The organism is Streptomyces sp. NPDC049837, from assembly GCF_040674455.1.
Classification (GTDB): Bacteria; Actinomycetota; Actinomycetes; order Streptomycetales; family Streptomycetaceae; genus Streptomyces.
This window is the reverse complement of sequence record NZ_JBFAMP010000004.1, coordinates 112,761-169,188: the sequence shown is the minus strand read 5'-3', so window position 1 is coordinate 169,188 and position 56,428 is coordinate 112,761. Positions and strand designations below refer to the sequence as shown.

Annotated in this window: 52 protein-coding genes and 1 riboswitch (2 of these 53 only partly in view); of the genes, 22 read left to right on the top strand and 30 right to left on the bottom strand. The window is 71.5% G+C overall.

Features of this window, described 5'->3' with window-relative positions; translation table 11 throughout:
* From AB0J57_RS12200 to AB0J57_RS12185, 4 genes are all read right to left on the bottom strand, one after another.
* On the bottom strand, positions 1-133 hold the start of the coding sequence (locus AB0J57_RS12200) for a LysR family transcriptional regulator (RefSeq protein WP_366127974.1). Its footprint begins 764 nt before the window's first position; only the first 133 of its 897 coding nucleotides appear in the window; it begins with the start codon at positions 131-133; the stop codon falls past the left edge of the window.
* 217 nt (positions 134-350) lie between these two features.
* Positions 351-1,472 carry a cystathionine gamma-lyase gene (locus AB0J57_RS12195; RefSeq protein ID WP_366127973.1) on the bottom strand — a complete coding sequence of 374 codons (1,122 nt, stop codon included), beginning with the start codon at positions 1,470-1,472 and terminating at the stop codon, positions 351-353.
* Complete coding sequence (locus AB0J57_RS12190; protein ID WP_366127972.1) at positions 1,469-1,966, bottom strand: low molecular weight protein-tyrosine-phosphatase; 498 nt, start codon at positions 1,964-1,966, stop codon at positions 1,469-1,471. Before AB0J57_RS12190 ends, AB0J57_RS12195 begins: the two co-directional genes overlap by 4 nt.
* A 14-nt stretch (positions 1,967-1,980) precedes the next feature.
* Positions 1,981-2,361, bottom strand: coding sequence for a phage holin family protein (locus AB0J57_RS12185; protein WP_366127970.1), 381 nt, complete (start codon positions 2,359-2,361; stop codon positions 1,981-1,983).
* 51 nt (positions 2,362-2,412) lie between these two features.
* Between AB0J57_RS12185 and AB0J57_RS12180 the strand changes: the two genes are divergently transcribed.
* The 4 genes from AB0J57_RS12180 (at position 2,413) to AB0J57_RS12165 (ending at position 4,678) form a co-directional block, all read left to right on the top strand.
* Complete coding sequence (locus tag AB0J57_RS12180) at positions 2,413-2,730, top strand: cupin domain-containing protein (RefSeq protein ID WP_126889254.1); 318 nt, start codon at positions 2,413-2,415, stop codon at positions 2,728-2,730.
* Between the two features lie 144 nt (positions 2,731-2,874).
* Positions 2,875-3,096: a DUF5326 family protein gene (locus tag AB0J57_RS12175; protein WP_366127969.1), complete on the top strand. Its 222-nt coding sequence runs from the start codon at positions 2,875-2,877 to the stop codon at positions 3,094-3,096.
* Positions 3,097-3,368: 272 nt separating this feature from the next.
* Positions 3,369-4,094, top strand: a complete 726-nt coding sequence (locus AB0J57_RS12170; RefSeq protein WP_366127968.1) for an IclR family transcriptional regulator C-terminal domain-containing protein — start codon at positions 3,369-3,371, stop codon at positions 4,092-4,094.
* 149 nt (positions 4,095-4,243) lie between these two features.
* Positions 4,244-4,678 (top strand): SsgA family sporulation/cell division regulator, encoded by a 435-nt coding sequence (locus AB0J57_RS12165; RefSeq protein ID WP_366128505.1) that lies wholly within the window; start codon positions 4,244-4,246, stop codon positions 4,676-4,678.
* Between the two features lie 13 nt (positions 4,679-4,691).
* On the opposite strand, the gene AB0J57_RS12160 is transcribed toward AB0J57_RS12165, so the two are convergent.
* Positions 4,692-6,026: a YibE/F family protein gene (locus AB0J57_RS12160; RefSeq protein ID WP_366127967.1), complete on the bottom strand. Its 1,335-nt coding sequence runs from the start codon at positions 6,024-6,026 to the stop codon at positions 4,692-4,694.
* Between the two features lie 71 nt (positions 6,027-6,097).
* Positions 6,098-6,232: riboswitch (TPP riboswitch) on the top strand.
* Between AB0J57_RS12160 and thiC the strand changes: the two genes are divergently transcribed.
* Positions 6,226-8,007, top strand: coding sequence for a phosphomethylpyrimidine synthase ThiC (gene thiC / locus AB0J57_RS12155; protein WP_366127966.1), 1,782 nt, complete (start codon positions 6,226-6,228; stop codon positions 8,005-8,007). Its footprint overlaps the riboswitch before it by 7 nt.
* An 86-nt stretch (positions 8,008-8,093) precedes the next feature.
* On the opposite strand, the gene AB0J57_RS12150 is transcribed toward thiC, so the two are convergent.
* The 3 genes from AB0J57_RS12150 to AB0J57_RS12140 form a co-directional block, all read right to left on the bottom strand.
* Positions 8,094-8,918 (bottom strand): hypothetical protein, encoded by an 825-nt coding sequence (locus tag AB0J57_RS12150; protein ID WP_366127965.1) that lies wholly within the window; start codon positions 8,916-8,918, stop codon positions 8,094-8,096.
* Positions 8,919-9,077: 159 nt separating this feature from the next.
* Positions 9,078-10,205 (bottom strand): metallophosphoesterase, encoded by a 1,128-nt coding sequence (locus AB0J57_RS12145; protein ID WP_366127964.1) that lies wholly within the window; start codon positions 10,203-10,205, stop codon positions 9,078-9,080.
* A 218-nt stretch (positions 10,206-10,423) separates the two neighbouring features.
* Positions 10,424-11,530, bottom strand: coding sequence for a LacI family DNA-binding transcriptional regulator (locus tag AB0J57_RS12140; protein ID WP_366127963.1), 1,107 nt, complete (start codon positions 11,528-11,530; stop codon positions 10,424-10,426).
* A gap of 461 nt (positions 11,531-11,991) precedes the next feature.
* Here AB0J57_RS12140 and hisC point away from each other — a divergent pair, with 461 nt between their 5' ends.
* The gene (gene hisC / locus AB0J57_RS12135; RefSeq protein WP_366127962.1) at positions 11,992-13,074 is read left to right on the top strand and encodes a histidinol-phosphate transaminase; all 1,083 of its coding nucleotides are present in this window, start codon (positions 11,992-11,994) and stop codon (positions 13,072-13,074) included.
* A gap of 460 nt (positions 13,075-13,534) precedes the next feature.
* Here the strand turns inward: hisC and AB0J57_RS12130 are convergent, their stop codons facing one another.
* A complete protein-coding gene (locus AB0J57_RS12130; protein WP_366127961.1) occupies positions 13,535-13,903 on the bottom strand; it encodes a cyclophilin-like fold protein in 369 nt (122 codons plus the stop codon).
* 198 nt (positions 13,904-14,101) lie between these two features.
* On the opposite strand from AB0J57_RS12130, the gene AB0J57_RS12125 reads away from it, so the two are divergent.
* The 5 genes from AB0J57_RS12125 (at position 14,102) to AB0J57_RS12105 (ending at position 23,339) form a co-directional block, all read left to right on the top strand.
* Positions 14,102-15,628 carry a cytochrome ubiquinol oxidase subunit I gene (locus tag AB0J57_RS12125; RefSeq protein WP_366127960.1) on the top strand — a complete coding sequence of 509 codons (1,527 nt, stop codon included), beginning with the start codon at positions 14,102-14,104 and terminating at the stop codon, positions 15,626-15,628.
* Between the two features lie 13 nt (positions 15,629-15,641).
* Positions 15,642-16,643, top strand: coding sequence for a cytochrome d ubiquinol oxidase subunit II (gene cydB / locus AB0J57_RS12120; RefSeq protein WP_366127959.1), 1,002 nt, complete (start codon positions 15,642-15,644; stop codon positions 16,641-16,643).
* 15 nt (positions 16,644-16,658) lie between these two features.
* Positions 16,659-20,243: a thiol reductant ABC exporter subunit CydD gene (gene cydD / locus AB0J57_RS12115; RefSeq protein ID WP_366127958.1), complete on the top strand. Its 3,585-nt coding sequence runs from the start codon at positions 16,659-16,661 to the stop codon at positions 20,241-20,243.
* A gap of 41 nt (positions 20,244-20,284) precedes the next feature.
* Positions 20,285-22,009 (top strand): GAF domain-containing protein, encoded by a 1,725-nt coding sequence (locus AB0J57_RS12110; RefSeq protein WP_366127956.1) that lies wholly within the window; start codon positions 20,285-20,287, stop codon positions 22,007-22,009.
* A 124-nt stretch (positions 22,010-22,133) separates the two neighbouring features.
* Entirely contained in the window at positions 22,134-23,339 is a 1,206-nt protein-coding gene (locus AB0J57_RS12105) for a M23 family metallopeptidase (RefSeq protein WP_366127955.1), read from the top strand.
* Here the strand turns inward: AB0J57_RS12105 and AB0J57_RS12100 are convergent.
* Positions 23,333-24,193, bottom strand: a complete 861-nt coding sequence (locus AB0J57_RS12100) for a Cof-type HAD-IIB family hydrolase (RefSeq protein WP_366127954.1) — start codon at positions 24,191-24,193, stop codon at positions 23,333-23,335. The two genes, AB0J57_RS12105 and AB0J57_RS12100, sit on opposite strands and share 7 nt — an antisense overlap.
* A 95-nt stretch (positions 24,194-24,288) precedes the next feature.
* On the opposite strand from AB0J57_RS12100, the gene AB0J57_RS12095 reads away from it, so the two are divergent.
* Positions 24,289-25,182 carry an LLM class flavin-dependent oxidoreductase gene (locus AB0J57_RS12095; protein ID WP_366127952.1) on the top strand — a complete coding sequence of 298 codons (894 nt, stop codon included), beginning with the start codon at positions 24,289-24,291 and terminating at the stop codon, positions 25,180-25,182.
* Positions 25,183-25,232: 50 nt separating this feature from the next.
* Here AB0J57_RS12095 and AB0J57_RS12090 read toward each other — a convergent pair whose 3' ends face one another.
* The 4 genes from AB0J57_RS12090 to AB0J57_RS12075 all read right to left on the bottom strand — a co-directional run bounded on the left by AB0J57_RS12090 (position 25,233) and on the right by AB0J57_RS12075 (position 29,584).
* Positions 25,233-25,775, bottom strand: a complete 543-nt coding sequence (locus AB0J57_RS12090) for an RNA 2'-phosphotransferase (protein ID WP_366128504.1) — start codon at positions 25,773-25,775, stop codon at positions 25,233-25,235.
* Positions 25,776-25,932: 157 nt separating this feature from the next.
* On the bottom strand, positions 25,933-26,877 hold the full coding sequence (locus AB0J57_RS12085) for a MerR family transcriptional regulator (protein WP_366127951.1): 945 nt from the start codon (positions 26,875-26,877) through the stop codon (positions 25,933-25,935).
* Positions 26,878-26,975: 98 nt separating this feature from the next.
* On the bottom strand, positions 26,976-28,742 hold the full coding sequence (locus AB0J57_RS12080) for an SDR family oxidoreductase (RefSeq protein ID WP_366127950.1): 1,767 nt from the start codon (positions 28,740-28,742) through the stop codon (positions 26,976-26,978).
* On the bottom strand, positions 28,742-29,584 hold the full coding sequence (locus AB0J57_RS12075; RefSeq protein ID WP_366127949.1) for a M24 family metallopeptidase: 843 nt from the start codon (positions 29,582-29,584) through the stop codon (positions 28,742-28,744). The genes AB0J57_RS12080 and AB0J57_RS12075 overlap by 1 nt, the downstream gene beginning before the upstream one ends.
* Positions 29,585-29,847: 263 nt before the next feature.
* Here AB0J57_RS12075 and AB0J57_RS12070 point away from each other — a divergent pair, with 263 nt between their 5' ends.
* The 5 genes from AB0J57_RS12070 to AB0J57_RS12050 all read left to right on the top strand — a co-directional run bounded on the left by AB0J57_RS12070 (position 29,848) and on the right by AB0J57_RS12050 (position 33,722).
* Positions 29,848-30,822 (top strand): ABC transporter ATP-binding protein, encoded by a 975-nt coding sequence (locus AB0J57_RS12070; protein WP_366128503.1) that lies wholly within the window; start codon positions 29,848-29,850, stop codon positions 30,820-30,822.
* The gene (locus AB0J57_RS12065; protein WP_366127948.1) at positions 30,819-31,709 is read left to right on the top strand and encodes an ABC transporter permease; all 891 of its coding nucleotides are present in this window, start codon (positions 30,819-30,821) and stop codon (positions 31,707-31,709) included. Before AB0J57_RS12070 ends, AB0J57_RS12065 begins: the two co-directional genes overlap by 4 nt.
* Entirely contained in the window at positions 31,706-32,617 is a 912-nt protein-coding gene (locus AB0J57_RS12060) for an ABC transporter ATP-binding protein (RefSeq protein WP_366127947.1), read from the top strand. The genes AB0J57_RS12065 and AB0J57_RS12060 overlap by 4 nt, the downstream gene beginning before the upstream one ends.
* A 31-nt stretch (positions 32,618-32,648) precedes the next feature.
* Complete coding sequence (locus tag AB0J57_RS12055; RefSeq protein ID WP_366127946.1) at positions 32,649-33,368, top strand: ABC transporter permease; 720 nt, start codon at positions 32,649-32,651, stop codon at positions 33,366-33,368.
* 111 nt (positions 33,369-33,479) lie between these two features.
* Positions 33,480-33,722, top strand: coding sequence for a hypothetical protein (locus AB0J57_RS12050; protein WP_366127945.1), 243 nt, complete (start codon positions 33,480-33,482; stop codon positions 33,720-33,722).
* On the opposite strand, the gene AB0J57_RS12045 is transcribed toward AB0J57_RS12050, so the two are convergent.
* Positions 33,719-35,005 carry an MFS transporter gene (locus tag AB0J57_RS12045; protein WP_366127944.1) on the bottom strand — a complete coding sequence of 429 codons (1,287 nt, stop codon included), beginning with the start codon at positions 35,003-35,005 and terminating at the stop codon, positions 33,719-33,721. The genes AB0J57_RS12050 and AB0J57_RS12045 overlap by 4 nt on opposite strands.
* A 39-nt stretch (positions 35,006-35,044) precedes the next feature.
* On the bottom strand, positions 35,045-35,722 hold the full coding sequence (locus AB0J57_RS12040; protein ID WP_366127943.1) for a FadR/GntR family transcriptional regulator: 678 nt from the start codon (positions 35,720-35,722) through the stop codon (positions 35,045-35,047).
* Between the two features lie 112 nt (positions 35,723-35,834).
* On the opposite strand from AB0J57_RS12040, the gene lpdA reads away from it, so the two are divergent.
* A complete protein-coding gene (gene lpdA, locus AB0J57_RS12035) occupies positions 35,835-37,238 on the top strand; it encodes a dihydrolipoyl dehydrogenase (RefSeq protein WP_366127942.1) in 1,404 nt (467 codons plus the stop codon).
* Positions 37,239-37,437: 199 nt separating this feature from the next.
* On the opposite strand, the gene AB0J57_RS12030 is transcribed toward lpdA, so the two are convergent.
* From AB0J57_RS12030 to AB0J57_RS11990, 9 genes are all read right to left on the bottom strand, one after another.
* Positions 37,438-38,247, bottom strand: a complete 810-nt coding sequence (locus AB0J57_RS12030; protein ID WP_366127941.1) for an HAD family hydrolase — start codon at positions 38,245-38,247, stop codon at positions 37,438-37,440.
* Positions 38,244-39,521 carry a serine--tRNA ligase gene (serS, locus tag AB0J57_RS12025; RefSeq protein ID WP_366127940.1) on the bottom strand — a complete coding sequence of 426 codons (1,278 nt, stop codon included), beginning with the start codon at positions 39,519-39,521 and terminating at the stop codon, positions 38,244-38,246. The genes AB0J57_RS12030 and serS overlap by 4 nt, the downstream gene beginning before the upstream one ends.
* A gap of 487 nt (positions 39,522-40,008) precedes the next feature.
* Positions 40,009-40,944: a prephenate dehydratase gene (pheA, locus tag AB0J57_RS12020; protein WP_366127939.1), complete on the bottom strand. Its 936-nt coding sequence runs from the start codon at positions 40,942-40,944 to the stop codon at positions 40,009-40,011.
* A 49-nt stretch (positions 40,945-40,993) separates the two neighbouring features.
* Positions 40,994-42,238 carry an iron uptake transporter deferrochelatase/peroxidase subunit gene (gene efeB, locus AB0J57_RS12015; protein WP_366128502.1) on the bottom strand — a complete coding sequence of 415 codons (1,245 nt, stop codon included), beginning with the start codon at positions 42,236-42,238 and terminating at the stop codon, positions 40,994-40,996.
* Positions 42,235-44,124, bottom strand: coding sequence for a copper resistance protein CopC (locus AB0J57_RS12010; protein ID WP_366127938.1), 1,890 nt, complete (start codon positions 44,122-44,124; stop codon positions 42,235-42,237). Before AB0J57_RS12010 ends, efeB begins: the two co-directional genes overlap by 4 nt.
* Positions 44,125-44,146: 22 nt before the next feature.
* The gene (locus AB0J57_RS12005; RefSeq protein ID WP_366128501.1) at positions 44,147-44,545 is read right to left on the bottom strand and encodes a copper chaperone PCu(A)C; all 399 of its coding nucleotides are present in this window, start codon (positions 44,543-44,545) and stop codon (positions 44,147-44,149) included.
* 53 nt (positions 44,546-44,598) lie between these two features.
* Complete coding sequence (locus AB0J57_RS12000; protein WP_366127937.1) at positions 44,599-45,282, bottom strand: SCO family protein; 684 nt, start codon at positions 45,280-45,282, stop codon at positions 44,599-44,601.
* A gap of 29 nt (positions 45,283-45,311) precedes the next feature.
* Positions 45,312-46,037, bottom strand: coding sequence for a YcnI family protein (locus AB0J57_RS11995; protein WP_366127936.1), 726 nt, complete (start codon positions 46,035-46,037; stop codon positions 45,312-45,314).
* A gap of 93 nt (positions 46,038-46,130) precedes the next feature.
* Positions 46,131-46,928, bottom strand: a complete 798-nt coding sequence (locus AB0J57_RS11990) for a hypothetical protein (protein WP_366127935.1) — start codon at positions 46,926-46,928, stop codon at positions 46,131-46,133.
* Positions 46,929-47,142: 214 nt separating this feature from the next.
* Between AB0J57_RS11990 and AB0J57_RS11985 the strand changes: the two genes are divergently transcribed.
* A complete protein-coding gene (locus tag AB0J57_RS11985; protein WP_366127934.1) occupies positions 47,143-47,595 on the top strand; it encodes an ATP-binding protein in 453 nt (150 codons plus the stop codon).
* Positions 47,596-47,655: 60 nt separating this feature from the next.
* Here the strand turns inward: AB0J57_RS11985 and AB0J57_RS11980 are convergent, their stop codons facing one another.
* Positions 47,656-49,119, bottom strand: a complete 1,464-nt coding sequence (locus AB0J57_RS11980; RefSeq protein ID WP_366127933.1) for an aminopeptidase P family protein — start codon at positions 49,117-49,119, stop codon at positions 47,656-47,658.
* Positions 49,120-49,209: 90 nt separating this feature from the next.
* Positions 49,210-50,718, bottom strand: coding sequence for a PP2C family protein-serine/threonine phosphatase (locus AB0J57_RS11975; RefSeq protein ID WP_366128500.1), 1,509 nt, complete (start codon positions 50,716-50,718; stop codon positions 49,210-49,212).
* Between the two features lie 544 nt (positions 50,719-51,262).
* On the opposite strand from AB0J57_RS11975, the gene AB0J57_RS11970 reads away from it, so the two are divergent.
* Both AB0J57_RS11970 and AB0J57_RS11965 read left to right on the top strand, forming a co-directional pair.
* Positions 51,263-51,946, top strand: coding sequence for a bifunctional DNA primase/polymerase (locus AB0J57_RS11970; protein ID WP_366127932.1), 684 nt, complete (start codon positions 51,263-51,265; stop codon positions 51,944-51,946).
* A 188-nt stretch (positions 51,947-52,134) separates the two neighbouring features.
* Complete coding sequence (locus AB0J57_RS11965; protein WP_366127931.1) at positions 52,135-52,668, top strand: hypothetical protein; 534 nt, start codon at positions 52,135-52,137, stop codon at positions 52,666-52,668.
* Positions 52,669-52,909: 241 nt separating this feature from the next.
* Here the strand turns inward: AB0J57_RS11965 and AB0J57_RS11960 are convergent, their stop codons facing one another.
* From AB0J57_RS11960 to AB0J57_RS11950, 3 genes are all read right to left on the bottom strand, one after another.
* Positions 52,910-53,878 carry a DUF5926 family protein gene (locus AB0J57_RS11960; RefSeq protein ID WP_366127929.1) on the bottom strand — a complete coding sequence of 323 codons (969 nt, stop codon included), beginning with the start codon at positions 53,876-53,878 and terminating at the stop codon, positions 52,910-52,912.
* A gap of 408 nt (positions 53,879-54,286) precedes the next feature.
* The gene (locus AB0J57_RS11955; RefSeq protein WP_366127928.1) at positions 54,287-54,907 is read right to left on the bottom strand and encodes an ATP-binding protein; all 621 of its coding nucleotides are present in this window, start codon (positions 54,905-54,907) and stop codon (positions 54,287-54,289) included.
* Between the two features lie 53 nt (positions 54,908-54,960).
* Entirely contained in the window at positions 54,961-55,794 is an 834-nt protein-coding gene (locus AB0J57_RS11950; RefSeq protein ID WP_366127927.1) for a glycerophosphodiester phosphodiesterase, read from the bottom strand.
* Positions 55,795-55,937: 143 nt separating this feature from the next.
* On the opposite strand from AB0J57_RS11950, the gene AB0J57_RS11945 reads away from it, so the two are divergent.
* A protein-coding gene (locus AB0J57_RS11945) for a trypsin-like peptidase domain-containing protein (protein ID WP_366127926.1) crosses the window boundary here: on the top strand, positions 55,938-56,428 show its start. It continues 955 nt past the right edge of the window; the window shows 491 of its 1,446 coding nt (coding positions 1-491); it begins with the start codon at positions 55,938-55,940; the stop codon falls past the right edge of the window.

Below are 56,428 nucleotides of genomic sequence, written 5' to 3'. Positions count from 1 at the left end.
GGCCGAGCTGGCGCTCCAGCGTGCGGATCTGGCTGGTCACGGCCGGCTGGGAGAGGCCCAGCAGGGCGGCGGCGCGGGTGAAGGAACCGGCCCGGTGCACCGTGACGAACGTACGCAGCAACGCCAGATCCATGCGCCTCGCCCCTCCCACCCCCGGCCACGCGCGGCTGACGTCACCTCAAATCCGACCGTCCAACTATAAATAAGTCGATAGGTCGCTGTCGCTAGCGTGATTGGACACTGACACAGAGTCAACTAGCCTAGTTCTCGCGGTCACCCGCAGGAAAACGCGGACGGTCCGAGCCATGAGGGGGGAGGCTCGGACCGTCCGTTCGTCGTAGCCGATTCGCTCAGCCCGCCTCGTCCAGCGCGCGCAGTACGTCCGCCACCAGGTCGTCGGCGTCCTCGGCGCCGACCGAGAAGCGGACGAAGCCCTCGGGCACGGCGTCCCCGCCCCACCGGCCGCGCCGCTCGGCCGTGGACCGCACCCCGCCGAAGCTGGTCGCGTCGTCCACCAGCCGTAGCCCGGCCAGGAAGCGTTCCGCCCGCTCCCGCCCGGACAGGACGAAGGAGACGACCGACCCGAAGCGCCGCATCTGCCCGGCCGCCACCTTGTGCGACGGGTCGCCCGGCAGCCCCGGGTAGCGCAGACCGGACACGTCCGCGCGCCCCGACAGCGCCTCGGCTAGCGCCAGCGCGGTCGCGCACTGCCGGTCGACGCGCAGTTGGAGCGTCGCCAGCGAGCGGTGGGCGAGCCACGCCTCCATCGGCCCCGGGATCGCCCCGGCGATCTTGCGCCAGCGCCGCACCGAAGCCGCCAGGGCCGCGTCACGGCAGGTCACATGGCCGAGCAGGATGTCACCGTGCCCGGTCAGGCCCTTGGTGTCGCTGGCCACGGAGAAGTCCGCGCCCAGCTCCAGCGGGCGCTGCCCGAGCGGGGTGGCGAGCGTGTTGTCGACCGCGACGAGCGCGCCCCCGGCGCGCGCGGCGGCCACCAGCCGCCGGATGTCGCAGACGTCCAGCCCCGGGTTCGACGGCGTCTCGATCCACAGCAGCCGAGCCCCGTCCAGCACCGAGAGCTGGGCGTCGCCGCCGGTCGGCGCGGTGCGCACGTCGATTCCGTATGCCTGGAGTTGTTCGCGCACCAGCGCCAGTGCCTGGTAGCCGTCGGCCGGCAGGACGACCGCGTCACCGGCCTTGAGCTGCGAGAACAGTACGGACGAGATGGCGGCCATCCCGGATGCGAAGACGACCGTCTCGACATCCGGCTCACCGGGTGCCTCCAGCTCGCCGATGGCGCGTTCCAGAAGCGTCCAGGTGGGGTTGTCGTCCCGCCCGTATGTGTACGGGCCGGTCGGCTCGCCGGGCAGGTGGTAGTGGGCCGCGAACACCGGCCCGGGCAGGGTCGGCTCGTACGCCTTCGGTTCGGGCAGTCCGGCCCGTACCGCCCTGGTTCCGTCGCCCCACGTCATGCGGCACGCTCCTTCAGACTTTCCCGTACGGCGTCGAGCAGCCCCTCGCTCGCCGCCTCCACCATCTCCAGGCACTCCTCGAAGCCGGCCCGCGAGCCGTAGTACGGGTCGGGGACGTCGAGGTCGGCCGGCGCCGACGGGTCGTACGACCTCAGCAGCCGTATCTTCGCGGCCTCCACCGGTGTGGGCGCGAGCCGGATCAGCTCACGCCGGTGGCCCTCGTCCAGCGCGATCACCAGGTCGAGCCGCGCGAACCACGACGCGCGGAACTGCCGGGCGGTGTGATCGGTCCCGTAACCGTGCTCGGCGAGGACGGCGACGGTCCGCGGGTCGGCGCCGTCCCCCTCGTGCCAGCCACCGGTGCCCGCGCTGTCCACCTCGACCACACCGTCGAGCCCCGCCTCCGCCAGCCGCGCGCGGAAGACGGACTCGGCCATCGGGGAACGGCAGATGTTGCCGGTGCAGACGAAACAGACACGGTATGCGGTGCTCACCGGTCTCACCCTGCTCAGTCCCTGCCGTCGGGCAGAACGACGTTCATGGCCCACGACACGACGGAAATGATCAGGCCGCCGAGTACGGCGGTCCAGAAGCCCTCGACGTGGAAGTTCAGGTCCAGCTTGTCGGCGAACCACGAGGTCAGCAGCAGCATCAGCGCGTTCACGACCAGGGTGAACAGGCCCAGCGTGATGATGAACAGCGGCAGTGTGAGCAGTTTCACGACCGGCTTGACGAGTGTGTTCACGATGCCGAAGACCAGGGCCACCAGGATCAGGGTCAGGGCCTTCTTGCCGGTGCTGTCACCGGTCAGTGTGATGTCGGCGAGCAGCCAGATCGCCACGGCCAGAGCGGCCGCGTTCGCGATCGTCTTGACTAGGAAATTCATCATGTGTCTGATCGTGGCAGACGTGATCGGACCAAGGGCAGGGGCGGACGGGCGATGAAGGCATTCCGACTGGATGAGCTGGAGGCGGAGCGCGTCGCCAATGACGGCGCGTATCTGCAGTTCCTTCGGGAGCGGAACATGTCGGTGGGCCTGTACGCGCTCGACGCCGGGCAGCTCGATCCGCAGCAGCCGCACAAGGAGGACGAGGTGTACTTCGTCGTCAGCGGGCGCGCGTCGATCACGGTGGGGACGGAGACGACGCAGGTGGGGCGGGGCAGCGTGGTGTACGTGCCGGCCGGCGTGCCGCACAAGTTCCACCACATCACCGAGGACCTGCGGGTGATGGTGGTCTTCTCTCCTCCGGAGAGCTGACGGCGGGCGCCCGGCGGGGTCCGGGTTCCCTAGGGGGAGGATCAGGGGAGAGCGGGGGCCGCGGGGCGCCCGCGGCGAGTCCCCGGCACCTAGCATCGAAGGTGTCCAACGGTAGGGAATGTCACCAGAGATGAGGTAGGGACAATGGCGGCGGTACGGGAAATTCTCGCGGGGATGCCCTGGTGGGTTAAGTGGATCGCCATACCCGTCATCGCCCTGGTGGTCTTCGGGAGTCTGATCGGGACCGTGGTCAGTGTGCTGATCGGGCTGCTGTTCAAGGTGCTGGTGTTCGCCGTGCTGGTCGGTGGACTCATTTATGTCGTACGGAAGTTCATGTCTTCTTCGTCGTCCCGGGGCGACTGGTGAGTTCTCCCGGACATTCGTCCGGCCGTCCGCCCGGGTGTTAGCCCGGGCGGGGGAACGGCCCGGGCGAAACCTCACCCCGAACGGAGGCTGCCATTAGAGTGGCAAGCCTCCGCTGCCCTTGGAATCAAGGGGTTTACGAACGCCCTACCAGCGGTTTGTACGACTGAACGGGGCGAAACGCCTGGGGGTGACCTTTGGCCACGGCACCGCATTCCCCTCCCACCCGTACCCCTGTCCCTTCCGCGACGCCTTCTCCGACGCTGATCGGCTCCGTGCAGCGGGCGCTGAGGCTGCTGGAGGCGGTGGGATCCCATGCCGACGGCGCCCCCGCCAAGCAGTTGGCGCGCGAGACGGGTCTGCCGCTGCCCACCGCCTATCACCTGCTGCGGACCCTGACGCACGAGGGCTATCTGCGCCGGGAGAACGGGGTGTTCCTCCTCGGTGAGGCGGCAGCGCGGCTGGCGGGCGGCGGAGCTTTGCAGAATCGTCGCAGCAAGATCGAGAGCTCGCTCGCGCACTGGCGCGACGTGATCGGCGTTCCCGTGTACTTCGCGGTCTACCGCGACGGGGAGATCGAGCTGATCTCGGTCTCCGACACCCCGGCGGCCCCCGCCGTGGACGAGTGGGCGGACTTCCGCGAGACGGGGCACGCCCACGCCATCGGCCAGTGCCTGCTGAGCCAGCTCGACGAGCGCGCCCGCCGGGACCACCTGGACCGCCATCCCGTGCAGGCGATCACCCCGTACACCGTCCGTGACGGGCGGACGCTGCTGGAACGGCTCAAGAACACGGAACGGATGCAGCCGGTGGTCGAGCGTCAGGAATACGCGCTCGGCACGGTCTGTGCGGCCATCCCCGTCACGGCGGGCTCCACCGCCGCCACGATGGCCATTTCCGTCCCCTCCCACCAGGAACAACGGTTGCTGCCGGCGGTCGATCGGCTGCGCAAGGAGGTGGGGAGGCTCTTCAGCTCACTCGTGTTCTCTATCAGTATCTGAAAACTCACTCCTTGTGATCCTGTAGTGCGTACAGGACGATGGCGTCAAGAGGTCCGGCGCCGATCATTCCCGGCCGATTTTCCAGCCGCTTTCTCACCGATCTTCATCTGCTGTTGTTCACCACTGCTTCATCCACTGCGGGGTACATGATGCGCGAGTCGGTTCAGGCCGAAGTCCTGATGAGCTTCGTCGTCTCCGAGGAGCTTTCCTTCAGGATTCCGGTCGAGCTGGGGTACGAGACAAGGGACCCGTTCGCGGTCCGGATGACGTTCCACCTGCCCGGCGATACGCCGGTGACGTGGGCATTCGGCAGGGAACTGCTGGTGGACGGCATCAACGGGCCGACCGGTGACGGCGATGTGCACATCACGCCGACCGGGCCCGAGGACCTGTCGGACGTCAGCATCCGGCTCCAGGTCGGTGGCGACCGTGCGGTGTTCCGGTCCAGCGCGCCGCCCCTGGTGGCCTTCCTCGACCGCACCGACAAGCTGGTGCCGCTGGGGCAGGAGCGCACGCTCGGTGATTTCGAGGACCACTTGGAGGAAGCGCTCGGCCGGATCCTCGCCGAGGAGAACGCCGGCTGACGCCTTCCAGCGGCTATTTCTTGCGTCGCCGGCCCCGTCCCCCACCGCGTACCGCCGCGGGCGCCTCGGCGCCCGGCCGGTCGGCCGACACGACCAGGGCGGCCAGCGCGGTGGTCACCGGCACCGAGGCCACCAGACCGATCGAACCCACCAAAGTCCGCACGATTTCTTCCGCGACCAGTTCGCTGTTGGCGACCGTCCCCACGCTGCTCTGCGCGATCGAGAACAGCAGCAGCAGGGGGAGGGCCGCACCCGCGTACGCGAGCACCAGCGTGTTCACCACCGAGGCGATGTGGTCGCGGCCGATCCGGATGCCGGCCCGGTACAGGGCGCGCGGCCCCATCCTCGGGTCCGCCTGGTGCAGTTCCCACACCGCCGACGTCTGGGTCACCGTCACGTCGTCGAGCACACCGAGCGAACCGATGATGACACCGGCCAGCAGCAGGCCGGACATGTCGATGTTCGGGTAGAGGCCGTGGATGAGGCCCGTGTTGTCGTCGGTGTTGCCGGTCAGCGAGGCCCAGCCGATGAACAGGGAGCCGAGCAGGCCGATCAGCAGCAGCGAGATCAGCGTGCCCAGCACGGCCACCGAGGTGCGCGCGGTCAGGCCGTGGCAACTGTAGAGCGCGATCAGCATGATGGCGCTCGACCCGACCACCGCCACGATCAGCGGATTCGAGCCCTGGAGGATGGCGGGCAGGATGAACAGCGTCAGCACCGCGAAGCTCACCGCCAGCGCGACCAGAGCCATCACCCCACGCATCCGGCCGACGGCCACCACCGCCAGCGCGAAGATCCCGGCGAGCAGCAGCATCGGCATCTTGCGGTTCACATCGGTCACCGAATACTGGAGATCGCGCGGGGCGTCGGGGGCGTAGGCCACCACCACGCCCTGTCCCTCCTCCAGTTGGCGGGGCGCGTCCGGCTGGACGATCTCGACGAACTTGCGGCCCTTGTCCTTGCCGGTCGTGACCTCGACCGTCGCCTTCGCGCACTGCCCCTGCTGCGAGTTGACCGCCTCGCGGCCCTCGGGCGTGGTCGTGTCGCCGGTCGGCGGGACCTGCGCGGCGTTCACATCCCGGCAGTCCACCTTTTCGACCTGGACCACCGTGCCCTGCTCGGTCTGCCGGTCGAAGCCGACGCCGGTGCGCTCGTGCTCGGGCGCGCCGCCTGGCCACAGGACGGCGAGGCCGACCAGCACGGCCGTGGCGAACGGGATCAGGACGGCGGCGATGACCTTCCGCAGGTGCTTGGAGACGGGCGCGGCGGGGCCGTGGCTGTGGGCATGGCTATGGGTATGACCATGTGCGTGTCCGGTCGGTTCGGGGGACTGCTGCGAGGAAGTCACCGACCGATCATCGCAAGAACGACCGGGGCCCCCTGTTCAGCGTGGCCGAGATGGCGCTAGCGTGGTGGCACCTTTGCACACGCGGGAGCTCGGAGCACCGGGCTGAGAGGGCGCTGACATCCGTACGAGGGGTACGGAAACCGCTGCGTCGACCGCCGAACCTGTTACCGGGTAATGCCGGCGTAGGGAGTAGGTCATCATGACCGTTCAGGACGCACGCACGCCTGCCTCGAACCAGAACGACGAGGCCGGGAAGTCCATCGGATGGCACAAGGGGTACATCGAGGGCTCGCGCCCCGACCTCCGTGTGCCGGTCCGCAAGGTGCACCTCACCAACGGCAAGGACGTGACGCTGTACGACACGTCGGGGCCGTACACCGATCCGAATGTCGAGACCGATGTACGCCGTGGCCTGCCGCCGCTGCGGGAGAACTGGATCATCGGCCGTGGTGACACCGAGGAGTACGCCGGCCGCCCCGTCCGCCCCGAGGACGACGGGATCAAGCACACATCGCCTCGCGGGGGGCTGCGCAACCTCGACGCCGTCTTCCCGGGCCGCCCGCGCCAGCCCCGCCGGGGCCGTGACGGGCAGGCGGTGACGCAGCTCGCGTACGCCCGCCGGGGCGAGATCACGCCGGAGATGGAGTACGTCGCGATCCGCGAGAACGTCTCCCCCGAGGTCGTGCGCGAGGAGATCGCGGCCGGCCGCGCGGTCCTCCCGGCCAACGTCAACCACCCGGAGATCGAGCCGATGATCATCGGCAAGCGGTTCCTGGTGAAGGTCAACGCCAACATCGGCAACTCGGCGGTCACCTCCTCCATCGAGGAGGAGGTGGAGAAGATGACCTGGGCCACCCGCTGGGGCGCCGACACGGTCATGGACCTCTCCACGGGCCGCAACATCCACACCACCCGCGAGTGGGTGCTGCGCAACTCGCCCGTGCCGATCGGCACGGTGCCGCTGTACCAGGCGCTGGAGAAGGTCGACGGCAAGGCCGAGGAACTGACCTGGGAGATCTACAAGGACACCGTCATCGAGCAGGCCGAGCAGGGCGTCGACTACATGACGGTCCACGCCGGTGTGCTGCTGCGGTACGTGCCGCTCACCGCGCGCCGCAAGACCGGCATCGTCTCGCGCGGCGGCTCGATCATGGCCGCGTGGTGCCTGGCGCACCACAAGGAGTCGTTCCTGTACGAGAACTTCGAGGAGCTCTGCGAGATCCTCGCCGCGTACGACGTGACGTACTCGCTCGGCGACGGCCTGCGGCCCGGCTCGATCGCGGACGCCAACGACGAGGCGCAGTTCGCGGAGCTGCGCACGCTGGGTGAGCTGAACCAGATCGCCAAGCGGCACAACGTACAGACGATGATCGAGGGCCCGGGCCATGTCCCGATGCACAAGATCAAGGAGAACATCGACCTCCAGCAGGAGATCTGCGAGGAGGCGCCGTTCTACACGCTCGGCCCGCTGACCACCGACGTCGCCCCCGCCTACGACCACATCACGTCCGGCATCGGCGCGGCGATGATCGCCTGGTGGGGCACCGCGATGCTCTGCTACGTCACGCCCAAGGAGCACCTGGGCCTGCCCAACCGGGACGACGTGAAGACCGGTGTGATCACCTACAAGATCGCCGCACACGCGGCGGACCTGGCCAAGGGGCACCCGGGCGCTCAGGAGTGGGACGACGCCCTGTCGGACGCCCGGTTCGAGTTCCGGTGGGAGGACCAGTTCAACCTGGCCCTCGACCCGGACACGGCGCGGGAGTTCCACGACGAGACGCTGCCCGCCGAGCCGGCCAAGACCGCGCACTTCTGCTCCATGTGTGGACCGAAGTTCTGCTCGATGAAGATCTCGCAGGACATCCGGCGCGAGCACGGCGGTGATCTCAAGGAGCAGGAGATCGAGGCCGGAATGGCGGAGAAGTCCAAGGAGTTCGCCGCGGCCGGCAATCGGGTCTACCTGCCGATGGCCGACTGACGCGCGCCGATGGAGCGCCTGCCTGTTTCACGTGAAACACCTGTTCGTTTCACGTGAAACAGGCGCGGGGGGCTCCGTCGGTCCGGTCAGTCCGGCTGGTGCTCCGGGCCGCCGAAGTCCGGGCTGGTGAAGTCGGGGCTGGTGAACGTCGGGCGGGACCCCGAACCGCCCTCGCTCGGGCTGGAGAATTCCGGCCCGCTGTAGCCCACCTTCGGAATCCGGCCGACGTGGCGCGGAGGCACCCCTGAAAGGGGGTCCGCACTGGGATCGGCCAGTGCGTCCCGCAAGAACGGCAGGATCCCCCGCTCCAGCAGGGCGTGCCGCCAGGCCTCCCTGGCGCGGGAGACCTCGTCGGGCAGATCGCCGCCCGGCTCCTGGGCCGGCACCTGGGTGGAACTGTTGCGCAGCGCCGTGATCAGCAGACCGATCGCGGCGGCCAGGATGCCGGCCGCTGTCACGGCCCCGAAGAACCAGCCCGCCGCGAGCAGCGAGTCGGCGAAGGCGGGGGCCGGGTCGAGCATCTTCAGCACATAGCCGACCAGCAGGAAGATGACCGCGGCCGTGCCCGCGAGAACCGGCGCCAGCACGGTGACGATGACACCGACCCCGGCGCCGGGGCCCGTGTCGGTCTCGGCATCGCCTGAGCCCAGGACGGAGTCGATGGCGGACACTGCGGCGGGTGTGCGCGACTCCTCGCGCACCTTGATGAAGTGGTCGTACTCCGCGGCGGCGGCCGCGGATATCAGCGCGGTTGCGTTCAGGGCCATGGTGCGCAACTGCTCGGTGTTGAGCCGCTGCCCGATCCCGGCGAGATCCGGACGGTCGTGCGCGGTGCGCAGCGCGTCGTCGAGGATGCGCTCGTACTCGGCGCGGTCCTCGGTCAGCAGGTGCGGAGCGCTTTTCATGTGCATCCCCCGATGCTCCGTAGGGCCTGTTTGCCCGCGTAGAACGGGCAGTTGGGCAGAAACGGAGGAGAGCCTGCTACGGAAATACCGATGGTAGAGCGGTTACGGCAAGGGGTGACAGAGGATTTCCGGAAATCGCCTGGCCCGACTGCGCTGCGTTATGTCTCAGTTGGGCAGGGGGAGCTGGACGACCAGCAGCTTTCCGGCCATGGTCACACCGCCGTCCATGGCGATGGCCAGCCCGTCCGCATACACGTGCGGACCTTCGACCGTCGGGCCCGTGCCGTCCTCGCCGTCCTCGGAGCCCACTTCGCCAAGCAGATACGGAATCGGGCTGTGGCCGTGGACGATGCGCCGGCCGCCGTAGGCCGCCAGCAGTTCCTGTACGGCCAGGGGCCCGCCCTCGTCGCGGAACGCGAAGCGCTTGGTCAGCTTGCGGAACAGGTCCCAGCACTCGTCGGCGTCGTTGCGGGTCAGGATCTCGTGGACGGTGTCGTTGACGTCCTCGATCGTGGAGCCGTACTCCAGGTAGGCGGTCGTGTCGGAGTGCACCAGCAGGTGCCCGTCCTCCTCCACCACGGCGTCGAGGCGGGACATCCACTGGAGGTGGACGTCCTGGAGGCGGTCCATGTCGCTCTTCTGGCCGCCGTTGAGCAGCCAGGCGGCCTGGAAGGTGGCGGTTCCGGCGCCGGAGTTGACGGGGGTGTCGGCGAACCGCTTGGCGCCGATCAGCAGCAGCTCGTGATTGCCCATCAGGGCCTTGCAGTAGCCGCCGGCCGCGGCTGCCTCGGCGGAGAGCCGCATGACGAGGTCGATGACGCCGATGCCGTCGGGGCCGCGGTCCGTGAAGTCACCGAGAAACCAGAGCCTGGCGTTGCCGGCCGCCCAGTGTCCCTCGCCGTCGATGAGGCCCTGCTCACGCAGGGCGGCGAGGAGCTCGTCGAGGTACCCGTGGGCGTCGCCCACCACGTAGAGCGGGCCCGGCCCGCTTTCCGGAGCGGGGGCCGGGGCCGCGGCCGGGGACGGCGCCGCCTCCGGGGCGACGGTCACCTGCACTGTGTCGCCACGGTTGATCACCGGGAGGTCGCGCTCGGTGGGCGTGTACCCCTCCGGCAGGTCACTCTCGGGGAACGCGTTGCCCGGGTGGACGTTGCCGGAGTGGGGGTTGCCCAGGTGGAGGTCGCCCGGGTGGGAGGCATGGCCCTGCACGGGCACCTGGGCGTACGGCGGTACGCGGAAGTCGCGCAACGTCGCCGTCCGCACCACGGGTCCTTGACCGGCCCCCTGAGTCATCGACCCCTCCACCACCGTCGCGACGCCCTACACCTGGCGGACCGGCCTGGTCGGGGCGGTCCGCGGTGTCGTCCGCCCATCATAGGAATGAGCCTTGTGCTGTGTGACGCACCAGGGGTGGTGAATCCGGGTGCACCCCGGGTTCACCGGCCGATTCACCCCCAATTGGGGAAGTTTGGCCCTGGGCTGGCAGAGCGCTCACCGGGTCTTGCCGCCGGTCACTCCTGTGAGGGGGACCGGGGAGGGCTGACGGTCGTCCGCGGTGGGCGGCGCTGGGAGGACGTCCGGACGATCAACTCCGTCGGTATCACCTGCTCGACGGGCCGGTCGGTGTCGATGCCCTCGATGGCGTCGATGAGCAGTTGGACGACCGCGGTACCGATCCGGCGGGGCTTGAGCGAGAGCGTGGTGATGGGCGGCTCGGTGGCGGCGTAGACGGTCGACTCGCTACAGCACACCAGCAGCAGGTCGTCCGGTACGCGCAGCCCGTAGCGCCGCGCCGCCGCCAGCAGGTCGGTGCCGTTGGGGTCGAACAGTCCGTACACCGCGTCGGGGCGGTCGGGGCGGGCCAGCAGCCGGTCGGCGGCGACGGCACCCGCGCAGGGGTCGTGGGCCGGGTAGGCCTCGTAAACCGGGTCCTGCCCGACGCGCTCGCACCAATTGAGGTAGGCGGTGGTGGACAGGCGCGTGTACGTGTCGGTGGAGGTGCCGGTGAGCAGGCCGATCCGGCGGGCGCCGGCGGCCGCGAGGTGGTCGAGCAGGTCGAGGACGGCGGCCTCGTGGTCGTTGTCGACCCAGGCGGTGACGGGGAGAGTGCCCGCCGGACGGCCGTCGGAGACGACGGGCAGGCCCTGGCGGACCAGCTCGGTGACCACCGGGTCGTGGTCGGACGGGTCGATGACGACGGTGCCGTCGAGGGCGACGTTCGACCAGACGTCATGGCGTGAGGTGGCGGGCAGGATGACCAGGGCGTAGCCGCGGGCGAGCGCGGCGGAGGTGGCGGCCCTGGCCATCTCGGCGAAGTACGCGAATTCGGTGAAGGTGAAAGGTTCATCCCCGTAGGTCGTCACGGTCAGGCCGATGAGGCCGGACTTGCCGGTACGGAGCGTGCGGGCCGCGGCGGAGGGGCGATAGCCCAGCCGGTCGGCGACCTCGCGGACATGGCGGCGGGTGGCGTCCGGGAGCCGGCCCTTGCCGTTGAGCGCGTCGGAGACAGTCGTGATGGAGACCCCGGCTGCGGCGGCCACGTCCCGGATGCCCGCTCGCCCTTGCCGGCTTCCCCGGGTCTGTGCCCGGCTCACCTGGTGCTTCCCTGCTGCTGTCATGGCGAGCCGATAGTAGGGCGAGGGCGGGCGGTTGAGCCGGTCGCATATTCACTCGTTGACAGGCACGTTTCTGCACGGTCGCCACCCCGCAATTGCCTTGAAATGCAAGGTAGTTGCGGGAGTTCACATGGTGCCGCCAGTTGTCGGCGCGCATGGGCCTGCCAAATGGACGATGTCTCGATGAGGTCTCAACTCACCTCTACGGGGGACGCGCGCCACGGCGCGAGCCAGGGGCGTGCGGCGTACGGGGGAGCGCTCCCCCCTGTCGTCGCGCCGGTGCGTGGTGGGGTCGCGTCGGCGGTGCGGCGGGTTTGGTGCCGGTCCGTGTCGATGCGTGTCGGTCCGCGTCGGTCCGCAGTCGGTCCTCGTCGGTTCCGAGCTGGAAATTGGCCATTCGCAGCGCGGCGGAATCCTCATATGGTGAGCAGTATTGGTGGTACGTACGGTCGAGGAGGACCAGAGTGAGCGAGACGAGCCCGAAGCTGCGCGCCGTGCTGGACGGCATCCCCACCTACAAGCCGGGCAAGCCCGCCGCGGCCGAGGGGCCGGTCGCGTACAAGCTGTCCTCCAACGAGAACCCCTACCCGCCGCTGCCCGGTGTCATGGAGAGCGCGCTGGCGGCCGCCGCGGCGTTCAACCGGTACCCGGACATGGCGTGCACGGGCCTCATGAACGAGCTCGCCGAGCGCTTCGGGGTGCCCGTGTCGCACCTGGCCACCGGAACGGGATCGGTGGGCGTGGCCCAGCAGCTCGTCCAGGCCACCTCCGGCCCCGGAGACGAGGTCATCTACGCCTGGCGGTCGTTCGAGGCGTACCCGATCATCACCCAGGTCAGCGGCGCGACGCCGGTGCAGGTGCCGCTCACCCCCGGTGACGTCCACGACTTGGACGCGATGGCCGACGCGATCACCGACCGGACCCGGCTGATCTTCGTCTGCAACCCCAACAACCCGACCGGCACCGTGGTGCGCCGGGCCGAGCTGGAGCGGTTCCTCGACCGGGTGCCGTCGGACGTGCTGGTCGTGCTGGACGAGGCGTACCGGGAATTCATCCGGGACGCGGAGGTGCCGGACGGCGTGGAGATCTACCGCGAGCGCCCCAATGTGGCCGTGCTGCGGACGTTCTCCAAGGCGTACGGGCTCGCCGGGCTGCGGGTCGGCTTCGCGGTCGCCCATGAGCCGGTGGCCGCGGCCCTGCGCAAGACGGCGGTGCCGTTCGGCGTGAGCCAGCTCGCGCAGGACGCGGCGGTGGCGTCGCTGCGTGCGGAGGACGAGCTGCTGGGGCGCGTGGGGTCGCTGGTGTGCGAGCGGCAGCGGGTCTACGAGGGGCTCGTCGAGCAGGGGTGGACCGTCCCGGAGACGCAGGCCAACTTCGTGTGGCTGCGGCTCGGTGAGCTCACGGTGGACTTCGCGGCGGCCTGCGAGCAGGCGGGCGTGGTCGTGCGGGGCTTCCCGGGGGAGGGCGTGCGGGTCACGATCGGCGAGAGCGAGGCGAACGACATCTTCTTGCGGGCGGCGGAGGCGTTCCGCAAGGAGCGGTTCTAGGGCCTCTGACTGCGGCCTCTGACTGCGGCGGCGGCTGACCGCGGGGCGTTCGGCCGCGGTGCGTTCGGTGTCCCTGCGTGGGTGTTCCGGGGCGCGCTCCCCCCGGGGCCCCCGCGTGCCGGCCCGGGGGGTCTCCCCGGGGGCGCGCGTCGCGCGTGTCGGCGGGTGGGTGCGGCGCGGGGGCGTGGGTGGTGCCCGAGGGCGCGGGGCGCGGCGTTGCGCGCGGGCGCGGGGTGCGGGGGTGCGGCGCGGTGGGGGGTGGTGGGGCGTGGCCCCTCCGGGCTCACCTCCGCGAGGCCGGCGGCCTTGGGTGCCGGCAAAGGGAGCCCAACAGTCGCCTCCCCCAAGCTCTCGGCTTCGCTCGAGCAGGGGACCCCATCCTCTGCGGGGGCGACCCTGCACGGCCCCACCCCGGCCGTCCGCCGGGCGCGGGTCGACTTTGCCAGGGGTGTCGGGCGGCTCAGGCGAGTTCTACGCGGATCGGGTCGCCCGAGCGGACCGTGGCGAGGGCGTGGGGGTCGCCGTCGATGCGGCCGAGGACGTTGCAGGGGCTCGCCAGGCGGCATTCGTCGCCGCGCGAGATGGGGGTGGGGCCGTACGGGAGGGCGAGGGCGTTGCCCTCGGTCCAGAAGGCGACCGTGCCCGGCTCGACGACCTGCTGGGCGTCCGGCTCCAGGGCAGGGGAGGCGGGTGTCTCGAAGTAGACCTCTTCGCCCCAGGTGTGGGCCGTGGAGCTGATCGGGAGCACCCCCGCGAGCGCCTTGCTGGTGGGGGTTTCGTCGATGGTCGCGGTGACATGGCCGGCGGGCCAGGAGATACGTATCTGCATGCGCGAAATTCAACAAGATGTTGAAGTTTTGCGAAAGAGGACCCCCGGTTTCGGCTACGGATTTCGTTTGAGTCATAATAGCTTGTGATTGTGAACGCATTCACAAGCGCGCCTGGTTCCTCCCAAGATCCACCGGAATCGGCGAGGCGACGCAAGGACGTCCGGACCGTAGGACGTAGGCCGTAAGGAGAAGCTGACGTGGACCTGGCTCTGGCGCCAGAGACGCTGGCGCGGTGGCAGTTCGGTATCACGACCGTCTATCACTTCCTCTTCGTTCCCCTGACGATCTCCCTCGCCGCACTCACCGCCGGTCTCCAGACGGCATGGGTGCGGACCGAGAAGGAGAAGTACCTCAGGGCGACGAAGTTCTGGGGGAAGCTGTTCCTCATCAACATCGCGATGGGTGTGGTCACCGGCATCGTGCAGGAGTTCCAGTTCGGCATGAACTGGTCCGACTACTCGCGCTTCGTCGGTGACGTCTTCGGGGCGCCGCTCGCCTTCGAGGCGCTGATCGCGTTCTTCTTCGAGTCGACGTTCATCGGCCTGTGGATCTTCGGCTGGGACAAGCTGCCGAAGAAGATCCATCTGGCCTGCATATGGATGGTGTCGATCGGCACGATCCTGTCGGCGTACTTCATCCTGGCGGCCAACTCCTGGATGCAGCACCCGGTCGGGTACAAGATCAACGAGAAGACCGGGCGCGCCGAGCTGACCGACTTCTGGCTCGTGCTCACCCAGAACACGACGCTGACGCAGGTCTTCCACACCATGTCCGCGGCCTTCCTGACGGGCGGCGCGTTCATGGTCGGCATCGCCGCCTTCCACCTGGTGCGCAAGAGGCACGTCCCGGTGATGAAGACCTCGCTGCGGCTGGGTCTGGTCACCGTGGTGATCGGCGGCATGTTCACCGCGATCAGCGGTGACTTCCTCGGCAAGGTCATGTACGAGCAGCAGCCGATGAAGATGGCCGCGGCCGAGGCGCTGTGGGAGGGCGAGAAGCCGGCGCCGTTCTCGGTCTTCGCCGTCGGGGACGTGGACAAGGGCCACAACAAGGTCGCGGTGGAGATCCCCGGGCTGCTGTCGTTCCTCGCGCACAGTGACTTCGAGTCCTATGTGCCGGGCATCAACGACACCAACAAGGCCCTTCAGGAGAAGTACGGCCCCGGCGACTACCGGCCCAACATCCCGGTGGCGTACTGGGGATTCCGGTGGATGATCGGCTTCGGCATGGCGTCCTTCTCGCTGGGTCTGCTCGGGCTCTGGCTGACCCGGAAGCGGTTCCTGCTGCCCGCGCGGCTGCGGGTCGGGGAGGACGAGGTGCCCAACCTGGTCCTGTTCAAGAAGCCGCTCAGTCCCAAGCTGGGCAGGCTGTACTGGCTCGTCGCGCTGTGGACGATGGCGTTCCCGCTCATCGCGAACTCCTGGGGCTGGATCTTCACCGAGATGGGCCGCCAGCCCTGGGTCGTGTACGGCGTCCTGCGCACCCGTGACGCGGTCTCGCCCGGCGTCTCCCAGGCCGAGGTGATCACCTCGATGGTCGTCTTCACCGCGCTGTACGCGGTGCTCGCCGTGATCGAGGTCAAGCTGCTCGTGAAGTACGTGAAGGCCGGGCCGCCCGAGCTGACGGAGTCCGACCTCAACCCGCCCACCAGGATCGGTGGCCATGACCGGGACCCGGACAACCCCGAGCGTGAAGTCGACCGGCCCATGGCCTTTTCGTACTGAGGACTGGTGAGTTATGGAACTTCACGACATCTGGTTCGTCGTCATCGCCTTTCTGTGGACCGGCTACTTCTTCCTGGAGGGCTTCGACTTCGGCGTCGGCGTCCTGACCAAGCTCCTCGCCCGCGACCGGGTCGAGAAGCGGGTGCTGATCAACACCATCGGACCCGTCTGGGACGGCAACGAGGTGTGGCTGCTCACGGCCGGCGGGGCGACGTTCGCCGCCTTCCCGGACTGGTACGCCACGCTCTTCTCGGGCTTCTACCTGCCGCTGCTGGTCATCCTGGTCTGCCTGATCGTGCGTGGTGTCGCCTTCGAGTACCGGGCCAAGCGGCCTGAGGAGAAGTGGCAGCACAACTGGGAGCAGGCCATCTTCTGGACCTCGCTGATCCCCGCGTTCCTGTGGGGTGTGGCCTTCGCCAACATCGTGCGGGGTGTGGAGATCGATGCGTCCAAGGAGTACGTGGGCACGCTCTTCGATCTGTTCAACCCCTTCGCGCTGCTGGGCGGGCTCGTCACGCTGACGCTGTTCACCTTCCACGGGGCGGTGTTCACCGCGCTGAAGACGGTCGGGGAGATCCGGGTACGGGCGCGACGACTGGCGCTGACGCTGGGGCTGGTCGCCGTGGCGCTGGCCGTCGCCTTCCTCGGGTGGCTCCAGGTCTCGCGTGGTGATGGGTCGAGCCTGGTGGCCATGATGATCGCCGCTGTGGCGCTGGTTCTGGCGGTCGTCGCGATCAAGGCGGGGCGCGAAGGGTGGTCGTTCGCGCTGTCGGGCGTCACGATCGCAGCCGCGGTGGCGATGCTCTTCCTGACGCTCTTCCCGAACGTCATGCCGTCCTCGCTGGATCCGGACTGGAGCCTGACTGTCAGCAATTCGGCATCCAGCCCGTACACCTTGAAGATCATGACCTGGCTGGCGGTCATCGCCGCGCCGCTGGTGATGCTGTACCAGGGCTGGACGTACTGGGTGTTCCGCAAGCGGATCGGCACCCAGCACATCGCCGACGCCCACTAGTAGGGGATGTTTCACGTGAAACCGATCGACCCGCGTCTGCTCCGATACGCCCGGGCCACCCGTCTGTTCCTGGCAGCGGTGGTGGCTCTGGGTGCCGTCGGGGCGGCGCTGGTCGTCGCCCAGGCCATGCTCATCGCCGAGGTGGTGGTGGGTGCCTTCCAGCGGGGGCTGGACGCCGGGGATCTGGGGACGCCGTTGGTGCTGCTGGGCGTTGTGGCGGCCGGGCGGGGGCTGGTGTCGTGGCTGACGGAGCTGGCCGCCCACCGCGCGAGCGCGGCGGTGAAGTCGGAGCTGCGAAGGCGGCTGCTGGAGCGGGCGGCCGAGCTGGGGCCGGGGTGGCTGAGCGGGCAGCGGGCCGGTTCGCTGGTGGCGCTGGCCACCCGGGGTGTGGACGCGCTCGACGACTACTTCTCGCGCTATCTGCCGCAGCTCGGACTGGCGGTGGTCGTGCCGGTGGCGGTCCTGGCGCGGATCGTCACCGAGGACTGGGTCTCGGCGGCGATCATCGTCGGGACGCTGCCGCTGATCCCGGTCTTCATGGTGCTCATCGGATGGGCCACACAGGCCCGGATGGACCGGCAGTGGAAACTGCTCTCGCGGCTGTCCGGCCACTTCCTGGACGTGGTGGCGGGGCTGCCGACGCTGAAGGTGTTCGGGCGGGCGAAGGCCCAGGCCGAGTCGATCCGAGCGATCACCTCGGAGTACCGGCACGCCACGCTGCGAACGCTGGGGATCGCCTTCCTGTCGTCGTTCGCGCTGGAGTTGCTGTCGACGCTGTCGGTCGCCCTCGTCGCCGTCGGCGTCGGTATGCGGCTGGTCCATGGGGACCTGGACCTGTACACGGGTCTGGTGATCCTGATCCTGGCACCCGAGGCGTATCTGCCGCTGCGGCAGGTCGGTGCGCAGTACCACGCGGCGGCGGAGGGGCTGTCGGCCGCGGAGGAGATCTTCGCCGTTCTGGAGACGCCGGTCCGGGCGGGTGGCGGGGCTTCCGTGCCCGAGTCCGTACGGCTTGAGCTGGAGAACGTGACCGTGCGGCGCGCCGGGCGCGCCGAGCCGTCGCTGGATCGCGCGTCGCTGGTGGTGGAACCGGGCGAGACGGTGGCCCTGGTCGGTGCGAGCGGGGCCGGCAAGTCGACGCTGCTGGATGTGGTGCTGGGGTTCGTGGAGCCTTCGGGCGACGGCGGGCAGGTGCGCCTCGGGGGCGTGGAGCTCGGGTCGCTGGATCTGGAGCGGTGGCGGGAGCGGATCGCGTGGGTGCCCCAGCGGCCGTACCTGTTCGCCGGGACCATCGCGGAGAACGTGCGCCTCGCCCGGCCGGACGCGGACGACGAGGCGGTCGAGCGGGCGCTGCGGGACGCGGGCGCGGCCGAGTTCGTGGCGGCGCTGCCCGAGGGTGCCGGGACGGTGCTCGGCGAGGACGGCGCCGGACTGTCGGCGGGGCAGCGCCAACGGCTGGCCCTGGCGCGGGCGTTCCTGGCCGACCGGCCGCTGCTCCTGCTGGACGAGCCGACGGCGGCGCTCGACGGGGAGACGGAGGCGGCCGTGGTGGACGCGGTGCGCCGCCTCGCCGAGGGGCGGACGGTGCTCCTCGTCGTCCACCGCCCGGCGCTCCTGGCCGTCGCGGACCGGGTCGTCACGCTGAGGGAGGCCGCTCCCGGTGGGGCGGCCGGCGCCGATGCGGGCGCGCCGCGCGGCCTGGAGGCGCTCGACGCGGCGTTCGGGCTCGTCGGCGGGAACCTGGGGGTGACCGAGACGGGTGTCGTCGACGCCGGCTCCGGCCGCGAGGGCGGGGTGCTCGCGGACTCCGGCCGTGGCGGCGGGAGACTCGCGGGCTCGGGTACTGGCGGCCGGGTGCTCGCACGGGTGCGGGCGATGGCCGGGGATCTGCGGGGGCGGCTCGCTCTCGCGCTGCTGCTGGGCAGCCTCGCCCTCGGGTCGGCCGTGGGGCTCATGGCCGTGTCCGGCTGGCTGATCTCGCGGGCCTCCGAACAACCACCCGTGCTGTACCTGATGGTGGCCGTGACGGCGACCCGGGCGTTCGGCATCGGGCGGGCCGTGTTCCGGTACGCCGAGCGGCTCGTATCGCATGACGCCGTGCTGCGGACGCTCGCCGAACTCCGGGTCGCCGTCTACCGCGGACTGGAGCGGATCGCGCCCGCCGGGCTGCGCACGGCGCGCCGCGGCGACCTGCTGTCGCGGCTCGTCTCCGACGTGGACGCCCTCCAGGACTACTGGCTGCGGTGGCTGCTGCCCGCCGGGACCGCCGCCGTGGTCGGCGCCGGGGCCGTCGGGTTCACCGCGTGGCTGCTGCCCGAGGCCGGGGCGGTCCTGGCGGTCGGGCTCCTGGTCGCGGGCGTCGCCGTGCCGCTGGCCGGCGGAGCCGTCGCGCGCCGCGCCGAGCAGCGGCTCGCCCCGGCGCGCGGCGCCCTGGCCACCCGGGTCGTGGACCTGCTGCGCGGCTGCGCCGAGCTGACGGTGGCGGGCGCCCTCGCGCGGCGTATCGACCGGGCGCGCGAGGCGGACGGCGCCCTCACCCGGATCGCCGCCCGCCAGGCCACCGCCACCGCCCTGGGCGGCGGGCTGTCCGCGCTGGTCACGGGGGTGACCGTGGCGGCGGCCGCGCTGGTGGGCGTGCAGGCGGTACACGACGGGCGGCTCGACGGCGTGGCGCTGGCCGTCGTCGTCCTGACCCCGCTCGCCGCGTTCGAGGCGGTGACCGGCCTCCCCCTGGCCGTGCAGTACCGCCAGCGCGTGAGGCGGAGCGCGGAGCGGGTGTACGAGGTGCTCGACGCCCCCGTCCCCGTACACGAGCCGAGTGAGCCCAAGCCGACGCCCGACAACCCCTTCCCGCTGGAGCTGCGCGGGCTCACCGCCCGGTACGCGGGCCAGGACCGCGACGCCCTCGCGGGGTTCGACCTGCGGCTGGAGGCGGGCCGGCGGGTCGCCGTCGTCGGGGCGTCCGGCTCCGGCAAGACCACGCTCGCCCAGGTGCTGCTGCGGTTCCTGGACGCCCACGACGGCACGTACCGGATCGGCGGGGTGGACGCGGCGGTGCTCGACGGCGACGACGTACGCCGCCTGGTGGGGCTGTGCGCCCAGGACGCGCACACCTTCGACAGCTCCATCCGGGAGAACCTGCGGCTGGCCCGGCCCGGTGCCGGTGACGACGAGCTGCGCGCGGCGCTGGACCGGGCCCGGCTGCTGGACTGGGTGGACGGGCTGCCCGACGGCCTCGACACGCTCGTCGGCGAGCACGGCGCCCGGCTCTCCGGCGGCCAGCGCCAGCGTCTGGCCCTCGCCCGCGCGCTGCTCGCCGACTTCCCGGTCCTGGTCCTCGACGAGCCCGCCGAGCACCTGGACCTGGCCACGGCGGACGCGCTCACCGACGACCTGCTGCGGGCCACCGAGGGCCGTACGACGGTGCTGATCACGCACCGGCTGCACGGCTTGGACGCGGTCGACGACGTCGTCGTCCTGGACGGCGGCCGCACGGTGCAGCGCGGCCCGTACGCCGAACTGGCCGCCGCCGACGGTCCGCTGCGCCGGATGCTGGAGCGGGAGAGGGCGGCCGATCTGCTGCTGGAGGGTACGGCGTAAACCAACTTTCCCTGCCATATGGGACTTACTACGCTCAGGGCATGACCGCGCCCGAGCGACCGGAGGACCAGCCGCACGATGCGGCAGCGGCCGCGCGGGTGTCCCGCGGCATCCAGGGGCTGTCGACCGAGCTGACCGCCCGCGTCCCACAACTGCTGGAGGCCATGCGGTCCGTCGGCACCGGGCTCGAACCGCACTCCACGCTCGACCGGATCTGCGAGACCGCCGCCGAGCTCGCCGACGCCCGCTACGCCGCCATCGGCGTCGTCGACGAGGAGGGCGAGGGGCTGTCGGACTTCGTGACGTACGGGACCTCCGACGAGGTCGCGCGGGAGATCGGCCGCCGTCCCGACGGCCACGCGGGGCTGCTCGGCGCGCTCATCCACCACCCCGAGGCCATGCGGCTCACCGATCTGACGGCGGACCCGCGCGCTGCCGGATTCCCGCCCGGCCACCCCCCGATGCGCACCTTCCTCGGCGTGCCCATCCGCGTCCAGGGCGAGATCTTCGGCAACCTCTACCTGACCGAGAAGCGGGGCGGGGCCGAGTTCAACGACGATGACCTCCACATGGTGCGCGTCCTCGCCACCGAGGCGGGGATCGCCATCGGCAACGCCCGCCTCTACGAGGCGGCGCGCCAGCGCGAGCGGTGGATCGACGGCTCGGTGGCGGTCACCACCGCGCTGCTGTCCGGCGGGGACGCCGACGAGGCCCTCTCGGTCGTCGCCGAACAGGCGCGCAGACTCGCCGACGCGTGCGCGGGGATCGTGCTGCTGCCCGCCGCCGACGGCAGCGGCGGTCTGGAGATCGTCGCCGTCTCCGCCGACGACCCGGCCACCGCGCTGGGCGTCGTCATCCCGCCGGAGAGCCCGGTGGTCGAGCGGCTGCTCGCCGGCGAGGCGGTGTTCATGACCGACGCGGCGACCGACCCCCGCATGACCACCGGGCCGGCCCGGCCATACGGGCCCAGCATGATGCTGCCGCTCCAGAGCGGTGGCCGCGTCCTGGGCGCCCTCGCCACACCACGCGCCCCGGGTGCCCGGCAGTTCAACGGGACGGAACGCACCCTCGCCACCCAGTTCGCCTCCCAGGCAGCACTGGCGCTGATGATGGCGGAGGCGCAGCGCGACCGCGAGCGCCTGGCGGTGTACGAGGACCGGGACCGTATCGCGCGCGACCTGCACGACCTGGTCATCCAGCGGCTGTTCGCCACCGGCATGATGCTGGAGGGCGCGCAGCGCGGCGCGCTCGAACCCGCCGTCCAGGCGGGGGTGGAACGGGCTGTCGACGAACTGGACGTGACCATCCAGGAGATCCGCACGGCCGTCTTCGCGCTCCAGCAGGGCCCGGCCGAGGCGCCGTCGGGCTTGCGCACCCGTGTCCTGCGGGAGATCAACATGGCGGCCGTGCCGCTGGGCTTCACGCCCTCGCACCGCTTCACCGGCCCCGTCGACACCGCCGTGGGGGAACTCACCGGCAAGAACCTCGTGGCCGCGCTGCGCGAGGCGCTGTCCAACGCCTTCCGGCACGCCCACGCGCACCGGATCGAGGTCGTCGTGGACGCCACGGTGAAGCTCCCCGACGGGACGGAGGGAGTGCGGCTGACCGTCGCGGACGACGGGGTGGGCCTCCCCGGGGGTGGGCGGCGCAGCGGCTTGCGGAACCTGGCGCGGCGGGCGGAGTCGCTGGGCGGGTCGAGCCGGTGCGGGCCGGGGATCGGCGAGCACGGCGGCGGTACGACGGTGGTGTGGGAGGCGCCACTGTAGGAGCTCGTCCGGGGCCCCTCCGGGTGGCGTCGTAGGCCGGTCGGCGGAACGGTGATGGGCCGGTTGGCGGTACGACACCGCTTCGGTGCCGGACATCGGGCGCGTCCGGCGCCACCATCCCAGGATGGTGCTCGTGGCGCTGGCCGTACTCCTCGCCCTGCTGCCGGGCCCGTCGGCGGCCGCCGCCGAGGGGCCCGGTGGCGCGGCCGCGGAGGTGGCCCGGTTGTACGACGAGGCCGCGCGGGCCACCGAGACGTACGAGCGGGGCCGGCGCGCGGCGGCGGCGCAGCGCGTCGTGGCCGGCCGGCTCCAGCGGGAGCTGGCCCTGAAGCGGCGCGAACTGGCCGTGCTGAACGACCGGATGGGCGAGGTCGCCCGGGCCCAGTACCGGGCGGGTGGCTCGCTGGGCCTGACGGCGCGGCTGCTGCTGGCCGACGACGCCGAGGAGGCGATGCGGGCGGAGGGGCTCGCCCGGCAGGCGGACCGGGTCGTGAACCGTCTCATGGAGCGCACCAGGGCGGCGGAACGGCGCCTCGCGCGGGCCGAGAGGGAGGCCCGCGTGGCCTGGCACGACCTGGACGTACGCAGGAAGCGGTTGGCCGCGATCCGGCGGGGCGTCGAGGCGCGGCTGGAGCGGGCCCAGTGGCGGCTCCAGGCCGAGGCGGACCGGCGGGTGGCCGCGGGCCGGTGCGGGGGCGCGGTGCGGGTGGAACGCCCTGCGGCGGCGGCTGTGGCTGGTGCGGTCGGTGTTGGTTCCGGGACCGGTGGTGCGGCGGGTGGTTCCGGTGTGGCCGGCTCCTTGGGCGTCGGCGGTGCCGGGGACGGTGTCGGTGCACGGGCCGGTGCCGGTGGAGGCGGTGTACGGGCCGGTGGGTGGAGCGGCGGCGGGCGCCGGTGGGTCGCGCCGGTGGAGGAGTACGCCCTGTCCGCCGGTTTCCACCGGGCGGGCGCGCACTGGGCGCACCGGCACACGGGCCAGGACTTCGCGGTGGCCGTCGGGACCCCGGTGCGGTCGATCGGGGCGGGCCGCGTGCAGTCGGTGACCTGCGGCGGGGCGTTCGGGATCCAGGTGGTGGTGCGGCATGCGGGCGGCTGGTACTCGCAGTACGCGCACCTCGCCGCGCCCGCTGTGTACCCGGGCCAGCGGGTGGCGCCCGGGCAGCCGATCGGGCGGTCCGGGAACACCGGCAACTCGACGGGACCGCACCTCCACTTCGAGGTGCGGATCACGCCGTACATGGGCTCGGCCGTGGACCCGGTGCGCTGGCTGGGCGAGCACGGGGTCCGGCTGGGCGAGCGCGGGGTCCGGCTGGACCGGTCCCGTCAGTGAGCCGCGTTGAGGATGTCCTCGATGACGCGCGCGACGCCGTCGTCGTTGTTGGCGACGGTCCTGCCGGAGGCGGCGGCCACGACGTCCGGGTGCGCGTTGCCCATCGCGTACGAGCGGCCCGCCCAGGACAGCATCTCGATGTCGTTCGGCATGTCCCCGAACGCCACCACCTCGTCGGCGGAGATGCCGCGCTCGGCGCAGCACAGCGCGAGGGTGCTCGCCTTGGAGACGCCCAGGCCGCTGATCTCCAGCAGCGCGCTGGGGCTGGAGCGCGTGATGTTCGCCCGGTCGCCGGCGGCCGTGCGGGCCAGGGCGAGGAAGCCGTCCGGCGTCAGGTCGCTGTGGTGGGCGAGCAGCTTGAGCACGGGCGCGCCGGAGCCGGGATCGTCCTCGTGCAGGAGCTTCTCGGCGGGGGCGATGGTGGCGGACGGGTCGACCCAGAAGGGCGGGTAGTCGGGCTCGTAGTGGAAGCCGGTGGTGAGCTCGACCGCGAAGGCGGTGCCGGGCGCCTCGCGGCGGAGCGTCCGTACGACGTGGAGGGCGGTCTCCCGCTCCAGCGGCCGGACCTCCAGAAGCCGGCCGCCGGAGTGCAGGTCGACGACGGCGGCGCCGTTGGCGCAGATCGCCAGGCCGTGCCCCTGGACGTGGTCGCTGACGACGCCCATCCAGCGGGCGGGGCGGCCGGTGACGAAGAAGACCTCGATGCCGGCCTCCTCGGCGGCGGCGAGCGCCGAGATCGTCCGGTCGGAGACCGATTTGTCGTCGCGCAGGAGCGTTCCGTCCAGGTCGGTGGCGATCAGCCGGGGACGTCGATGGGCCGTGGGCCGTGGTCGGGGAGAGATCGCTGAGGTCACGCACCCATTGTCCCGTACAGGGGTGCACGGGCGTGCGGATAGCTGCACATCTGAGCCAGGCAGGGATTGTCGGTGGCGCACCGTAGGCTCGTTCCATGCGTCTGAGCACCGTGATCCTCCCCTCCCGCCGCTGGCACGACGGCGGCCGCGACGCATGGCTGCGGGCCGAGCGGCTCGGCTTCCACGCCGCGTACACCTATGACCACCTGTCGTGGCGGGTGCCGTTCCGGGGCGGCCCCTGGTTCGGCGCGATCCCGACGCTGACGGCGGCGGCCACGGCGACGGAGCGGATACGGCTGGGCACGCTGGTGACCTCGCCGAACTTCCGGCATCCGGTCACGCTCGCCAAGGAGCTGATCTCGCTGGACGACATCTCCGGCGGCCGGATCACGCTGGGCATCGGTGCGGGGGGCAATGGCTTCGACGCGACGGCGCTGGGCCAGGAGGCGTGGACGCCGCGCGAGCGGGCGGACCGGTTCGCGGAGTTCGTGCCGTTGCTGGACCGGCTGCTGACGGAGGAGTCGGTGACGTACGAGGGGGCGTTCTACTCGGCGGGCGAGGCGCAGAACGTTCCCGGGTGCGTGCAGCGGCCACGGCTGCCGTTCGCCGTCGCCGCCACGGGGCCGCGCGGGCTGAAGCTGGCGGCGCGGCACGGGCAGGCGTGGGTGACCACCGGGGACCCGAAGGTGTCGGAGTCGGGTACGCCCGAGGACTCGCGCGCGGCCCTGCTGGGGCAGATGGACAAGCTCGGCAAGGCGTGCGCGGACGCCGGCCGGGACATGGCGGAACTGGACAAGATCCTGCTGACCGGGTTCACACCGGACCGGCCGCTGGAGTCCTTGGACGCCTTCGTGGACTTCGCGGGCCGCTACTTCGAGCTGGGCTTCACCGAGATCGTGATCCACGCGCCGGTGGCGGACTCGATGTTCGCCGCCGACGAGAAGGTCTTCGAGCGGATCGCGACGGAGGCCCTGGCACAGCTCCGCTGAGACCGGCCGGGGAAGCGGCCGGCGGGGTAAGAAGTCCGCCGGAGCAGCGGTCAGCCGGGGAAGCGCAGGTAGGCGGGCGGTACGGCGTCGGTGAGCCAGACCCCGTTGGCGCTGACGTGGAAGACATGGCCGTCCCGGTGCATGGCGGCGGCGTCCACGGACAGCACGACCGGGCGGCCGCGGCGGGCGCCGACGCGGGTCGCGGTCTCGCGGTCGGGCGACAGGTGGACGTGGTGGCGGGCCATGGGCCGCAGCCCCTCGGCCCGGATCGCGGGCAGGTTGCGGGCGATGGTGCCGTGGTACAGATACGCGGGCGGGACGGCGGGCGGCAGGTCCAGGTCGACGTCGACGGTGTGACCCTGGTTGGCGCGGATCCGGTCGCCGTCGATAGTGAAGCGCCGCTTGTCGTTGACGGCGACGACGTGCTCCAGCTCGGCGCGGCTGATTCGTACGCCGTGCTCGGCGGCCGCCCGCAGCAGGTCGTCGATCGCGACCCAGCCGTTGGGGTCGAGGGCCAGTCCGATGCGCTCGGGCTGGTGGCGCAGGTGTTTCGAGAGGTACTTCGACACCTTCACGGTGCGTCTTTCGTCCATGCCGTTTTCGTCCATGCCGTTCATGCGTTCAGCGTGTCAGGCATCACGTCCGGTTTGCCACAGAAATTGCCGTGACCAGGTTTGATCCACAAACAACTCTGGTTATCCACAGAGGAATTGACGATTCTGTGGACAACGGCCGTGCCATTCAAGGCGTTTAGTCGACTTCAGGCGATTTCAAGTTACTTGAGGCAAGTGCGTCCAATGTCCTTGCCTGTACCTCCCTTTCGGTCGCCGCGGCGATGAACGCCGACGCGTTCCGCTGCCCAACAAGGCTGTGCACGGCCCGGATCGTCGAGGCGGGCAGCGTCACCTGTGTGGTCTCGTCGCCCTTCACAGGAGGGCCGTCGGACGACAGGTGCTGCTGGAGGTGCCGGGTGGCGAACGTCCGCATGGCACGGGCCAGTTCCGCGTCCACCGTCTGCTGCGCGAGCGGCCGGAGGCGTCGGACCAGGGCGGCCGCCTCCGACGCGTCGGCGTCCGTGGGCGGCCGGTGGCCGAGGTAGCGGGCGAAGACGTGCTCCATGGTGAACTCCAGGAAACGGTTGGCGATGTGCTCCACCTGACCGCGAAGTTCCCTGAGGTGCCCGGAGATCGCCAGCAGCGGAACCCCGGCGGCGTACAACTCGGCCGCCACGGCCAGCTCTTGGGGGCTCGGCACCAGGAACTCGTCCTCGCGCCCCGGGATGCGCTCCAGCACACCGAGCTCTATTGCCTCCTCCACCGCCTCCTCGTCCGGGGTTCCGCCGAAGGTGGCGTCCAGCTCGGCGCGTGTGATCCGGTCCGCCTCCTCATCCGTCCAGGGGCCGTGCACCTCGGCGACCAGCCCCAGGACGCCGCCGAGGCCGCGGCCGGCGTCCCAGGCCTCCAGCAGCTCCTTGATGGACGCCAGCGTGTAGCCCCGGTCCAGCAGGTCGGCGATCTGCCGCAGCCGCGCCAGATGGGCCTCCCCGTACACATTGGACCGGCCGCGCCGCTCCGGCTTCGGCAGCAGCCCCCGGTCCTGGTAGGCGCGGATGGTCCGGACCGTGGCGCCGCTGTGGTGCGCCAGGTCCTCGATCCGGTACTCGGCCGCCGGTATCCGTGCCGCCTGCTCGTCCACACCCGCTCCCCGTTACCCCGAAGCCGCCCGCTCACCGCCCGGCGAGGGACGACCGCCCTGCGAGGGATGGTACGGCCGCCACGAGGACCACGCGGCGCTCACAGCCGTGCGTCCAGCCGGGCGAGCGCGCGCAGCGCCCCCGGTGCCAGCCGGGACAGCAGCCGGGCACCATGGGCCTCCGGCGTCACCGGCACCACCGCCTCGTTCCTGACGACGGCCCGCAGGATCGCGTCGGCGACCTTCTCCGGAGGGTAGTTGCGCAGCCCGTACAGCCGGGCGGTCTTCTTCTGCCGGCGCTTCTCCTCGTCCTCCGACACCCCGGCGAAGCGGGCGGTGGCGGTGATGTTGGTGTTCACGATGCCCGGGCACACGGCGGTGACCCCGATGTCCCGGCCGGCCAGCTCGGCGCGCAGGCACTCGCTGAGCATCAGCACCGCCGCCTTGGAGGTGCTGTACGCGGGAAGCATGCGGGACGGCTGGAACGCGGCGGCGGACGCGGTGTTCACGATGTGGCCGCCCTGGCCGCGCTCGGCCATCTGCCGGCCGAAGACCCGGCAGCCGTGGATGACGCCCCACAGATTGACGTCGAGCACCTTCCTCCAGTCCTCGCTCGTCGTGTCGAGGAAGGCGCCCGACAGGCCTATCCCGGCGTTGTTCACCAGCACGTCCACCGTGCCGTACTCGGCGGCGACCTTCTCGGCGAGCTTCTCCATGGCCTGCTCGTCGCTGACGTCCACGGCCTCGCCCCAGGCGTCCGGCGCGCCGATCAGCCGGGCCATCCCCGCCGTCCGTGCCGCACCCTCCGCGTCCCGGTCCACCGCCACCACCCGCGCGCCCGCCTCGGCGAACGCGAACGCCGTGGCCCGCCCGATACCGCTGGCCGCGCCCGTCACCAGGACCAACTGCCCGCCGAACCGGTCCGCGTACCGCCGCCCCGAGGCGACCGGCGCGGGCACCTCGCCGCCCTGGTCCTCGTGCGCCGTCACGAACTCGGTGATCCACGCGGCCAACTGGTCCGGCCGGGTGCGCGGCACCCAGTGCTTGGCCGGCAGCGTGCGGCGCACCAACTGCGGGGCCCACGTCGCCAGCTCGTCGTACAGCCGCTGCGACAGGAAGACGTCCCCGGTCGGCGTGATCAACTGCACGGGCGCGTGGGCGTACGCGTCCGTGCGCGGGCGCAGCAGGCGTGCCCGGACGTTGTCCCGGTAGAGCCAGGCGCCGTGTGCCGCGTCGGAGGGCAGCGACGCGGTGGGGTAGCCGTCGTCCGGCACCTTCTCGACGCGCCGCATGATCCGCGGCCACCGCTTGCCGAGCGGGCCGCGCCAGGCCAGTTCGGGCAGGACCGGGGTGTGCAGCAGGTACACGTACCAGGACTTGGCGCCCTGGCCGAGCAGTTGGCCGACCCGGCGCGGGGTCGGCCGGGTCATGCGCTGCTTGATCCAGTGCCCGAAGTGGTCCAGGGACGGGCCGGACATCGAGGTGAAGGAGGCGATCCGCCCCTGGGTGCGCTCGACCGTGACGAATTCCCATGACTGGACCGATCCCCAGTCGTGCCCGACCAGGTGGACCGGCTTGTCCGGGCTGACCGCGTCGATGACCGCCAGGAAGTCGTCCGTCAGCTTCTCCAGCGTGAACCCGCCGCGCAGCGGCTTGGGTGCCGTCGACCGGCCGTGCCCGCGCACGTCGTACAGCACCACATGGAAGTGCTCGGCGAGCCGTACGGCGACCTCCGACCAGACCTCCTTGGAGTCCGGGTAGCCGTGCACGAGCACGACCGTCGGCCGGTCGGGGTCGCCCAGCTCCGCGACGCACAGCTCGATCCCGCCCGTACGGACCCAGCGCTCCCGCGCGTCCAGCGACGTCATCACACACCCTCCGTCCAGCGCCGCACGTGCGGCAGATCGTCATCCAGCCAGAACGCGCTCTCCTCGGGGTCCCGGGAGTCGGTCACCACCAGGAGCTCCTCGAACTTCGCGCCCGTACCCCGGAAGCCGAGGTGCGGTTCGACCGCCCACAGCCCGGGCTGCGGGGGATGGTCGGAGAACTTGTACGGGGACCACAGCGGTGACCAGCCGTCGCGGTGGCCGTGGAGGGCGTCGCTCGCCAGCCCCTTCAGGGACTGCGTACCGAACCCGAAGAGCGTGGGCGACCAGCGGCGCTCCTTGACCCGGTCGACCTTGTGGGCGATCACCCCGAAGGGATACGCGCGGTGCCGGCTGGCGTACCCCTGCCCCACCATCAGCCGGTCCACGTCCTCGTAGATCTCCCGCAGCGGGCGCCGCTCCCGTACCTCGCGGAGGATCAGCTCGCGGTGCTCGCGCAGGTCGGCGAGCAGTCGGTCGTGGACGGGGTTGAGCCCGAGGCAGCCCGAGTACCCGATATCGGCGGTGAAGCCCTTGTACACCGGGGCCATGTCGAGGATGAACGGCATCCCCGCCTCCAGCCGCCGGTTCGTGGGGAAGAACTGAAGCGGGATCCGGAAGTTAGCGAACGCCGTGCGGTCGCCGAACCAGGCGAACGGCAGGTGGAACCAGTCCCGCACGCCCCGCCCGCGCAGCCAGTCGCGCTGCATCCGCGCCGCCTCGCGCTCCGTCACACCCGGCTTGAGCTGCGCGGCCACCACCTCGGCGCACTCGTACGCCAAACGCTGCACTTCCCTGAACCCGCGCAGCTCCGTGCCGCGTTCGGATGTCACTACCGACGTCATGCCACCAGCCGTCCGTCCCGTGTGCCGTGTGCGGTATGCGCGCTACGCGTCCGTAACTTGACACTGATGAATGTGACAATGCCCGGCGGCTGCGTCAAGGGTCGTGCACCGCCTGTGGAAAACACCGCCTGTGGAAAACCCCGACTCCGGGCCCGCCTCCGGTGCCAGGCCCCTACGGGCACGTACGCCTGGAGTCGGACATCGATCCAGCCGCCTGGTCTGACGCCCGGTGTGGCCTGGGCCACTACCGTCGAAGCGTGACTGTGATCGCGACCGAAAGCCTCAGCAAGCGGTTCCCCCGGGTGACCGCTCTCGACCGGCTCTCCCTGGACATCGGGCCCGGTGTGACCGGACTGGTGGGCGCCAACGGAGCCGGCAAGTCCACCATGATCAAGATCCTGCTGGGTCTGTCCCCCGCCACCGAGGGCCGCGCCGAGGTCCTCGGCCTCGACGTCGCCACCAGCGGCGCCGCCATACGTGAGCGGGTCGGCTACATGCCCGAGCACGACTGCCTGCCGCCCGACGTCTCGGCCACCGAGTTCGTCGTCCACATGGCGCGCATGTCCGGCCTGCCGCCGGCGGCCGCGCGCGAGCGCACCGCCGACACGCTGCGCCACGTCGGGCTGTACGAGGAGCGCTACCGCCCCATCGGCGGCTACTCGACCGGCATGAAGCAGCGCGTGAAGCTCGCGCAGGCCCTGGTCCACGACCCGCAACTGGTCCTCCTCGACGAGCCGACCAACGGCCTCGACCCGGTCGGCCGCGACGAGATGCTGGGCCTGATCCGCCGCGTGTACACGGACTTCGGCATCTCGGTCCTGGTCACCTCCCACCTGCTGGGCGAACTCGAACGCACCTGTGACCACGTCGTCGTCATCGACGGCGGGCAGCTCCTGCGCTCCAGCTCCACCAGCGACTTCACCCAGCTCACCGCCACCCTCGCCGTCGAGGTCACCGACACCGACGCGCACCCCGACGGCACGGCGGCCCTCCGCGAGGCGCTCACGGCGGCCGGAATCACCCTCCACGCACGCGTGGAGGACGGTATGCCGGGCGCCGGCCACATCCTGCTGCTGGAGGCGACCGGCGAGGAGACGTACGACATCGTGCGCGACACCGTCGCGCACCTCGGCCTCGGCCTCGTACGGATGGAACAGCGCCGCCACCACATCGCCGAGGTGTTCCGCCCAGAGGCGGACGCCGCGGCCAAGGCCACGACGGAGGTGCGGGCCCGATGAGCACCGAGACCCAGACCCAGACCCAGATCCACAACATCGGCTACCGCGACTACGACGGGCCCCGCCTCGGCCGTGCCTACGCGCGCCGCTCGCTGTTCTCGCAGTCGCTGCGCGGCGCGTACGGGCTGGGCCGCAGCGCCAAGTCCAAGGTGCTGCCGATGCTGCTCTTCGCGGTGATGTGCATCCCCGCGCTGGTCGTCGTCGCGGTGGCGGTCGCCACCAAGATGAAGGACCTGCCGATGGACTACACGCGGTACGCGATCTTCACGCAGGCCGTCATCGGGCTGTACGTGGCCGCGCAGGCACCCCAGTCCGTCTCGCGCGACCTCCGCTTCAAGACGGTGCCGCTGTACTTCTCCCGCCCCATCGAGCGGGTCGACTACGTCGTCGCCAAGTACGGCGCCATGGCGTCGGCCCTGTTCATCCTGACCGCCTCGCCGCTGCTCATCCTCTACATCGGGTCCCTGCTGGCGAAGATGGACTTCGCCGACCAGAGCCGGGGATTCGCCCAGGGACTGGTCTCCGTGGCTCTGCTCTCGCTCCTCTTCGGCGGAATCGGCCTGGTCATGGCGGCCCTGACGCCGCGCCGAGGCTTCGGCGTCGCCGCCGTCATCGCCGCGCTCACGATCTCGTACGGAGCCGTCACCACCCTCCAGGCCATCGCCTGGAGCACCGACTCCCTGGGCGCGGTGAAGTGGCTGGGCCTGTTCTCGCCGATCACCCTCATCGACGGCGTACAGACCGCCTTCCTGGGCGCCACGTCCTCCTTCCCCGCCGAGGCCGGGCCGGACGCCGGGGTGGGCGCGGTCTACCTGCTGGTCGTCCTCTCGCTCATCGCGGGCTCGTACGCCGTCCTGATGCGCCGCTACCGAAAGGTCGGGCTGTGACCACCATCAACATCGACCACGTCTCACGGTGGTTCGGCAACGTCGTGGCCGTCAACGACGTCACCATGACCATCGGCCCCGGTGTGACCGGGCTGCTGGGCCCCAACGGCGCCGGAAAGTCCACCCTGATCAACATGATGGGCGGCTTCCTCGCGCCCTCGACCGGGTCCGTGACCCTCGACGGGCAGCAGATCTGGCGCAACGAGTCCGTCTACCGGCAGATCGGCGTCGTGCCCGAGCGCGAGGCCATGTACGACTTCCTCACCGGCCGCGAATTCGTCGTCGCCAACGCCGAATTGCACGGTCTGGGCGCGACGGAGGCCCAGCGGGCGCTGGCCACGGTGGAGATGGAGTACGCCCAGGACCGCAAGATCGCCACGTACAGCAAGGGCATGCGGCAGCGCGTGAAGATGGCCTCGGCCCTCGTCCACGAACCGTCCGTGCTGCTGCTGGACGAGCCGTTCAACGGCATGGACCCGCGCCAGCGCATGCAGCTCATGGACCTGCTGCGGCGGATGGGCAGGGAGGGCCGTACGGTCCTGTTCTCCTCACACATCCTGGAGGAGGTCGAGCAGTTGGCCTCCCACATCGAGGTGATCGTCGCCGGGCGGCACGCGGCGAGCGGCGACTTCCGGCGCATCCGGCGCCTGATGACCGACCGGCCGCACCGCTACCTCGTCCGCTCCAGCGACGACCGTGCCCTGGCGGCCGCGCTGATCGCCGACCCGTCGACGGCCGGCATCGAGGTGGACGTGACGGAGGGCGCCCTGCGCATCCAGGCGGTGGACTTCGGGCGCTTCACCGAGCTGCTGCCGAAGGTCGCCCGCGAGCACTCCATCCGGCTGCTGACGGTCTCGCCCTCGGACGAGTCCCTGGAGTCGGTCTTCTCGTACCTCGTCGCGGCCTGAGCGCCGGCGCCCTGAAGGGAACCCTTCGACCATGTACAACCCCACAGTCGCCCGGCTCACCTACCGGGCCCTGCTCGGCCGCCGCCGGGCCGCGATCCTGTTCGTCCTGCCCGGCCTGCTGCTGCTCATCGCGGCCGCCGTCCGGGGCTTCAACGGCGCCGACGACCAGATCGCCGCCGACGTCCTCGGCGGGTTCGCGCTCGCCACCATGGTGCCGCTGATCGGTGTCATCGCCGGGACGGGCGCGATCGGGCCCGAGATCGACGACGGTTCGATCGTCTACCTGCTCGCCAAGCCGGTGAAGCGGCCGACGATCATCTTCACCAAGCTGATCGTGGCCATCGCCGTGACCATGGCGTTCTCCGCCGTCCCCACCTTCCTCGCCGGAATGATCCTCAACGGCAACGGACAGCAGGTGGCGGTCGCGTACACGGTCGCGGCGCTCGTCGCCTCGATCGCGTACAGCGCGCTCTTCCTGCTGCTCGGTACGGTCAGCCGGCACGCGGTCGTCATCGGGCTCGTGTACGCGCTGGTGTGGGAGACCCTGTTCGGCAGCCTGATCGAGGGCGCCAAGACCCTGAGCGTCCAGCAGTGGGCGCTGGCCGTCGCCGAGAAGGTCACGGGAGACGGGCTGATCGCCTCGGACGTGGGCCTGCCGGTCGCGGTGGCGCTGCTGGCGGGCGTCACGGTGGCGGCGACCTGGTACGCGGGCCAGAAGCTGCGGACGCTGACCCTGGCGGGCGACGAGTAAGCGTGTGAAAGGGCCCTCCACGCGCGCGTGGAGGGCCCTTTCCGTCCTCACCTCGTCCTCACGCCGTTTTGACCGGACGGCGGGCACACTTGCCGTACGGAGGAGGCAACCATGGCCGCTGACCGCGACGACCGGGAAGACCCCTGGGACGACGTCGAACTGGACAACGACTTCATACGCTCCGCCGAGACCGCCGAGCCGTCCGCCCGGGCCCGGATGCTCGCCGCCCGCTGGCGCGGCCGGCCACCCGAGCCGCAGCCCTGGCGCTCCGACGAGCCGCCGGCGGGCTGGTTCTTCAGCCGGGCCCGCCGCGAGCACCGGCGCAGGTGGCGCCGCAAGAAGGACCGCGACTAGACCTTGCGGTCGCGCGCCGCCATCAGGCCCACCGCCAGGGCCGCCCCGCAGACGCACAGCACCAGCGCGATCGGGACCGTCCAGCCGCCCGTCGCCTGGTGGACCGCGCCCGCCGCGAGCGGGCCGGCGGCCGCCAGCAGGTAGCCGACCGTCTGCGCCATGCCCGACAGCTTCGAGGCGGTCACCGCGTCCCCGCTGCGCAGCACGATCATCGTCAGCGCGAGGCCCACCGCGCCGCCCTGGCCGACGCCCAGCACCGCCGCCCACAGCCAGGCGCCGGACACCGGGGCGACCATCAGCCCCGCGTACCCCGCTCCCACCATCGAGGTGACCAGCACGACCAGCGGGCGCTGGCTGCGCATCCGGCCGGCCAGCAGCGGCACCAGGAACGCGCCCGCGACCTGGATGAGGTTGTTGAAGGCGAACACGACACCCGCCGTCGAGCGGCTCATCCCCTGGTCGGTGAAGATCGTCGGCATCCAGGCGATCAGGACGTACGACCAGAGGGACTGGAGGCCCATGAAGAGGGTGACCTGCCAGGCCAGCGCCGAACGCCAGACGCTCCGGCCGGAGGCCGTGCCCGCGGGAGCAACGCGCACTTCGCGTCCCGTCCGCCCCCGGGCGAGCAGCACCTGCGGCAGCCACGCCACCGCAGCCACCGCCGCGAGCAGCGACCAGAACGCGAGCGACGCCTCCCAACTGCCCCCGAACGCCTTCTCCAGCGGCACGGAGGCCGCCGCCACCACCGTCGCGCCCGCGATCATCGCGCCCGTGTAGACGGACGTCATGGACGCGGCCCGGTCGGGGAAGTCGCGCTTGATCAGCCCGGGCATCAGGACGTTGAGCAGCGCGATCGCCGTACCGACCAGGACGCCGCCGCCGTACAGCGCGTACACGGACGGCAGTACGCGTACGAGGATGCCGGTGGCCAGCAGCAACAGCGCGCCCAGCAGCACCTGTTCGGTGCCCAGCCGCCGGGCCAGCCAGGGCGTGACCAGCGCGCCGACGCCCAGGAACAGCACCGGTACCGACGTGACCAGCGAGCTCGCGGTCGACGACAGCCCGAAGCTCGCGCTGATCTCTCCGACCAGGGGCGACACGCTCGCCAGCGCCGCCCGCATGTTCAGCGACGCCAGCACGATCCCGACGAGCAGCAGCACCGGATGCGCGAGCAACGCCCGCCCCCCGAGCAACGCCCGCCTCGCCGCGGCCCCTTGGGGCGAGGGCCCGACATCGGTCTCCGCGTCCAGGAGCAGGAGCCGATCGGAATCCGGGCGTGACAAAACGTGCACCTTTCTCAACAACGTACGTACGAAGGGGAATCAGCGGGTGCCGACGATCGCCCTGACCGTCTCCATGGGCACGCGCAGCAGCTCGCGCACCGCCGCCCCCGCAGCGTCCGGGTCGCCCTTCTCGATCGCCACGACCAGCGCCTCGTGCGCGTCCAGGTCGATGGCGGGCATCTCGTGGTCGCCGAGCGACTCGACGAGGCTCTCGTGGACCTGCACGGAGAAGAACCGGTACACCTCGGTGAACGCGGCGTTGTGGGTGGCCTCGACCACCGCACGGTGGAAGGCCAGGTCGGCGTCCGCGTCCCGGTCGCCCTCCTCGCGCAGGCTGGTCAGCGCGGCGCGCAGCCGCAGCAGGTCGTGCGTGTCGCGCCGGGCGGCCGCGAGGCGTGCCGCCTCCGTCTCCAGGGCGATCCGCAGCTCCAGGACGTCCAGGGCGCCGGCGGCCCGGACGGAGCGCAGCACGGCGGCGGGGTCGGCGGTGGAGCGGACGAACGTGCCGTTGCCCTGCCGGGACTCCAGCAGGCCGGCGTGGACGAGCACGCGGACGGCCTCGCGGACGGTGTTGCGGCCGACGCCGAGCTGCTCGGCGAGCTCGTGCTCGGTGGGGATGCGGTCGCCGACGGCCCATTCGCCGTCGGTGAGCTGGGCCCGGAGCTGCTCGACGACCGCGTCGACGAGGGAGGTCCGCCCCGCGGCCTTCAGTGCCATCTCGCCCACTACTCCATTCCGCCTATTCACCCGGTTGCCCAGTCATCCTACAACTTGCCTCCAGGATTACTGTGGGCACATCCGCACTCACTCACACCCTGGGGAGCAAGCCATGTCAGACCGCTTCGACGTCGTCGTACTCGGAGCTGGCCCCGGCGGATACGTCGCCGCCATCCGCGCCGCCCAGTTGGGCAAGCGCGTCGCGGTGGTCGAGGAGAAGTACTGGGGCGGTGTCTGCCTGAACGTCGGCTGCATCCCCACCAAGGCCCTGCTGCGCAACGCCGAGCTGGCCCACCTCTTCACCCACGAGGCGAAGACGTACGGCATCAAGGTGGACGGCCAGGTCTCCTTCGACTACGGCGAGGCGTTCCGGCGCAGCCGTACGGTCGCGGACGGCCGCGTCAAGGGCGTCCACTTCCTGATGAAGAAGAACAAGATCACCGAGTTCACCGGCCGGGGCACCTTCCTGGACGCGAACACCATGCAGGTGGCGCTGACCGACGGCACGACGACCACGATCTCGTTCGACAACTGCATCATCGCGACCGGCGCCACGCCCCGCCTGCTGCCGGGCACGCGGCGCAGCGAGCGCGTCGTCACGTACGAGGAGCAGATCCTCGCCGACGACCTGCCGCAGTCGATCGTGATCGCGGGCGCGGGTGCGATCGGCATCGAGTTCGCGTACGTGCTCCACAACTACGGCGTGAAGGTCACCATCGTCGAGTTCCTCGACCGGGTGGCGCCGCTGGAGGACAAGGACGTCTCGGCGGAGCTGGCGAAGCAGTACCGCAAGCTCGGCATCGACGTGCTGACGTCGACCCGGGTCGAGGCGATCGACGAGTCCGGGCCGCGGGTGCGGGTGACCGTGACCGGCAAGGACGGCAAGCAGCAGGTCCTGGAGGCCGACAAGGTGCTCCAGGCGATCGGCTTCGCGCCGAACGTCGAGGGGTACGGCCTGGAGAACACGGGCGTGAAGCTCACCGAGCGCGGCGCGATCGACGTCGACGGGCGCTCGCGCACGTCGGTGCCGCACATCTACGCGATCGGTGACGTGACCGCGAAGCTGATGCTCGCGCACACGGCCGAGGCGATGGGCGTCGTCGCCGCCGAGACCATCGCGGGCGCGGAGACGATGGAGCTGGAGTACGTGATGATCCCGCGCGCCACGTACTGCCAGCCGCAGATCGCCAGCTTCGGCTGGACGGAGGAGCAGGCGCGGGAGCAGGGCTTCGACGTCAAGGTCGCGAAGTTCCCCTTCATGGCGAACGGCAAGGCGCACGGGCTGGGCGACACGACCGGGTTCGTGAAGCTCATCAGCGACGCGAAGTACGGCGAGATCATCGGCGCGCACCTGATCGGGCCGGACGTGACCGAGCTGCTGCCCGAGCTGACGCTGGCCCAGCAGTGGGACCTCACGGTGCACGAGGTGGCGCGGAACGTCCACGCGCACCCGACGCTGGGTGAGGCGGTCAAGGAGGCCGTGCACGGGCTGGCGGGCCACATGATCAACTTCTGAGCCGCGGCAGCGGTACGGGGCCGATGGCGCGGCGTCACCGGTTATTCGGTGGCGCCGCGCCGCGCGTGCGGGGCACATTGGGCGGGCGGCGGCCGTACGGGGGACGGGCGCCCGGGGGCGGCCGCTTCGAGCGCGCGACACGTCGCGCGGGCCGCCCCTTCCGGCGCGGCGCGAATGCCCGCAACCGGCGGGCGGGCCGTCAGGCGGTGCGGAGCAGTTCCTCCAGGACCACCGCGATGCCGTCGTGTTCGTTGGAGGCCGTGACCTCGTGGGCGACGGCCTTGAGGTCGTCGTGGGCGTTGGCCATGGCCACGCCGTGGTGGGCCCAGGCGAACATCGGGATGTCGTTGGGCATGTCGCCGAACGCGATGGTGTCCGCCGCCTTGACGCCCAGCCGGCGGGCCGCGAGGGACAGGCCCGTGGCCTTGCTGAGGCCGAGCGGGAGGATCTCGACGATGCCCGCGCCCGCCACGACCACGTCCACGAGACCGCCGACCGTCCGCCGGGCGGCCTGGGCGAGGGCGTCGTCGTCCAGCTCGGGGTGCTGGACGTAGACCTTGTTGAGCGGGGCGGACCACAGGTCGGCCGGGTCCTCGTACGGGACGTACGGCAGCGGGCCCTCCTGGACGCGGTAGCCGGGGCTGACCAGGACGTCCCCGTCGAGGCCGTCGCGGGCCGCGGCGAGGGCCAGGGGGCCGACCTCGGCCTCCAGCTTGGACAGGGCGAGGCCCGCGAGCTGACGGTCCAGGGTGACGGAGGTCAGCAGCCGGTGCTCGCCCGCGTGGTAGACCTGCGCGCCCTGGCCGCAGACGGCGAGGCCGTCGTACCCGAGGTCGTCCAGGATGTGGCGGGTCCAGGGGACGGAACGGCCCGTGACGACGATGTGCGCGGCGCCCGCCGCCGTAGCGGCGGCGAGCGCGTCACGCGTGCGCTGCGAGACCGTCTCGTCGGAGCGCAGCAGCGTCCCGTCGAGATCGGTCGCGATCAGCTTGTAGGGGAAGGAGGTCACTTGGAGACGGGCTCCAGGACTTCCCGGCCACCGAGGTAGGGGCGGAGCACCGGAGGCACCCGGACGGAGCCGTCGGCCTGCTGGTGGTTCTCCAGGAGCGCGACGATCGTGCGCGGTACGGCGCACAGCGTGCCGTTCAGCGTGGCGAGCGGCTGCACCTTCTTGCCGTCGCGCATCCGCACCGACAGGCGCCGCGCCTGGAAGCTGTCGCAGTTCGACGCGGACGTCAGCTCGCGGTACTTGCCCTGCGTCGGGATCCAGGCCTCGCAGTCGTACTTGCGCGAGGCGGAGGCGCCCAGGTCACCGGTGGCCACGTCGATCACCTGGAACGGCAGTTCCAGGGCGGTCAGCCACTGCTTCTCCCAGTCCAGCAGCCGCTTGTGCTCGGCCTCGGCGTCCTCGGGGGCGACGTACGAGAACATCTCCACCTTGTCGAACTGGTGGACGCGGAAGATGCCCCGCGTGTCCTTGCCGTACGTGCCGGCCTCGCGCCGGTAGCACGGCGAGAAGCCGGCGTACCGCAGCGGGAGCTTGTCCGCGTCGAGGATCTCGTCCATGTGGTACGCGGCCAGCGGCACCTCGGACGTGCCGACCAGGTAGTAGTCGTCCTTCTCCAGGTGGTACACGTTCTCGGCGGCCTGGCCGAGGAAGCCGGTGCCCTCCATGGCGCGCGGGCGGACCAGCGTGGGCGTCAGCATCGGGATGAACCCGGCCTCCGTCGCCTGCGCGATCGCCGCGTTGACCAGCGCGAGCTCCAGCAGGGCGCCGACGCCCGTCAGGTAGTAGAAGCGCGAGCCGGAGACCTTGGCGGCGCGCTCGACGTCGATGGCGCCCAGGGCCTCGCCGAGCTCCAGGTGGTCCTTGGGTTCGAAGCCCTCGGCGCCGAAGTCGCGGATGGTGCCGTGCGTCTCCAGGACGACGAAGTCCTCCTCGCCGCCGACCGGCACGTCCTCGTGGACGATGTTGCCGAGCTTCAGCAGCAGCCGCCTGGTCTCCTCGTCCGCCTCGTTCTGGGCGGCGTCGGCGGCTTTGACGTCGGCCTTGAGCTGCTCGGCCTTCTGGAGCAGCTCCGCCCGCTCCTCGGGGGACGCCTTGGGGATCAGCTTGCCGAGCGCCTTCTGCTCGGAGCGGAGTTCGTCGAAGCGGACGCCGGACGACCTGCGCCGCTCATCGGCGGAGAGCAGGGCGTCGACGAGGCCGACGTCCTCTCCACGGGCGCGCTGGGAGGCGCGAACACGGTCGGGGTCCTCACGGAGCAGGCGAAGGTCAATCACCCCACCAGGCTACCGGTGCCGGCTCGCCTCACCCCAGCCGATATGCCGTCCGCGCCTTGCGTGTCGCTTTGCCCGAATTGTCGGAATTCCCCCTGAGGAAAGCGGGCTGAATTTCCCGCCGTTGTCCACAGCGACGGCGCATTCCCCGGGTTATCCACAGGCTGTGCGAATCCGCTGTGGACTAAGGAATTGATCATTCCGAATCGCCTGGCGTTACCTTGCCGTCACCCTGGATTCCCTGATCAAACCCCTGCCACACACTCATTCGGGTGGGAAATTCTCGCTCTAAGGAGTTGTTTGACGGAATTAAGGTGACACGGCTGATGTGCAGCGCTCTGCGGGCACCTGAGGTGCCTGGAGCGATTTGTCGACTGCGTCCGGTTGAGTTGTCGACTTGTCCCCAGGTCGAGAAGCAGCCCTGTGGATAACTCTGTGGAAGTACGCCAAGCCCCGCGGCCGTACCGCGGCTGTACCGCTGCCGTACCGCTCAGGCCCGGCCGTCCTGGCACCGCGCCAGCCAGTCCGACGCCGCCGTGAAGTCCTCGTCCGACGTCCCGGGCCGCGGCGGGGTCACGTCCTCGGCCGTCGCCCCCGCGCGCGGGTACGAGCCCAGGAACCGGACGTTCGCGCAGATCCGCTTCAGTCCCATCAGCGCCTCGGCGACCCGCCGGTCCGCGATGTGGCCCTCCGCGTCGATCGCGAAGCAGTAGTTGCCGATCCCCGCGCCCGTCGGCCGGGACTGGAGCAGCATCAGGTTGACGCCGCGCGCCGCGAACTCCTGGAGCAGCTCCAACAGCGCACCCGGGTGGTCCTCGCGCTGCCAGATGACCACCGACGTCTTGTCCGCGCCCGTCGGCGCGGCCGGCCGGGCCGGGCGGCCCACCAGCACGAACCGGGTCTCCGCGTTCTCGGCGTCGTGGATCTCGGTGACCAGCGCCTCCAGCCCGTACGTCGCCGCCGCGAACTCACCCGCGAACGCCGCGTCGAACCGCCCCTCCTGCACCAGCCGCGCGCCGTCCGCGTTCGAGGCGGCCGACTCCCACACCGCCTCGGGCAGGTGCGCCCGCAGCCAGTTGCGCACCTGCGGCTGGGCGACCGGGTGCCCGGTGACCGTCTTGATGTCCGACAGCTTGGTGCCCGGCCGCACCAGCAGCGCGAACGCGATCGGCAGCAGCACCTCGCGGTAGATCATCAGCGGCTCGCCGGACGCCAGCTCGTCGAGGGTCGCGGTCACGCCGCCCTCCACCGAGTTCTCGATCGGCACGAGGGCGGCAGCGGCCTCCCCGTTGCGCACGGCGTCCAGGGCCGCGGGCACGGAGACCATCGGCACCAGCTCCCGCGTGGCGGCTTCCGGGAGCGTACGGAGGGCCGCTTCGGTGAAGGTGCCCTCGGGACCGAGATACGTATAGCGAGTGGCCGACATACCGGTCACCCTAATGCTCCACGGGCCCCTGCGGTCACGCCTCCAGCCGTCACGCCTCCAGCAGCCGCTGCCCCACGTACTCGCCCTCCCCCGGCCCGCCCGGCACGGCGAACAGGCCGCTCGCCTCGTGCCGGATGAACGGCGACAGCGCGTCCCCCCGGTCCAGCTTCCGCTGCACCGGTACGAAGCCCTTCAGGGGGTCGGCCTGCCAGGCGATGAACAGCAGCCCCGCGTCGGGCGTCCCGTCCGGTCCGATGCCGTCGTGGAAGGAGAACGGGCGCCGCAGCATCGCCGCACCGCCGTTCTGCTCCGGCGCCGAGATCCGCGCGTGCGCGTTGTCGGGGACGACCAGCCGCCCGTCCGGGCCGGTCATGTCCAGGTCGATCTCCGTGGTCTCGCTGCCGCCGGTCAGGGGCGCGCCGTCCGACTTCCGGCGGCCGATCACCCGCTCCTGCTGCTTCAGCGGCAGTCGCTCCCAGTCGTCCAGCAGCATCCGGATGCGCCGGACGACCGCGTATGAACCGCCCGTCATCCACGGCTGCGCACCGCCCGCCGCGACGAACACCCGCTCCTGGAAGTCCGGCTCCGACGGCTTCGGGTTGCCGGTGCCGTCGACCTGGCCCATCAGGTTGCGGGCGGTCATCGGGTGCGCGGTGGCGCCCGGCGAGCGGTTGAAGCCGTTCATCTGCCAGCGCACCTTCGCGGCCGCGCCCGCCTCCTTCTGGATCGCGCGCAGCGCGTGGAAGGCGACCAGCGAGTCATCGGCGCCGATCTGCACCCACAGGTCGCCGTTCGACCGCTTCGGGTCGAGCCGGTCGGACGAGAAGGCGGGCAGCGGGTCCAGTTCCACCGGCCGCCGCGCCACCAGGCCCGTCCGGTCGAAGAAGGACGCGCCGAAGCCGAAGGTGACCGTCAGCGAACACGGCCCCGCGTCCAGGGCCACGCCACTGTCCCCCTCGCCCACCGGCTTGCCCGCCGTCAGCAGCTCGGCCGCCGCCGACCAGCGGCGCATCAGCGCGACGGCCTCCTTGCGGCCCGCGCCCGGCGCCAGGTCGAAGGCGACCAGGTGGCCGCGCGCCTGCAACGGCTGGAGGATGCCCGCCTGGTGGGCGCCCCGGAACGGCACGGCGGTCGAGCCGACCGTCGCCAGCGCCGTGCCGGACTCGGGGGCGGAGGCCCCGGCGTACGTGGCGGCGCCCCCGGCCGCGCCCAGCACCAGCCCGGTCGCGCCGGCCGCGCCGACGGTGCCCAGCAGTTGGCGCCTCGAAATGTCCACGTGGTCGTTCACGGTCAGCCGATCTTCACGTTCTTGTCGATGGTCGTCTGGTCGATGTCGGAGGTCCGGACGGTCACCTGGAGCTTCCACTCGCCCGGCATCGGGATCTGCACGCCGGCCGAGGTCCAGTGCCCGGCGGTCACCCGGTCCGGTACGACGGGCAGCGGCCCGATCTGCTTCGACTCCAGGGTGTAGGACACCTTCAGCTCGGGTACGTCCAGGGGCCGCCCGTCCGGGCCCGTCACGTACACGTGCATGGCGTTCCCGCCGGAGCGGCCCGGGTCGAGGGTGAGCCGTACCGTTCCCTTGCCGTTCACGGCGCCGCCGGTGTCGAACGGCAGCCTCAGGTCGAGCGGCCGGTCCGGTACGGCGGGCGAGGACGACGACGCCTGCGTACGGCTCGCCTCCTCCTCCGTCCGGCCGGGCTCGGTCGTCGTCAGTACGGTCGTCACGGCGAGCAGCACCACCGCGACGGCCGCCTCGGCGAGCACGGATCGGCGCAGCCCGGCCCGCCCCGGGTCGGCGTCGCGGGCGCGCTTGGCGCGGGCGGTGGCGAGGACGGCCCGCTGCCGGGCGAGCTGGGCGGCGCGCTCCGGGTTGTCGGGCACGGTGACCGGCTCGTCGGCGCCCTCGTCCCCGTCCTCGTCCTCCTCCGTCACGACGGTGGCCGTCTCCGCCAACTGCCGCGTCCACCGCCGCGAGATCCACGCCACGCCCACCAGCACGGCGACGAGCGCCACCTTGAGCAGCAGCAGCCGCCCGTACGCCGTGCCGGTCAGCGCCGACCAGGAGCCGACCTGCCGCCACGACTGGTAGATCCCGGTGGCGGCCAGCACGACCACCGAGCCGAACGCCACCCGCGAGAACCGCCGTACCGCCGTGGCCTCGATCGTCGGCTCCCGGTGGAGCGCGACCAGCAGGGCGGCAAGCCCGCCCAGCCAGGCGGCCATCGCCAGCAGGTGCAGGATGTCGACCGGCATCGCGACGAGCGGCTGGAGCCCGGCCGAGGCGTGCTCGGACAGCGCCCACGTACCGGCGATGCCGGCCGCGACCACCGTCCCGCCCATGGCGAGCCCGAAGGTCAGGTCCTTCTTCTCGCCCTCGTCCTCCCGCCTGGTGTACGCGCCGAAGAGCACCGCCACGAACAACGCCGCCGCGCCCAGCAGCAGCAGCCGCGAGACGAGCGCGGCACCGGTCTTGGTCTCCAGGACCGCACCGAGCGAGTCGAGCCCGAAGGACAGTCCGGTGTACGGCCCGCGCAGCAGCAACAGAGCCAGCGTGGCCGCCGTCAGCGCCACCCACCCGCGCACGACGAGCCGTTGCAGCGGCCGTACGGTCGCCCCGCGCGGCCAGCAGGCCAGCACGAACGCGGCGCCGCCCACCAGCAGGATGAAACCGCCGTACGAGACGTACCGCGCGATCCCGTACAGCACTCCGACCGTTCCGCCGCCCGCCTCCTCCTTCGGCAGCGCGACCGTCGTCTGCGACGGGGCGCCGATGGAGAAGGTGAACGCGCCGGAGATGGGGTGGCTGTCGGCCGAGATGGCGCGCCAGGCGACGGTGTACGTGCCGTCCGGCAGCCCGGCGTGCAGGTGCACGCCGTACTTGACGACCGATCCGGCGCACAGGTCGCGCAGTTCACCGGTGTCGGCGCGCTTGCCGCTCGGTTCCAGGACGCGGATCGAGTCGTCCCCCATGGCGACCTGCTCGGAGAAGGTGAGCGTGACGCTCTTGGGGGCGGTGGCGACCACCGCCCCGTCCTTCGGGTCGCTGCCGGTCAGGGCGGCGTGCGCGCTCGCCGTACCGGAGAGCACGGTGCCGAGCAGCGCCGCGGTGAACATCGCGGTGACCAGCAGCAGCCGGAGGACATGGGCGGTGCCGAAGCGTGGGGCGGTGGCCGTCATGGTGTGTCAGTCCCCCAAGTGCCTAGTGCGCGGCCGGGTTGTGGGTCGCGGCTTCCACCGGCAGGTCGACCTTGATGGGGTCCGACTTCTCGAAGTGCAGTTCCACCTCGACCTTGTCACCCTGCTTCGGCTGCTTCTTGATGGCCATGAACATGATGTGGCTGCCCCCGCGTTCGAGCTTCAGCTCGCCGTTCGCGGGGATGTCGAAGGACGACACCTGCCGCATCTTCTGGTCCTTCGTCTCGTGTATCTGGACGTCGTCGGAGAGCGGACTCGTGACCGAGGTGAGCTTGTCCGCCGTGTCGCCCGAGTTCGTGACGGTCAGGAAGCCGCCCGCCATGTTGCCCACGGGCTGCGGCATGAAGGCCCCGTCAACCTTCAGCTCGGGCTGGGACGGGGACGAACACCCGCCCAGGGCCATGGCCCCGGCGAGGGCTATGGCGGCGGACAGGGCGGTCAGGGTGGTGCGGCGGGTCACGGGTTCTCCCCCTTGATGATCTTCGGCAGGTCCTTCTCGTACTCCTCGGCGGTGGTGTCGTCGTCGTAGACGACGTAGCCCTGGTCGGTCCTGGGCGAGAACGCGATCACCTGCGCGCCGTGCATGGAGACGACCGAGCCGTCCTTCTCCTTCTTCGGCGGGTCGATGCCGATGCCGATCTGGCGCGCGCCCGCCTGGATGGTCGGGAAGTCGCCGGTGAGGCCGATGAAGGATGGATCACCGGCGCCGGGCAGCCACTTGGCGAGCTCGGCGGAGGTGTCCCGCTCGGGGTCGGTCGTGACGAACACGACCTGGAGCTTGTCCTGGTCCGCCTTGGGGAGCTTCTTGCGGGCCAGGGCGATGTTGCTCATCGTCAGGGGGCAGACGTCCGGGCAGTGCGTGTAGCCGAAGTAGATCAGCGTCGGCTTGCCCTTGGTGCGCTCACGGAGGTCGTACTTCTGGCCCTTGGTGTCCGTCAGGACGAGGTTGGGCTTCTCGAAGGGCCGGTCGAGTACGGTCGCGGCCTTGTCCGGCGACGCCTCGACGGACACGCCGGCGGCGGAGCCGCCGGAGGTGCCGCTGCCGCCGTCGCCGCAGGCCGACAGGGTGAGCGCCGACACGGCGACCAGCGCGGCCGCGAGGGCACGGGTGCGCCGGGCCTTTGTCTTCTGGATGTGCATGGGGTTCTCTCTGGTGATTGCGGGGGCCGTCAGGCCGAGCGGCGGCGGCCGGCCAGGACGCCGAAGGCGACACCGGCGGCACCGACCACGATGCCGACGACGCCGAGGACACGGGCGGTGGTGTCGGTGGAGTCCGTGGCGGCGGCCTTCTCCTCCGTGCCGTGATCCTTGTCGCCGGCCTTGGCGGCCGTGCCGCCACCGCCATGGTGGTCGTCCTTCGCGGCGGACAGCGTCAGGACGGGCGCCGGGGTCTCCGGCTCCGGGGCGCCGTCCTTCGGCTCCTCGATCCAGCGCACGACCTCCTTGTTGTCGTACGTCTGGAGGGCCTTGAAGACGAGCTTGTCGGCGCTCTCGGGGAGCTTGCCGAGGGAGACCGGGAACTGCTGGAACTGCCCGGGGCCGATCTTCGAACCGGCCGCCGTCCAGGTGATCTTGGAGGGCGCCTCGGTGATCTGCTTGCCGTGCACGTCGAGCGGCTTGGCGAGCTTGGCCTTCTCCACCGTGACCGTCCAGCCCGGGACGGGCTGCGGCATGACGGAGGCCATCGGGGCGTCGGCGGGGAGGGTCACTTCGAGCTTCACGGTCGAGGCGTTGTCGCGCTCGTTGGGGACCTTGAAGTTCACCGTGGCGTACCCGCCCTTGGCGGCCTCACCCTGCGGCTGCACGCTGACGTGCGCGAAGGCGGTCCCGGAGAGCAGGACGACGGAGGATACGGCGACGCCGGAGGCCAGGGCGATACGGGAAGAAACGTTCATGACAGAACACACTCCACAGGGGTAAGCGGTCGAATGCGCGGGTGCACGGATGCACGGGCGCACCACGGCACCACTCCCGTCGAGTGGGCCGTGTCAGGCTGCGAGGGCGTAGAGCGATACGGCCGGGGGGCCGCGCCTGATCACCGTGTGCTGGAGTGCGTCCGCCGTGGCGGGCGGCGGAGGGTCGTCGTCGGTACGCGGCGGACGCGTCCCGCCCGAGGGCAGCGCGGGCAGCCCGGACACCAGGGCGCGTACGAGGACGAGGGCAGCGCGCAGGGACCGTACGAGCGCCCCTTCGGCGAGCTCGGTGGCGCCGTGTGCCGACAGCCGGCCCAGTCGCAGCAGCGCCAGGTCGCCGCGGCGCAGCAGCCACCCGGTCGCGAGGGCGGCCAGCAGGTGGCCGAGGAGCATGGGGAGGCTGGGCCACAGCGCGGCGGCGGGCTCCACCGCATGTCCGGTATGTCCGGCATGCCCCGCGTGGGAGGCGGCGTCGGCCGGGTCCAGACCGGCCCGCGTGACGATCCGGCGGGCGTCGGTGGGGCTCAGCGACGCGGCGCCCGCCCCGCACACCAGTTTGGCGGCCATCCGGATCAACGCGTCGTCCGCCCGGTCGCCGATGCCCACGGTGAGCTGCTGCCGCTGCCCGAGCCCGAACAGCGCGTGCAGCGTGAGCTGGCCACCGGCCAGGGCCGTGGCGATCACCGGAAGCGAGCGTTCGCGGCCGGCGAACGGCACGGTCACCGCGAAGACACAGAGGAAGCCCAGGGCCAGCGTCCACCACGGGACGGTCTCGCAAGCGGCGAGCACATGCCCCAGCCCGGACAGCACGAGGCAGACCGCGGTGAACACCGCGGCCCTCAGCAGCCGTGGACCAGCGGAAGGGGCAGACATGGCCGGGCCATCATCGCACTGCGGCCGTCCCCGCCACACGGCAGGTCCGGAAGGTCACCGTTTCGCCGGGGGAGTCCGACAGGCCCCGACATACACCGGCGTACGGGCTACGCATATCCGCCGAACGGGGGCCGGCGCGTCAACTCGGGGCTTACGACCGACAAGTGGGGGCAATACGTATCGGTATGTCGAGCCGCAGCCAGGAGGCTGGAGCATGAGCATCTGGTGGTCTCTCCATTTGCGGCGCGAGGCTGCGAGCGTTCCGCTCGCCCGTCGCCTCCTTCTCGGCACCATGGAGACCGCGGGGGTGGATCCGGAGATCTCCTACGACCTGTCGCTCGCCCTCACCGAGGCGTGCGCCAACGCCGTGGAGCACGGCGGGCGGACGGGCACCGGGGACGTCTCGGCGGAGTACCGGGTGACCGCGTACCTGGACGGCGAGAAGTGCCGTATCGAAGTGGCGGACTCGGGCCCGGGGTTCCCCGCCGAGCCCGCCCCGACGGTCCGCCGGCCCGCCCTGGAGGCCGAGAACGGACGGGGCCTGCGCCTCATCGAAGAGCTGGCCGACCACGTTCACTTCGGCAACAGATCCGGACGGGGCGGCGCGGTGGTGAGCTTCGACAAGATCGTCAAGTGGCGTACGGACGCGCCGCTCGTGGCGTCGTGACGTGACGTGACGAGGCCCCGTCGGCGTACCGGCGAGGGGCCTCGTCGAAGCCCGGGACGATCAGCCCTTCAGGGCCGCCATCCACGCCTCGACCTCGTCCGACCGGCGCGGCAGCCCGGCCGACAGGTTCCGGTTGCCGTCCTCGGTGACCAGGATGTCGTCCTCGATCCGGACGCCGATGCCCCGGTACTCCTCCGGCACGGTCAGGTCGTCCGCCTGGAAGTACAGGCCCGGCTCGACGGTCAGGCACATGCCCGGCTCCAGGACGCCGTCCACGTACGCCTCGGTCCGCGCGGCCGCGCAGTCGTGGACGTCCATGCCCAGCATGTGACCGGTGCCGTGCAGGGTCCAGCGGCGCTGGAGGCCCAGCTCCAGGACCTTCTCCACGTGCATGTCGCCGAGCAGGCCCCACGAGACGAGCCGCTCCGCCAGCACGCGCTGCGCGGCGTCGTGGAAGTCGCGGAACTTCGCGCCCGGCTTCACCGCCGCGATGCCCGCCTCCTGGGCGTCGTACACGGCGTCGTAGATCTTGCGCTGGATGTCGTCGAAGCGGCCGTTGATCGGCAGCGTCCGGGTCACGTCGGCCGTGTACAGCGCCGTCGTCTCCACGCCCGCGTCCAGCAGCAGCAGCTCACCCGCGCGCACCGGGCCGTCGTTGCGGACCCAGTGCAGGGTCGTGGCGTGCGGCCCGGCGGCGCAGATGGAGCCGTAGCCGATGTCGTTGCCCTCGACGCGGGCGCGCAGGAAGAAGGTGCCCTCGATGTACCGCTCGCTGGTCGCCTCCGCCTTGTCCAGGACGCGTACGACGTCCTCGAAGCCGCGCGCGGTCGACTCGCACGCCCGCTCCAGCTCGGCGATCTCGAACGCGTCCTTCACCAGGCGCGCCTCCGAGAGGTACACCCGCAGCTCCTCGTCGCGCTCGGCGGTGACCTTGTCGGTCAGGGCCGCCTCGATGCCCGCGTCGTGCCCGCGCACGTTGCGCACCGGTCCGGTGGCCTCGCTCAACCGCTTCGGCAGTTCGCGCACGTCCTGGGCCGGGATGCCGAGCACCTGCTCCGCCTCGGCCAGCGAGTGCCGCCGGCCCACCCACAGCTCGCCCTGGCCGTCCAGCCAGAACTCGCCGTTCTCCCGGTTGGAGCGGGGCAGCAGGTAGATCGTCTCGTCGTGGCCGCCGCTCTTCCTCGGCTCCAGCACCAGGACGCTGTCGTGGGTGTGGTCGCCGGTGAGGTAGGCGTACTCCGTCGACGGCCGGAAGGCGTACTCCGTGTCGTTGGCGCGGGTCTTCAGGTTGCCGGAGGGGATCACGAGCCGCTCGCCGGGGAAGCGCGCGGACAGCGCGGCACGGCGGGCGGCGGTGTGGGCGGCCTGGGCGATGGGCTCCAGGCCGTGCAGCTCGGTGTCGGCCCAGCCGGACTTCATGTTCTCCGCGAGCTCGTCCGACACGCCCGGGTACAGGCCGTTCTTGCGCTGCTTGATCGGCTCTTCAGACTCTTCCGGGGTCGCCGGCGTGAGCTCTTCGGCCACGGGTCCGCCTCCTGTTAGTACGACACTGAACCTTCCCCATCGTACGGTCGTGCGGAAGCCCACCCCAGGGCCTTAGGTCACTCGAAACCGTCACTCGAAACGGGCGGCCAGCATCACCACGTCCTCGTCCCCGGAGCCGTCCTCCGGCAGCACCGACCGCAGCACGTGGTCGGCGATCGCGCCCGGGTCCGACCGGTCCGCCCGGGGGACGGTCGTGGCGGCCGCGTGCAGCCGCGCGAAGGCCCGGTCCGTGGAGTCCCCGGTGCGCCGCAGCAGCCCGTCCGTATAGAGGAGCACCGTCTCACCGGGCTCCGGGGCGATCTCCACGCTCGGCGCCTCCCAGCAGGCGAGCATCCCCAGGGGCGCCGACAGCGACGTCTCGACGTACTCGGTGCGCCGCTCGCCCACGATCAGCGGCGGGGTGTGCCCCGCCCCGGCCAGCACGACCTTGCGGCGCGCCGGTTCCGCGTACGCGAAGAGCGCGGTGGCGGACCGGGCGGGCTCGGTCAGCCGCAGCAGCAGCTCCAGGTCGGACAGGACGGCGACGGGGTCCTCGCCCTCCATCACCGCGTACGCCCGCAGCGAGGCCCGCAGCCGGCCCATCGCGGCCAGCGCGCTCGGCCCCGACCCGGACACCGACCCGACCGCCAAGCCGAGCGCGCCCTCGGGCAGGGGCAAGGCGTCGTACCAGTCGCCACCGCCGCGCGGCCCCGCGCGGTGCCGGGCGGCGAGCTGGACGCCCGCGACACGCGGCAGCCGGCTCGGCAGCAGCTCCTCGGCGATGGTGGCCATCCTCGCCCGGCCCCGCTCCAGTTCCAGGAGGCGGGCCAGGTGCTCGGAGGCGTACCGCCCGTAGAGGCCGACGAGGTGGCGCCGCCCCTCGGCCGGTTCGGCGGGCTCGTCGTACAGCCAGACGGCGGCGCCCAGCCGGCCGGCCGCGTCGGTGGCGAGCGGTACGGCGTAGCTGGCGGCGTAGCCGAGGCGGGCGGCGACCTCGCGGTGGCGCGGGTCGAGGCCCTCGTCGGCGAAGAGGTCGGGGACGGCGACGGGGCCCTGCTTCCGCCGGTCGGAGGGCGGCTCGTCGGGGGCGTCGTCCAGGATGCGGCCGTAGGAGGTGGCGCTGCGCGGCACGGTCTCGATGGTGCCGAGGTCGGCGTGGGCGAGGCCCAGACCGATGGTGGTGGTGGGGCCGAGGCCGTCGGCCGGTTCGAGGACGGCCATGCCGCGGCGGGCGCCGACGAGTGCGGCGCCGGCGCGCAGCAGTTCGTGGAGGGCGTCGTCGAGGGTGCCCGTACGGGTGAGTCGTTCGGTGAGTTCGTGCAGCGTGGTGAGGTCGGAGACCCAGCCCGCCAGCTTGTCCTGGATCATCGCACCGGGTGCGACGGGAGGGGTCGGAAGGCCAGGGAGAGGCGCCGCAGTGTGCGCTGGCGCCGGGACGGTTGGATCGATTCCAGCCACTTTCGGCACGTGAGGGGCGCTCATGGCAGCCGGCTCTTCGACGGGTGCGTTTCGCTGGATAGCATCGCAAACCCCCATGTCAATCTGCGCCGCTGTCACTGCATCCACATGTACACGCAGAAGTAAGGGGATGTCCAGCATTGTCACGGGAGGGCGCGCGGTATTTACCGCAGCCGTAACTTGGCTCAAAAATGCCCCCCATGGGCAGGATTTGCGGTCGACTGAGCCCCGTTCGAAAAGGAGCACCTCCCGGAGACGGCGTCGGCAGACGCGGTCCGAGGGGGCGTCGTTCCGAGCGGGCTGGGTACGTAAACGGTGATGGCCAGGGGCAGTTGGGGCGAGCCCGGAACCCCGCGGGGAGCCCGGGCGTCCTTAGCCCCGAAAGGCCGCACCCCATCCCCGAGTGGCGGGGAAAGAGAACAGCGGTACCAGCGGGACAGCCAGTGCGCGCCATGGGCGCGCCACCCCTCGCCACGCGTTTAATGGACGGACAGCCGGCCCGGGCTGCGGCCCGGCACAGGCTCGGCGGCCCCGGGCGGTGCTGCCTGCCGCAGGCGAAGAGGGGCCGGCCCCACGCCGGCACCGGCACGGGGCGGAGACGCGCCGGCCCGAACGCACAGTGAAGTGACGCACACCTGTTGTGATGTGGATGACCTCGGCGTTCAACGGAAAGGAACGAGCGCTCATGCGCGAGATCCTCGGAAGGCGACGCGGGCTCCGGTTCCGGCGCAAGAGGAGGCCTGCCCACTTGGACGCGGCGCTCCTGTGCGCCACCGAGTGGCGCTGGCCCGTACTCCCCGGCGTGGGACTCGAGCCGGCCGGGGGCCGCGGCGACCGGGAGCGCGGCTGTGCCTGTCCCGACCCCGACTGCGTCGTACCCGGCGCACACCCCTTCGACCCCGGCCTGCTGGCGGCCACCACCGACGAGCGCATGGTGCGCTGGTGGTGGGCCAACCGCCCCGACGCCCCGGTCATGCTCGCCACCGGGGGCCGCGCGCCGTGCGCGGTGAGCCTTCCCGCCATCGCGGGGGCGCGGGCGCTGTCGGTACTCGACCGGATGGAGATGCGGCTCGGCCCGGTGGTCGCGACGCCCACCCGCTGGTCGCTGCTGGTCGCCCCGTACACCCTCGAACAGCTCGGCGAGCTGCTGTACGTCAAGGACTGCGTGCCCAGCTCCCTCCGCTTCCACGGGGAGGGCGGCTATCTGGTGCTGCCGCCGTCGGAGACCGGGACGGGCCAGGTGCGCTGGGAGCGCGCGCCGCTCGCCGGGTCGGCGTCGCCGTGGCTGCCGGACGTGGAGGCGGTCGTGGACGCGCTGGTCGAGGCGAGCACGAGCGCGCCGGACGGCGGCAGCCGCCTGCGGTACTGACGCTCGCGCTGATGCCGGCGCTCCATTAGCCGGTCCCGGCCCCGCTGTCACCCGTATGTCACTCGTACGGGTGTGAGCGGGGCCGAGTTGTACGGGAATTGGGCGCACGCCTTCCGGACCGGGTGCGTTCCGTCGATATCGTCGCCCCACCGTCAAGAAATCCCGGGCATCTGGCAGGTGGGGTCCCCATGAATCTCCGCGTGATCGGGCTCGGGGCCGTCGTGGTGGCCACCGCGCTGCTGCCGCTGGCCGCCTCCGCCGGACCGGCCGGAAGCCCCGGCGCTCCCGCCGCGCCGGCGCAGTCGGCACTTCTGGCCGGAATCGATGCCCCGGCCGCTCCTCCGGCCCCGGCCCCCTCACCCTCCCCCTCTCATGAGGCGAGCCTGTCGAGCTGCGGTCCGGAGGTGGCGTCGCCGGAAGGGCTGGACGCGCAGACGTGCGTGGTGACCGAGGGGGGCGACACATGGGCGCGGGCCTACTACCGCAATACGTCGGGCGCGCCGATCAGGGTCGCACTCACCTTGATGGCCCCCGGCGGGCGCACCGTACAGACGCATTGCGAGGCGCTCGCGGACGACGAGCCGGGTGTTTGTGAGACGCCCAGGGAACCGTCACGCGGGATGCCCGCCGAATACTCGGCGGTGGCGGAGTTCGCGGACAGCGCGGGCGAGAGGCTGTTGCTGAGAGCCGGGAGCAACTCGGCCGATCCGGCGGCCAGTTGAGGACCGGAGGCGGAAGATCCCCTTCCGGGGAAAATGAAGGGCCCGGTCGCTGGCGACGGGGGATGCACCAGCGACCGGGCTCCAAGCACCGTAACAAGAGATCGGCTGTTCGCAAATTCGATCTCAGTTATTCGGACAGGGATTTACCCGCGGGTACCGGCCGTTGTGGCGGAAGTCACCGAACGGTCCGGATGTGTATCAGTTCCGTTTCTGATAAATGGAACAACGCACAGGCCAGGGCTCAGCTCAGGGTCACCTGGCGGTTGGTGAGCCCGCCGCGGGCCCTCCGCTCCTCCGCCGTCAGCGGCGCGTCGGCGGCGAGCGCGCCCGCGAGCCGCTCGGCGAACTCGGCGGCCGGCTGCTCGCACTCCTTCGCGCCCATCCCGGTCGGCAGGTCCCACACCGGGACCATCAGGCCGTGCGCCCGGAACGAGCCGACCAGCCGGGTGCCCTCGCCGAGCGACGACGCCCCGGCGGCGTGCAGCCGGGCCAGCGCGTCGAGGAGCTGCTCCTCCGGGTGCGGCATGACCCAGCGCAGGTGGTTCTTCTCGGGCGTCTCGCACCAGTACGCGGCGTCCACGCCGGACAGCTTGACGGTCGGGATCGCGGCGGCGTTGGCCCGCTCCAGGGAGGCGGCCACCTCCGGCGACGCGCTCTGCTCGGAGTCCGGCACCCAGAACTCGAAGCCCGAGTGGACGACCGGCTCGAAAGCGGCGTCCGTGTCCAGCAGGTCCTGGAGGCGCGGCCCGTCCGCCGGAACCCGCTGGGCACCCACGGGCGTACCCGGCTGCGCGGTCAGCGCGCGCTGGAGGGTGTCGGCGAGGTCCCGGCTGAGGTCGCCGGAGGAGGTGTCGTTCTGGAGCGCGAGCAGGACGGAGCCGTCGTCGCGGCGCAGCGCGGGCCACGCCATGGGCAGGACGGTCGCGAGCGTCACGGAGGGCACGCCCTCGGGCAGCCCGCCCTTCAGCGTCAGCGCGGCGGTCGCGGCGGGGACCAGCTCGCGCAGGGCCACCCAGTCGCACTCGCCGGGCAGGCCCTCGAACGGCCGCTGGACCAGCTCGGTCACCGCGTGCGCGGCGGCCCGGCCGTGGCAGGCCTTGTAGCGGCGGCCCGAACCGCAGGGGCAGGGCTCGCGGGCCCCGACGACCGGGATCTCTCCACTGGTTGTCTGCGGCTTCCCGGCCTTGGTCTGGGGACGCTTCTTGCCCATGGTCTGACTTCTCCCGTAACGGCGGTGCGGCACTGCTGTGTCGGCCGCGAGCCTAGCCGCCCGAAGCCCCTGCCCGGGCTACCCGCATGCCGGGGCGGGCGGTGGGGTGTTGGCTGGGCGCCCGCCCGGACCGGTCGCCGCGCCCGCACGGCCGCCCCCGTGCCCGCCCGGACCGACACCGCGCCCGCGCCCGGACCGGTGCTCACGTCCCGGGGGTCGCCACGCCCGCGCCCGGACCGGCGAACCGCGCCCGTGCCCGGACCGGTGCTCACGTCCCGGGGGTCGCCACGCCCGCGCCCGGACCGGCGAACCGCGCCCGTGCCCGGACCGGCGCTCATGTCCCGGGGGTCGCCACGCCCGCGCCCGGACCGGTGCCCACCTCTGGGCGGAGTCACCTCACGCGGCGGGTCAGTCGACGTCCTCGTACGCGTCGTACGTCCCGTACGCGTCCAGGAAGTCGAAGCCCGGAGCGGTGACGCGCGTAGCGAAGTCGTCGCGCCGGTGGCCTCCCGTGAGGACCACCCAGACCGTCACCTCGCCGGACGCGCTGTCGCGTACGCCCCAGTCCTGGGCGAGCGCGCTGATGATGTTCAGCCCCCGGCCGCCACGTGCGGTGACCGAAGGCGTGGCCGGAACCGGACGGGTCGGACCACCCCCGTCCGTCACCTCGACGGTCAGGGCGCCGTGTTTGTCGACGCGCCAGGCGGCGCGGATGTCACCGTCGCCGACCTCCACCCCACGGCCCAGCGGCCGGCCGTGCCGGCAGGAATTGCTGAGCAGTTCGGAAAGGACCAGTACGGCATCGTCGACGACCGATTCGGCCATACCGCTGCGGCGGAGCTGCTCCCGCATGCGGTGCCTCGCCTCACCCACGCCCGCAGGGCCATGGGGTACGGCCATGCTCGACGACGTGGGCACCTCCTGTGCCACCACCAACGCCACCCCCGAGACCTCCTTTGCCCCACGCCACGGTGTGAATGCCCCAATGGACTGGACCGGAAACCGGCCAATCGATGTGTGGTGACGCACTCGACACGGTCGGCCACGGAGCGAACGCGCCGGAGCACTCCGTGTAACGGGTGTTAAAGGCGGCCCAGTTGGGACAGGACCTGTTTGGGGCGGTTGGTGATGATTGCCTCCACTCCGAGGCGGGCGCACAGCTCGACGTCCTCCGGCTCGTTCACCGTCCAGACGTGGACACGGTGCCCGGCCCGGTGGAGGCGGGCGATGTAGGCGGGGTTGTTGCGGACGATCCGGATGGACGGCCCGGCGATCCGGGACCCGGCGGGCAGCCGACCGTCGCGCACGCGCGGGGTGACGAACTGCATCAGGTACACGGTGGGGACGGCGGGCGCCGCGGCGGCGACCCGGTGCAGCGAACGGGCGGAGAAGCTCATGATCCGTACGGGAGTGGTGGTGCCGGTCCGCGGCCGGGTCAGCCCGAACCGGTCCAGCAGCTCCACCAGCCGCGCCTCCACCTGGCCGGCCCAGCGGGTGGGATGCTTGGTCTCGATGGCCAGTTCGATGCGCCGGCCGGCGTCGGCCACGAGCGCGAGCAGCCGTTCCAGGGTGAGTACGGAGGTGTACTCGGGGTCGCCCCAGTCGGGGCTCTCGCTCGCGTCCTTCCAGGCGCCGAAGTCGAGCTGCGCCAGATCGGCCAGCTCCAGCGCGGAGACGGCGCCGCGCCCGTTGGAGGTGCGGTTGACACGGCGGTCGTGGACGCAGACGAGGTGGCCGTCGGCGGTGAGCCGTACATCGCATTCGAGGGCGTCGGCGCCGTCCTCGATCGCCTTCATGTACGCGGCCAGGGTGTGCTCGGGCGCGTCCTCGGAGGCGCCTCGGTGGGCGACGACCTGGATCGTGTGCTGGCGTGCGTGGGTCACCGCGACATGGTGCCACCGCTGTTCGGCCCTCATCGACAGGCGTCTGATTTGTCGGAAATAAAGGATGGTCCGAAGACGCACAGGTCCGGCTTACAGTGGCCTGACGGCCTGTGGGAAAAGCTGACTGTCAGCACCCTGATGACGTGGAACGACGTGGAACCCGAGGAGAACGAGCTGTGAGCACTGAGAACGAGGGCAACGCGGTCCCGTCCGCCCCCTCCGCCCCGTCCACACCTCCTGTGCCGCCCTCTTCGTCCGCGCCGGCGGAGGACGCCCACGCATCGGCGGCACACCCGACCCCCGAACCGCCCCGGACGCCCCCCGCGCCCCCGGCCGCACCGCCGACAGCACCTCCCGCCATGCCCCAGGCCGCGCCGCCTGCTGCGGGGCCCGCCGTGGGGTCCGCCGTGGGGTCCGCCGGGGGGTGGCCGCCGCCGGCTGCTCCTCCGGCATGGGGCGCACCCGTCCCACCGGCCGGTGAGCCGCTGCGCAAACGTTCCGGTGGTGGGCTGGTCGCCGCCGTCCTGGCCGCCGCGCTGGTCGCGGGCGGCGTCGGCGGCGGCATCGGCTACTGGGCGGCCGAGCGCAACGACGGCTCGACCAGCTCGACGACCGTCGCGACAGGCGAGGCGCCGGCCGGCTTCAAGCGGGAGCCGGGCACGATCGC

Coding starts and splice junctions, on each gene's coding strand:
- AB0J57_RS12140 (WP_366127963.1), bottom strand. CDS start 11,530: ATGACAGCAGCAGGGAAGCACCAGGTGAGCCGGGCACAGACCCGGGGA.
- AB0J57_RS11995 (WP_366127936.1), bottom strand. CDS start 46,037: ATGAACGTTTCTTCCCGTATCGCCCTGGCCTCCGGCGTCGCCGTATCC.
- AB0J57_RS11965 (WP_366127931.1), top strand. CDS start 52,135: ATGAATCTCCGCGTGATCGGGCTCGGGGCCGTCGTGGTGGCCACCGCG.
- AB0J57_RS12055 (WP_366127946.1), top strand. CDS start 32,649: ATGTACAACCCCACAGTCGCCCGGCTCACCTACCGGGCCCTGCTCGGC.
- AB0J57_RS12145 (WP_366127964.1), bottom strand. CDS start 10,205: ATGACTCAGGGGGCCGGTCAAGGACCCGTGGTGCGGACGGCGACGTTG.
- AB0J57_RS12180 (WP_126889254.1), top strand. CDS start 2,413: ATGAAGGCATTCCGACTGGATGAGCTGGAGGCGGAGCGCGTCGCCAAT.
- cydB (WP_366127959.1), top strand. CDS start 15,642: ATGGAACTTCACGACATCTGGTTCGTCGTCATCGCCTTTCTGTGGACC.
- AB0J57_RS12010 (WP_366127938.1), bottom strand. CDS start 44,124: ATGACGGCCACCGCCCCACGCTTCGGCACCGCCCATGTCCTCCGGCTG.
- AB0J57_RS11960 (WP_366127929.1), bottom strand. CDS start 53,878: ATGGGCAAGAAGCGTCCCCAGACCAAGGCCGGGAAGCCGCAGACAACC.
- AB0J57_RS11985 (WP_366127934.1), top strand. CDS start 47,143: ATGAGCATCTGGTGGTCTCTCCATTTGCGGCGCGAGGCTGCGAGCGTT.
- AB0J57_RS12150 (WP_366127965.1), bottom strand. CDS start 8,918: ATGCACATGAAAAGCGCTCCGCACCTGCTGACCGAGGACCGCGCCGAG.
- AB0J57_RS12065 (WP_366127948.1), top strand. CDS start 30,819: ATGAGCACCGAGACCCAGACCCAGACCCAGATCCACAACATCGGCTAC.
- AB0J57_RS12090 (WP_366128504.1), bottom strand. CDS start 25,775: ATGGACGAAAGACGCACCGTGAAGGTGTCGAAGTACCTCTCGAAACAC.
- AB0J57_RS12130 (WP_366127961.1), bottom strand. CDS start 13,903: ATGCAGATACGTATCTCCTGGCCCGCCGGCCATGTCACCGCGACCATC.
- AB0J57_RS12075 (WP_366127949.1), bottom strand. CDS start 29,584: ATGACGTCGGTAGTGACATCCGAACGCGGCACGGAGCTGCGCGGGTTC.
- AB0J57_RS12050 (WP_366127945.1), top strand. CDS start 33,480: ATGGCCGCTGACCGCGACGACCGGGAAGACCCCTGGGACGACGTCGAA.
- AB0J57_RS12095 (WP_366127952.1), top strand. CDS start 24,289: ATGCGTCTGAGCACCGTGATCCTCCCCTCCCGCCGCTGGCACGACGGC.
- AB0J57_RS12175 (WP_366127969.1), top strand. CDS start 2,875: ATGGCGGCGGTACGGGAAATTCTCGCGGGGATGCCCTGGTGGGTTAAG.
- AB0J57_RS11970 (WP_366127932.1), top strand. CDS start 51,263: ATGCGCGAGATCCTCGGAAGGCGACGCGGGCTCCGGTTCCGGCGCAAG.
- AB0J57_RS12040 (WP_366127943.1), bottom strand. CDS start 35,722: ATGGCACTGAAGGCCGCGGGGCGGACCTCCCTCGTCGACGCGGTCGTC.
- AB0J57_RS12005 (WP_366128501.1), bottom strand. CDS start 44,545: ATGGCCCTGGGCGGGTGTTCGTCCCCGTCCCAGCCCGAGCTGAAGGTT.
- AB0J57_RS12185 (WP_366127970.1), bottom strand. CDS start 2,361: ATGATGAATTTCCTAGTCAAGACGATCGCGAACGCGGCCGCTCTGGCC.
- AB0J57_RS12105 (WP_366127955.1), top strand. CDS start 22,134: ATGGTGCTCGTGGCGCTGGCCGTACTCCTCGCCCTGCTGCCGGGCCCG.
- thiC (WP_366127966.1), top strand. CDS start 6,226: ATGACCGTTCAGGACGCACGCACGCCTGCCTCGAACCAGAACGACGAG.
- AB0J57_RS11990 (WP_366127935.1), bottom strand. CDS start 46,928: ATGTCTGCCCCTTCCGCTGGTCCACGGCTGCTGAGGGCCGCGGTGTTC.
- pheA (WP_366127939.1), bottom strand. CDS start 40,944: ATGTCGGCCACTCGCTATACGTATCTCGGTCCCGAGGGCACCTTCACC.
- AB0J57_RS12000 (WP_366127937.1), bottom strand. CDS start 45,282: ATGCACATCCAGAAGACAAAGGCCCGGCGCACCCGTGCCCTCGCGGCC.
- AB0J57_RS12195 (WP_366127973.1), bottom strand. CDS start 1,472: ATGACGTGGGGCGACGGAACCAGGGCGGTACGGGCCGGACTGCCCGAA.
- AB0J57_RS12165 (WP_366128505.1), top strand. CDS start 4,244: ATGCGCGAGTCGGTTCAGGCCGAAGTCCTGATGAGCTTCGTCGTCTCC.
- AB0J57_RS12080 (WP_366127950.1), bottom strand. CDS start 28,742: ATGACGTCGCTGGACGCGCGGGAGCGCTGGGTCCGTACGGGCGGGATC.
- lpdA (WP_366127942.1), top strand. CDS start 35,835: ATGTCAGACCGCTTCGACGTCGTCGTACTCGGAGCTGGCCCCGGCGGA.
- AB0J57_RS11975 (WP_366128500.1), bottom strand. CDS start 50,718: ATGCTGGACATCCCCTTACTTCTGCGTGTACATGTGGATGCAGTGACA.
- AB0J57_RS11950 (WP_366127927.1), bottom strand. CDS start 55,794: ATGAGGGCCGAACAGCGGTGGCACCATGTCGCGGTGACCCACGCACGC.
- AB0J57_RS12110 (WP_366127956.1), top strand. CDS start 20,285: ATGACCGCGCCCGAGCGACCGGAGGACCAGCCGCACGATGCGGCAGCG.